Below are 57,671 nucleotides of genomic sequence, written 5' to 3'. Positions count from 1 at the left end.
GGCCGCGCTGCAGCACTCAATATGGTGATTACCGAGACAGGGGCCGGTTCTGCCGTTGCCAAAGCGCTTCCATCTTTAAAGGGAAAATTGACCTCGAATGCGATTCGGGTGCCAGTACCCAACGGGTCTTTGGCCATCCTTAACTTAGAGGTGAAGAACAAGACGTCCAAGGAAAGTATTGACACCATTATTAAAAAGTATGCTCTGGAAGGTGATTTGGTGGAGCAAATAAAATATGCTTTGAGCAATGAGCTGGTTTCTTCGGATATTGTAGGCACCACAGCACCATCTATTTACGATAGCAAGGCCACTATTGTGTCTCCCGGGGGCAAAAATGTGGTACTCTATATTTGGTACGATAACGAGTATGGGTATTCGCACCAAGTGATACGATTGGCAAAATATATCGCAAAAGTTAGGCGTTATACGTATTATTAATGGGGTGTGATTTGTTCGCAGAACTGATTTTCTTTTTTAAATTAGGTATATTGATGTAATTTCGCTCCACCCTTAATCTAAATTTAATACGAGAACCTTATTGAACATGAAGTATTTACGCATTTTATCTGCCTTAGCCTTACTTATCCCAACACTATCCGTCCAAGCGCAAGAAGATGAGTCCTCCGAAGCAGTGGACAATTCCCTAAGAGGACAATTTGAGGAGCTGGAAAGAAAATCCGGGAACTATCGAGCCAATGGCATTCGGTATGAGGTCGTTAAGCTGTCCGACCTCTATGAGACAAAAAACAACATCTTTGATTCCATTGAAACCGCGAATAAAACCATCAAGGATCTATCCGCCACCATAACGGCCAATGACGCAGAAATAGAAGATTTGAACAGTAAACTGCAAGAGACCACCAATAAACTAAATGCCGTTACCGAAGAAAAAGACAGTATTTCTTTCTTTGGTGCCATGGTCAGTAAAGGAACCTACAACTTTATATTATGGTCCATTATATTTGGATTGCTGTTACTGTTATTGTTCTTTATCTATCGTTTCAGGAACAGTAACTTCTTGACACACCAAGCCAAATCCGCACTTGCAGATTTGGAGGAGGAATACCAGAACCATAGGCGAAGGGCTTTGGAGCGCGAGCAAAAAATCAGTCGTCAGCTACAGGACGAGCTGAACAAGCAGAAAAAGTAAGAATCAAGAGGCTATCTAAAAGCAGCAAAATTTTGATTTTGTCAGGTTGATCCCTTCGACTGCGCTCAGGATAAACTAAAGTCGAAAACCATTGATTACCAAATTGAATTTGGTTCTCGACTGCGCTCGAACTGACAGTTGACTAGCTTTTAGAATTCAGTCCCTTCTTTTTATGCCATAGTTATTGCCAGCTTTCACTACTTTTGGAGCTGAAATTAATACTCAGTAGCCATGTCCATGCGGATTGACATTATAACGGTACTCCCCGAACTTTTAAAAAGTCCTTTTGAAGCCTCAATACTAAAACGGGCCATTGAAAAGGGTTTGGTAGAAGTGCACCTACATAATTTACGGGACTATTCCATAGGAAACTACAAACAGGTGGACGACTACCAATTTGGAGGTGGGGCCGGCATGGTGATGATGGTAGAGCCCATTGATAAATGTATCTCCCAACTCAAATCGGAACGGGAGTACGATGAAGTAATCTACATGACCCCGGATGGAAGCACCCTTAACCAAGGAATGGCCAACGAGATTTCCATGAAAAAAAACATTATTGTGCTTTGTGGCCATTATAAAGGTGTGGACCAAAGGGTAAGGGATATGTTTGTGACCAGAGAGATTTCCATTGGTGATTATGTATTGTCAGGAGGTGAATTGGCAGCTGCCATATTATGTGATTCGGTGATTCGGTTGTTACCGGGCGTGCTGAATGATGAAACCTCTGCGCTGACGGATACATTTCAGGATAATTTATTGGCACCCCCCGTATACACAAGACCATCGGAATACAAAGGAATGGAAGTGCCGAAAATTCTGTTGAGTGGCAACTTTCCAAAAATTGAAAAGTGGCGAGAGCAAAAAGCTTTGGAGCGTACTCAAGAAAGAAGACCTGACCTCTTGGAAAAATAATGTCCTTCAAATTTCAAAAACGCAAAAAACCACTTGCTATTTCTAAATATTGCATTATTTTTGCAATCTCAAAATCAACCTCTGACGAAATCCGTGAAAGTTGGTCTTGAAAAAACATTAAAAAAAATACAAATGGAATCCTTAATAAAATTTGTTGAAGACGAATTTGTTCCAAAAAAAGAATTTCCAAAATTTTCAGCTGGTGATACCATCACTGTTTATTACGAAATTAAGGAAGGTGAAAAAACACGTACCCAGTTCTTTAAAGGTGTGGTGATACAGCGTAGAGGAAGTGGTGCAACAGAAACTTTTACCATTCGCAAAATGTCCGGTACTGTAGGTGTGGAAAGAATTTTCCCAGTAAACATGCCAGCTTTGCAAAGAGTTGAGGTAAACAAAAAAGGTAAAGTACGTAGATCTAGAATCTTCTACTTTAGAGGTCTTACGGGTAAAAAAGCCCGAATTAAAGAAGTTAAGGGATAACAATAATCCCATACAACAAGAAAAAGCACCCAAATTGGGTGCTTTTTTTATGAACAATTGTTAATAACCATGGTTCATATTATGTTGATTCTTAGCGCCTTAAAAAGTTGTAAAATTTAGTTATTCAGTCTACTTTAGTCGAAGATATGATAGTGATACCATCACGGTTATATCGATTTAAAGTTGACGTTCTTTAAAACTTTGTATTCCCTTTTAATTGGTAACACTACTGATCACAAAAGGAATTTCGATTTAGGAGGAGCTTAGGCAATACCTAATGAGAAATAATAAATTTTATGTGCGAATGAAAGAGCAATTTTTCATTTTGATAAAGTTTAGGAATACAACAGTACACTTTGCAGAATGTAGTTTAGTTGAAAAATTAAGAGCATAGCAGAGTAAACGTCGAAGGGACATAAGGCGCAATCGAATAGATTGCAGTTTTGGTAAAACAGAGCAAGTCTTGAGTCCTATCTGAAAGCCATCTCCTTGGTAAAAACAAGGAAATGGCTTTTGTTTTTTAACAAATTCGCAGCAAAAGCCCACACTTTTAGTCACTTCCATTCGTGCTTCACCGTCCATAAATTGTATATTTGCAACCGCTCAAACAAATACATATAAATGGCTAAACTTTATTATACCAAAACAGACGAGGCTCCTGCCTTAGCAACCTTATCCTTCTTACCTATTGTTAAATCATTCACCGAAACCGCCAATATTACCGTAGAGACCAAGGACATTTCTTTGGCCGGTAGAATTGCAGCCGTATTTCCAGAATTGTTGACCGAAGAGCAGCAAGTTCCGGATGACTTGTCCATTTTGGGCGAATTGGCAAAAACTCCCGAAGCGAACATTATAAAACTTCCAAATATTAGTGCTTCCATTCCACAGTTAAAAGAAGCCATTGAGGAACTTCAAGCAAAGGGATACAAACTTCCAGATTATCCAGATGAGCCAAAGTCCGATGAGGAAAAGGCCATCAAGACAAAGTACGACAAAGTAAAAGGTAGTGCGGTTAACCCAGTGCTCCGTGAAGGAAACTCGGACAGACGTGCGCCAAAGGCAGTTAAAAATTACGCCAAAGCACATCCGCATACTATGGGCGAGTGGTCCCCTGACTCCAAGACCCACGTAGCAACCATGTCCCACGGAGATTTTAAAGCCAACGAAAAATCATTGACTTTGGCCAACCCGGACGAAATCCGAATTGAATTGGTGGACACACACGGAAAAACAACCGTACTTAAAGATAAACTTTCCCTGTTGCAAGGTGAGGTTATCGATGCTACAGTTATGAGCAAAAAAGCTTTGGTGGAATTCTTGACCAAGGAAATCGCCGATGCCAGAGAGAACAACATTTTACTTTCATTGCACTTTAAGGCTACCATGATGAAGGTTTCCGACCCCATTATTTTTGGTCATGCTTTGGAAGTTTATTTCTCAGAATTGTTCAAAAACTACGGAGATACTTTTGAAAAATTGGGAATCAACCCAAACAATGGTCTCGAAACATTATTGGACAAAATCGGGGAACTGCCCGAAGAGCAACACAAAGAAATCAAAAAAGCTATCGAATCGAGCATAGCAGATGGTCCTGATTTGGCTATGGTAAATTCTGACAAGGGAATTACCAATCTCCACGTACCAAGTGATGTAATTATTGATGCCTCCATGCCTGCCATGATCAGGAACTCCGGTAAAATGTGGGACAAAAATGGAGAGCTTCAGGATACCAAGGCTATTATTCCTGATAGTAGTTATGCCGGAGTATATCAGGCTACCATTGATTTTTGTAAAGAAAACGGGGCTTTTGATCCAAAAACCATGGGAACAGTTCCCAACGTTGGTTTGATGGCTCAAAAAGCCGAAGAATACGGTTCTCATGATAAAACCTTCGAAATTGAGAAAGCAGGAACCGTAAAAGTTGTTGACGCTTCTGGAAACACTTTAATAGAACATCCTGTGGAAAAAGGCGATATCTGGAGAATGTGCCAGGTAAAAGATGCTCCCGTTCAGGATTGGGTCAAATTGGCCGTTTCGCGAGCTAGAGCTACCAATACTCCTGCCGTTTTCTGGTTGGACGAGGAAAGAGCGCACGATGCTGAGTTGATCAAAAAAGTGAACCTTTACCTTAAAGATCACGACACCGATGGGTTGGATATCCGAATCCTTTCCCCTATCGAAGCTACCAAGTTTACCTTGAAGCGCATGAAGGAAGGAAAAGATACCATTTCTGTATCGGGCAACGTATTAAGAGACTACTTGACGGACCTCTTCCCTATTTTGGAGGTTGGAACCAGTGCAAAAATGCTTTCCATTGTTCCGTTGATGAACGGTGGTGGACTGTTCGAGACCGGTGCTGGAGGTTCTGCTCCAAAACACGTTGAGCAATTTTTGGAAGAAGGGCACTTAAGATGGGATTCCCTTGGTGAGTTCTTGGCATTGGCCGTTTCTTTGGAATTCTTCGGAGAAAAGAACAACAACAAAAAAGCACAAGTACTTGCCGAAGCTTTGGATAAAGCAACAGAGGAGTTCTTAAACCAAGATAGATCGCCATCCAGAAAGGTAAATGAACTGGACACAAGAGGAAGTCACTTTTACTTAGCATTGTATTGGGCCGCAGAATTGGCCAAACAGGACAAGGATAAAGAGCTTAAAGCCGTATTTAGTAAAGTATATGACGAGATGTCCTCCAACGAGGCGAAGATCACGCAGGAATTGATAGACGCACAAGGTTCTCCTGTGGATATTGGCGGTTATTACCTGCCAAATCCAGAAATGGCATCCAAAGCGATGCGACCTAGTGAAACTTTGAACAGCATCTTGGATTCCATTGGATAATCAAAAACAGGTTTAAATATAATTAGATAGAGGTCTAAAAAGTCTTCATAACTTGATTTGTCAGGTTGAGCCCGTCGAAACCGATATTGATTATCAGTAATTTGAAAATATTTCGACAAGCTCAATATGACATCGCCTTACTTTTTAGACCTCTCTTTTCTTTTGAACACGCCAAATGTTAAAATAAACATAGTTAGCTGTTTTCATTTTTTAGCTATTCCATAAATGTGTAATTTTAAACAAACCAATCGAATGCCCAGACATTATCTTGCGTTATTGCTAGCCCTGTTTGGGCATTTTTTTGTATTGCACGGACAAGAAAAATATACCTTGAGCGGAACCGTCTCCGAAGCGTCCAGTAACGAATCCTTAATTGGCGTAACTGTCGCCATTTCCGAATTAAAAACAGGGACCACCACCAACGAATATGGGTTTTATTCCATCACTTTGCCCGAAGGAGAGTATCAAGTCATTGTAAGTTATTTGGGATTTCAGGAAGTGGTAGAAACAATTACTTTGGACCAAAATGTAAAACAGGATTTCAACCTGGTTGAAAAAACGGAACAACTACAAGAGGTGGTGGTTACCGACGATGTGGAAAAATTGGACATTAAAAAACCGCAAATGAGCGTTGCCTCATTGGCATCCAATACCATCAAGAAAATTCCGGTGGTTTTGGGCGAATCAGATGTGATAAAATCCTTGGTGCTGCTTCCTGGAGTTACCAGCGCTGGTGAAGCATCATCCGGCTTTAATGTAAGAGGTGGTGCGGCCGACCAAAACCTTATTCTGCTCGATGAGGCCATTGTGTTCAACTCCTCACACTTATTTGGTTTCTTTTCCGTATTCAACCCGGATGCCATTAAGGATGTCAAGCTTTTTAAAGGTGGGATTCCAGCTCGCTACGGCGGTAGGGTTTCTTCGGTGCTGGAAATCTTTCAAAAAGAAGGAAACAGCAAGGAATTTAAAGTAAATGGAGGTATTGGAGCGGTAGCGAGTAGATTACTTATAGAAGGGCCAATTCAAAAAGACAGAACCGCATTTTTAATTGGTGGAAGAGCTTCATATGCGCATTTGTTCCTACCACTTTTTGATGTTGATAACAAAGCCTATTTCTATGACCTGAATGCAAAAATCAACCATAAAATAAACGACAACAACAATGTTTTTCTATCCGGTTATTTTGGAAGAGACCTTTTCAACGTAAGTGACCGATTTGTAAATGTGTATGGAAATGGAGTTGGAAATTTTAGATGGAATCATTTATTTTCTGATAAACTGTTCTCCAACCTATCTCTTATATATTCCGATTATTATTATGGTTTAGAACTCGATTTTGTAGGGTTTGAATGGAATTCGGGTATCCAAAACTTTAATCTTAAGTACGATTTAAAACATTATTTGAGCAATACCCTTCAGCTTAATTATGGTATCAACAGCATCTATTATGTCTTCAATCCAGGTAAAATTGTGCCCAATAGTCCAGATTCGGGCATTGTTGAGGAACAATTGACAAAAAAGTATGCCAACGAAAATGCCGCTTACGTTGATGTAGAGCACGAAATCACGAACAATCTAAGTATTCAATATGGATTAAGGGCAAGTCAATTTAGCCGACTGGGTCAAGATGAGTTTTTCGTGTATGAAAACGACAACCCGGTTGAATTCGACCCTTTTACTTTGACCTATCGCGAAGCGGAACCCATAGATACCATCAGCCCGGGAAGAGGGGGTACCTTAGAGAGCTTTTTTAATCTGGAACCCAGAATTTCAATGTCCTACACTTTTAAGGATAACAATTCCATCAAAGCTAGCTATACACGATTGGCACAGTACCTCCACCTGTTGTCCAACACCAGCTCCCCCACCCCTTTGGATGTATGGACGCCCAGCGGTCCATTTGTAAAGCCGCAGTTATTGGACCAATTCGCTGCTGGATATTTCAGGAACATTCAGGATGGTGTCTACAGTTTGGAAACCGAAATTTTTTACAAGACCATTCAGAACAGGATAGACTACATAGATGGCGCTAACCTTATTGCCAATGATGCCATAGAACAAGTTATTCTGAACGGGGAGGCCCGGGCATATGGATTGGAGCTGTTGTTGCGCAAAAACGAAGGCCGCTTTACAGGTTGGCTGGCCTACACCCTATCCAGGTCCGAACAACGAACTCCCGGCAGGGATTTAGGTTTGGACACAGGAAGGTCCAATTTGGAAACGGGAATCAATTTAGGGGAATGGTACAGTACCCCTTATGACAAAACACATGATTTATCCCTCTACGGAAATTTTGAGCTCAATGAAAAATGGAGCTTTAATGCCAACTTCATCTATCAAACGGGGCAACCGACCAACTATCCCATAGGTCAATTTGAATTTGAAGAGCTGACTGTCCCCTACTATGGACTGAGGAACAAGGAAAGGTTACCGGATTACCACCGTTTGGATATCTCTGCTATCCTCACCCCAAAAAGAAACAAGGGCAGAAAAGTACAATCGGAATGGGTGTTCAGTATTTACAATGCTTACAATCGTCAAAACGCTGCATCCATCAACTTTAGGGAAAATGAGGATACGGGCAGAAATGAAGCCGTTCGCACGTCTATCTTTGGAATTATACCATCAGTAACCTATAACTTTAAATTTTAGTGGTATGAAAAAGCACTTGATTTATTTTTTAATTGTACTGTTACTCAGCTCTTGTGAAGAGGTCGTTGATGTAGATTTGCCAGATGTGGAAACCAGATTGGTTGTGGACGGACTCTTACGGGTTGATAAAAGTCAAGAGTTTATTGATGTGAGAATCACGATGCGCGAAAGCAGTGTTTTTTTTGAAGAAAACGAACCGACCCAAGTCGAAAGTGCCGTAATCAGCTATGGAGAGCTAAACGACAACGGGATATTTGAGAGCTTGGCCTTCTCAAACCTTACCGAAGAAGAACCAGGCACAGGAGTTTACGTGCCCGACCCCAGCTTTAGCTCAGACCAGCGTATACGAACAGCAGCAGCAGAGCCGGGAACCACATTTATTTTGCAAGTTACCCATAAAGGAAAACAATACTTTGCACAGACCAAGTACGCACCAACCGTTCCTATAGATAATTTACGGCAAGGTGACGGAGTGTTTTTTGGTGATGAAGAGCAAACTGAGGTTATCGTTACCTTTACGGACAATGGTGATGAAGACAATTTTTACCTGTTTGATTTTATGTTCGGTGAATTTCAAGTGGTGGAAGACGAGTTTTTCCAAGGTCAACAATTTGAATTTTCCTATTTCTATGATGAAGATACCAACCCAGGTGACGAGGTCACAGTGAGTATTTTGGGATCCACCGAAGAATTTTACAACTTTATGGATTTAGTTTTGGAGCAAACTGGAAACGCCGGAGGACCTTTCCAAACCCCTGTCGCAACTGTACGTGGCAACATATTTGATGTTACGGGACTGGACAACATAACTATTTTGGACAATGTGGAACGTCCAAACGATTACGCATTGGGATATTTTGGTGTGGTACAAGAATACAGCAGGACCATTACCATTGAATAGCGCGCTATACAAAGGCATAAATCAACAAAATCATTAAAATGCCAACGACACCCTGGACTAAAGTCCCCATGGTATGTCCTCTCAAAGCAGTTTTCACATTCATATTGGAAAACTGGGAAACCACCCAGAAATAGCTATCGTTGATATGGGAAACCGTCATAGCCCCCGCTCCTATCGCCAAAACCCCTAAAGCTTTATCAGTAATGGAAATTAAACCAAAGGTTTCCAATAGCGGTGCAATTATGGCCGAAGTGGTGATTATGGCTACGGTTGATGAACCCTGAGCGGTTTTGAGCACGGCTGCAATCACAAAAGCGATCAAAAGGCCACCGATACCCGTACTGGATTCCAGATTGATGATGGAAGCAATATCCATGGTGCGAAGAACTGCCCCAAACGCACCTCCCGCTCCAGTGATGAGCACAATGGCTCCCGCTTGTTTAAAAGCTTCGGGCACCCATCCTTTTTTTTCTTTTGTAGGTACCTTTCTGCCTAAGGCAAAAGCAAAGAAAACCCCGATCAGCAAAGCAATTACGGGACTGCCCAAAAAGTCAAAAAAACTGAAAACCCAACCTTCACCCAAAGGGTGTGTAGGATAATCCACGACAGATTTCATCGCAATCAAAATTATAGGGACAAGTAAAGGTAAAAATGCTTGTATAGGCTTAACGGTTGATTGAACGATTTCTTTCTCTTCTTGTACATCGGCCGTTTCATCCTCTTTTAATGATTTACCAATGAACCGCGCCCAAAAATACCCTGAAATAGAAACGGGTATGGCAACCAAAAGTCCAAAGATGAGCACCATTCCCAAATCGGCATCCAAAATCGCGGCTGCAGCCAAAGGACCGGGAGTGGGCGGCACAAAAACATGAGCAGAATACAGTCCGGTGGCCAACGCAATGGCAAAGACCAAGGCTGGGATGCCCGTTTTTTTACTGATGGCTTTGTTTAATGAAGAAAGAATAATATAGCCTGAATCGCAATACACAGGAATGGATATTACAAATCCAGCCAAGTTCATTGCCAAGGGAGATCGTTTTAAGCCAATCACTTTTAGGATGCTGTTGGCGAGAACTTGGGTACTTCCCGTTTTCTCGAGATAAATCCCGATCACCGTCCCAAAAGCAATTACCAATCCAATACCCGATAGTGTGTTTCCAAAGCCTTCAGCCATGGTGGACATAATATTTTTGGGTGTTATCCCCAATAAAAATCCAGAGGCTACAGCGGCAATGGTCAACGAAAAAATGGGGTGCATTTTAAATTTTACGGTAGCAATAATAATGAAGAGGACCACTACCCCCAGAACTAGTATTTCCATGGTTAATTTTTAGTGCAATATCCTTTAAATATAAGCTAATATTCCTACTTTGGTCCCATGAGGCGAACCAACAAGGAACTTTTAGTAAAGGGAATAAAATCGTTTGGATACACGGTAATCGCCATGTTCATGGGGCCGTTTTTGATCTACCAAGCGTTTAAAAATGAAGGACACCCTTTTTATTGGCCCGTATTGATTTTGGGAATTATCTGCGCCATTTTGGCCATCTATCTAGGATTTAGGTCAGTGAAAATTGTAATGGACGCCATTTTTGGCAAGAAAACCAAAGACTAATTCCCCGTAGTGGACGGCTGGGTTTTCCATTTATTGGAAAGTTGGGCGTAATCATAATCCAAAACTGACTTTTGCCGCTCCAACCGGCTTGCAGCAAAGGCACGCTGCAGAATATCCTCGATCAAATAGTCTTCGTGCACTTCTTCCGGAAGAAATTCCTCTTTTAAACTAATTTTAAACAAACTTGCCGTGGTATTATACCAAAATGCCCGCCAACCACTCCTTAAATCCTTAACCAAGTCAAAAGCTGTGGTACCGGTTTGACGGTGAATCAATTTCACTAAAATCTGTCCTTCGGTACGGGTCAGTTTTTTTAACTCTTCTGAAAACTCCCCTTCAATGTATTTTTGAACCTTTCGAGTATAGCGCCGCTGGTGCCTTCTCTTTTTAATGAGTTCAAGACTGTCATTCAGCTCCACCAAACGTTCAGCGGCCAACTTGGCATAAGGATACACCTTCAAAGTTTTTCGGCGAAGGATGTAGTATCGCAGTTTATCCTCTCGATTCGCAAAATCCAATTTTCCGAAAATATAAACCTCTTCCAGTTCAATGGAACTCATCAAAATGGAGTCTCCCTCAAACCGAACATAATAATCCTCAATGGAATCATTGGCAATAGAATCCCTAGAGCTTACAATGGAATCCTTTTGTGGTTCCTGAGCAAACCCAAGGGCGGCAATTGCCAGAAAAACAATAAGAAAACAGTTACGCAGCATAACATTCCTTCCTCAATAGTCTTGCCAAAAGTAAGTATAAAGGTATGATTTGGTTATTAAATAAAAGTGAATATTCTTATGTTTGTGTACTAAATCAGATACATGTCAAAAGAGAAAATCATCAACGAAAAATCCTTTGAATTTTTAGAAAAATATTTGAACAACGCTTCTCCTACGGGTTATGAATGGGAAGGACAAAAAATTTGGATGGACTACATAAAACCATATGTAGATGACTTTATCACAGATACCTATGGTACAGCCGTCGCGGTCATAAATCCAGATGCCAAATATAGGGTTGTTATTGAGGGGCATTCCGATGAAATTTCTTGGTATGTTAACTATATCACGGATGAAGGTTTGCTTTACGTTATCCGAAACGGGGGTAGTGACCATCAGATTGCACCATCCAAATGGGTAAACATCCATACCAAAAACGGCATCGTAAAAGGTGTTTTCGGGTGGCCAGCCATCCATACCAGAGACAAGGCCAAGGAGGAACCACCAAAATTGGACAACATATTTATTGATATAGGTGCCAAGGATAAGCAAGAAGTAGAGAAAATGGGCGTACACGTGGGTTGCGTGATTACTTACCCCGACAATTTCCAGATACTGAACAAGGACAAGTTTGTTTGTAGAGCTTTGGACAACCGGATGGGTGGTTTTATGATCGCTGAAGTGGCTCGGTTGCTCAAAGAAAATAAAAAAGAACTCCCTTTTGGATTGTATATTACCAATTCCGTTCAAGAAGAAATTGGCCTACGCGGTGCTGAAATGATTACGCAGACCATAAAACCTAATGTTGCCATTGTAACGGACGTGTGCCACGACACCACGACCCCGATGATCAATAAAAAGACAGAGGGTGAAACCAAAATCGGTGATGGCCCTGTGATTTCTTATGCACCAGCGGTACAAAACAAATTACGTGAGCGTATTTTGGAAACCGCAGAATCCAAAAAGATTCCGTTTCAGCGCAATGCATCCTCTCGATACACAGGTACGGATACCGATGCTTTCGCTTACAGTAATGGCGGAGTAGCCTCTGCTTTGATATCGTTGCCTTTGCGCTATATGCACACAACAGTGGAAACAGTTCATAAAGATGACGTAGAAAACGTTATCCGTTTGATTTATGAAACCTTGTTGAACATCAAAGAAGGAGAAACTTTCAGTTATTTTGATTAACTGAATGTGATTCTGGGCTGTCACCCTGAGCGCAGTCGAAGGGTTTCACATTAAATAGATTCCTGTCTACGCAGAAATGACACCTTAAAATAAAAAAACAAAGCATCGTGACCCCAATATTGGGTTGCGATGTTTTTTTTGGATTGACACTCATTCTGATCTTTTTTGAACGAAGTCGAAGGGTCTCACAACGAATAGATTCCTGCTTTCGCAGGAATGACACCTTCACCTGTCATTCTGAACGCAGTGAAGAATCTTCACCCTCTCATTGTCGGAGAGATTCTTCAGTCGCCCCACTCCTTCAGAATGACAAGTACTCGTATAGCACCTTTTTCAAGAATTTATATCGCATCTCGACTCCGCTCGATGTGACAATTTCTTATCTTTATATAATATGGATGAGCAAGTTGACATATTGGACGAACATGGAAAACCTACAGGGGAGTCCTGTTTAAAGTCTGAAGCGCACCGCAAAGGGTTGCTTCATCCAACCGTTCATGTTTGGCTCTACACAACTGATGGCCGAGTATTGATTCAACAACGAGGAAAAAACAAGACTACCCACCCCCTACTTTGGGATGTTTCGGTGGCTGGACATGTTGGTGCAGGAGAGAAAATTGTTACTGCGGCGATTAGAGAAGTGCAGGAAGAAGTAGGGCTTACCATTTCGGAATCTGATATGGAACCGCTGGGTACTTTTAAGGCCATCCACAAAATTTCCGAAGATTTTATTGATGCAGAGCTGCATCATATTTTTTTGTGCAAATTGGATGTTCCATTACATCAACTTACCAAGGAGGAAAGTGAAGTTGAAGATTTGGCTTTGGTTCCCCTTTTCAAATTTGCCGAGGAAACCTGGGGCTTGGCCAGTGTGGGGAAATATGTGCCACACGGACCTACCTATTACAAAACCATCATTAAGGCGATTAAAAGTCGGACTTAACTTTTTCCACAAACTCTTCAAGTGAATCCAAAGGGTAATCCTTTTGGTCGCCCGTTTTCATATTTTTAGCTACGAATTTGCCATCGGTCAACTCTTGGTCTCCCAAAAGAATCACATAAGGCACTCCCCTTTTATCGGCGTACTTAAACTGTTTCTGCACTTTAGTATCCGTAGGATACAAATCCGCACGCAGACCTCGTTTGCGCAGACCTGAAACCAATTTTAAGGCTGCCATTCCCTCTCTCTTTCCAAAATTGAGGCAAAGTACATCCAACGAAGAATCCAAGCTATCCGGGAACAGATTCAATTCTTCCAAAACCAAGTAAATACGGTCCAATCCGAAAGAAATACCCAAACCGCTCACGTCTTTCAGTCCAAAAATGCCCGTAAGGTCATCATAACGCCCTCCACCACCAATTGACCCCATTTTAACGCCTTCGGGCGCTGCCACCTCAAAAATGGCGCCTGTGTAATAATTGAGCCCGCGGGCCAGGGTAACATCCAACTGCAAGTTGGTCGATTGCAAACCGACCATATCCACGGTTGAAATAATCTCATCCAATTCTGAAATGCCCAACATTCCCACTTCGGAATCAGCAAGAATGGTTTTTAGTTTTTCCAACTGCTCGGAAGCAGTACCCGTCATATCAAATAAAGGCTGCGCTTTGGCAATGGCTCCTTCGGAAATACCTTTTTCCATCATTTCGGTTTTCACCTTCTCCTCTCCTATCTTGTCCAGCTTGTCCAAAGCAACGGTAAAATCCACCAACAAATCTTTGGCACCGATGACTTCGGCGATTCCAGAAAGTATTTTTCGATTATTGATTTTGATGGTCGCTCCTTTTAGACCCAAATCGGTAAAAACAGCATCGTACAGCTGGACAAATTCCACCTCTTGAAGCAGCGAATTGGCCCCCACAACATCGGCATCACATTGGTAAAACTCACGGAAACGTCCCTTTTGTGGACGGTCGGCACGCCACACCGGCTGAATTTGATATCTTTTGAAAGGGAAATCAATCTCGTTCTGGTGCATAACCACGTAGCGGGCAAAGGGTACTGTAAGGTCGTAGCGCAGGGCTTTTTCTGAAATTTTGGGCGTCAAGGAAGCTGAATTCTTTGAACTATAAGTAACATCGTCCACTTTGGAGATAAAATCCCCTGAATTCAAAATCTTGAAAATCAGTCGATCACCTTCTTCTCCATATTTCCCCATCAAAGTATCGGAGTTTTCAAAAGACGGCGTTTCTATTGGCTGAAAACCATAGGTTTCAAAATGTTCTTTTATGGTTTGAATGATATAGTTACGCTTGGCCACCTCTGCAGGTGAAAAATCTCGCGTTCCTTTGGGTATGGATGGTTTCTTTGCCATGTGGTGTTAAATTCTCGTGCAAATATAAGCTTTTGGTCAGTGATTTTTGGGTGAAGGAAAAAGGGTGAAGGGAGTAGGGATTCTTCAATCACTACGCTCACTCAGAATGACAGGTAGTCTTGACTCTTGGCTTCTAATTCCTCGATACCTAATCAGTGCTCCACAATCTGCTCAAACCATCGATACAATTCTCCTTTGGTGATCACGGCCCCTTGCTTGATAATCTCGAACTTATCCACATTCTTATCCTCACCGTAAGCCTTGGAAGCTGTGAGATATTCCACAAAATCAGATTGAAAATTGCGTTTAAACCAACCAAAGCCGACCTCGGTCCTCAAATCGATTTCCGGATTCATGATCTTAACGGAGAGAAGCTTCATCTCTTTATCCGTTAAATGGAACAAATGCATGTGGCGTTCGGAAATGTTCTCCAAATACTCCACTTTGCTCAACACACCTTCCCATATCAAATCGCTAAAAACGTCTATCTCCTCTTCGGCAACTTCCGGCTTTTCCTTTTTTAAGGTATCCCACTCATCAGCCGTGATGGATTGGGTCGCCAAAAAGTTGATAAATTCCGGGTGGAGCTCCTCCAATTGCTCCTTGGTCAATCGTCTGTATTTCATGCTGCAAAAATATAAAAGGTAAGGCAGAATCACCTTGCTTTTGAGTCAAGAAAACCGTTTAAACCTTGAATTTACTGTGATTCTTTAAGTTTAGATTAACACCTATACTAGCTGTGATTTTTGGCAAGCCCTTTTATTTATTGTAGTTTCGGAAACTAACATTATTAATAAAACACGTACAGAATGAGATTTTTGAAATCATTTAAAACTTTAGTGGTTTGCATAGCGACCATAGGTGCATGTGCTTTCTCCCATGTGAACGCGCAGGAGCAAGTTGAGGTCAGCGATGCAGAACTGACTAAAATAGCTTCGGCTTTCCAAGATATCCAAAAGGTAAATATGGAGGCTCAGCAACAAGTAATGAAAACCGTTGAGGAAAGCGGTTTTGAGGCCAATAGGTTTAACGAAATGTACCAAGCTACTGCATCCCCAGAGAAAACAGTTGACGCCAGTGACGAGGAAAAGGAACGCTTTGGCAAGCTGATGAACGAGATACAACAAATGCAAGTTGGGTTTACCGAGCAAATCGAGGAAATCATTAGCAATGAGGGACTGAGTATGGAAAGATACCAAGCCATTGCAATGGCACTGCAAAGTGATACTGAATTGCAAGGCCGCCTACGAACTATGTTGACGGCACAACAGAATTAATCGATTCGTATTATTGACAATAAAAAACCCCTCCAAAATTGGAGGGGTTTTTTATATCATATGTTTTGAAGTTTTATTTTGCTTCCGCAATCACTTCAAATGGGAATTCCACGATAACTTCCCTGTGCAATCTGATAATGGCTTCGTAAGGACCGGTTCTTTTGATAGCTCCACCTTTAATATTGATGAATTTTCTATCAATTTGTTGCCCTTCTTTGTCCAAAGCAGTAGCAAGGTCTATGTTTGTTACAGATCCGAACAATTTGTCACCTGCACCAACTTTAGCGGCTATTTTGATTTCCAATTGCTTTAACGCATCGGCAATTTTGGTAGCCTCATCAATAACCTTTTTCTCCTTGTGAGCTCTTTGCTTAAGGTTTTCCGCCAAAACTTTTTTGGCAGAAGGCGTAGCCAAATCGGCCAAGCCCTGTGGGATAAGGAAGTTTCTGCCGTAACCGTTTTTTACGGAAACGATATCATCTTTAAATCCCAAATTCTGTACATCTTCTTTTAGAATAAGTTCCATTCTTTGGTGTTTTTTATTTCAACATATCGCCAACATACGGCATTAACGCTAGGTGACGGGCACGTTTTACCGCTTGCGCCACTTTTCTTTGATATTTCAGGGAAGTACCTGTAAGTCTTCTCGGAAGCAATTTACCTTGCTCGTTCACCAACTTCATCAAAAAATCAGGGTCTTTATAATCAATGTACTTGATACCGGATTTCTTGAACCTACAATACTTCTTTTGTTTGCTGGTCTCAATGTTAAGTGGGGTCAAATACCTGATTTCCCCATCTTTTTTCGATTTTGCTTGTTGCTCAATAGATGCCATACCCTTATGCCTTTGCTTTTAGTTTGTCTCTTCTTCTTTCCGCCCAAGCTATTGCGTGCTTGTCCAATTTAACGGTTAAAAAACGCATAACGCGCTCCTCTCTTCTAAGCTCCAACTCGTAAGGGCCAATGGCCTCACCTGGAACTTGGAATTCGAACAAGTGGTAAAATCCACTTTTCTTGTGCTGAATGGGATAGGCCAATTTTTTGAGTCCCCAATCTTCTTTGGAGACCATTTTGGCACCATTCTTAATCAAGAAATCTTCAAATTTCTTGACTGTTTCCTCTATCTGTGTTTCAGACAGAACGGGATTCAAAATGAAAACAGTTTCGTAATGGTTCATTATAATATATTTTTAAAGGAGCGCAAAATTAACAATAATTCTTTCACCCTGCAAGAAAAGTGAAAAATCTTCGTTTAAGTACAATAGTTATCAACAATGAAAAAACCTTTTAAACCTAAATAACACATATGGCAATTTACACAACAAAATATACCATGTTTACATCTTTTGTTGCTCCTAAACGGGTTTTTTATGTAATTTGCCGATGATTTAAAACCCTACAAATCACCCCATTCTATGAAGTTAAAAAGTATAATTGTAGACGACTCTTCGATGCAGCGCATGGCCGTTGCCAAGTTGGTCAACAATCATCCCCACCTAGCCTTGGTTGCTGAGTACAGTAACGCTATTGAAGCCAAAAATGGCCTGAAAAACCATGAAATTGACCTTATCTTTTTAGATGTTGAAATGCCAATCATTAGCGGCTTTGACCTTTTGGAGGCCCTAGAGAACCCACCACAGGTTATTCTGATTACGGGAAAACCTGATTATGCACTTAAAGCATTTGACTACGACGTAACCGATTACCTTCACAAACCCATCACTCTGGCCCGTTTTGAGGCTTCAGTTAAAAGAGCTGTTGCCAAATACGAGCAAATGAACCGGGTTGATGAAGACGAAGAGCACATCTTTGTAAAAAGTAACCTTAAAAAACGTAAGGTTATCCTAAACGATATTAAATGGATAGAGGCACTGGGAGATTACATTAAATTGGTTACCGACGAAGCCAATATTGTAATTCTTTCCACCATGAAATCTTTCGAAAAACAATTACCTGCCGAAAAGTTTCTACGTATCCATAAATCTTATATTGTGAATCTGGAGAAGATTGAGAAATTCAACAGTAAAAATGTTGAAGTAGGGGGCAGACAGATTCCATTGAGCAGAAACAAAAAGACCGAACTAGCGGAAGCGCTAGCCAATGTATAGTTATATGTGGTCCACATTGTAGACCAATCGTACACTTTTATACTTGGAAATAGCATTAAAGGATTTTTCAATTCTTTTAATGCTATTTTTTGTTTGTGCCAATGACTGTTTACGAGGTATTTTAATCAGTATATTTTTGAGGTAATCCCTTCTTATTCGTGCTACAGGTGGGTATTCGGGCCCAAGAATTTGCACCCCAAGTACATTTCGAAGCGAACCCGCCATCCATTCCGATGCTTCGTTCAATTTATTAAAGTCTTTATCCTTTAAAGTGATTTTGATGAGTCGCACCAAAGGTGGGTACTTAAACTGCTCCCTTTCGTAAAACTGCTCCTCGAACATTTTCTCATAATTGTTCGTGGTAACCTGTTGCAAAATCTGATGGTACGGATTATAGGTCTGGATGAGTACCTTTCCTCTTTTTTGGGTACGTCCTGCCCTGCCCGCAACCTGTGTCAACATTTGAAAGCTACGCTCGTGGGCTCGAAAATCGGGGAAATTGAGCATGGAATCGGCATTCATAATCCCAACCAAGCTCACATTTCTAAAATCCAATCCCTTGGTCACCATTTGGGTTCCCACTAAAATATCCATCTCCTGATTTTCAAAAGACGAAATGATTTTTTCATAGGCATACTTGCCCCGGGTCGTATCCAAATCCATTCGCCCTACGGAAACATCGGGAAACAGCTTCCCTAACTCCTGTTGAATCTGCTCCGTACCAAAACCCTTATTGTCCAACGTATGACTGCCGCAGGCCAAACAGGCTTGTTGCAACGCCATATGATAGCCGCAATAATGGCAACGCAATTGATTTCTATGCTGATGATAGGTCAAACTCACATCGCAATTGGGGCATTGGGCTACATGACCACAGGTAGTACATTCCACCACAGGAGCAAACCCTCTCCGGTTTTGAAAAAGAATGATTTGCTCTCCTTCTTCCAAAGCTTCAGTGATGGCCTTGATAAGCTTTTCCGAGAAATGGCCTTTCATCCTTCGCTTACGGGTGGCCTCTTTTATATCCACCAAATTAATGTCGGGCATCAACACATCGCCAAATCGGTGAGCAATAGCCGCATAGCCATACTTCTTTTTTCGAGCATTGTACATACTTTCAATGCTTGGAGTAGCAGACCCCAGAACTATGTTTGCTTTGTGAAGTGCTGCCAAAACCACAGCTGCATCTCTCGCGTGATAGCGGGGAGCAGGGTCAAATTGTTTGAAAGAGCCTTCGTGTTCCTCATCCACCACAACCAACCCCAAATTGGTAAACGGCAGAAATAGAGCGGAACGGGCACCTATCACAATCTGTGCTTTTTCTGCATTCTTCAGCACATTGTTCCATACTTCCACCCTTTCGTGAATGCTATATTTTGAATGGTAAACGGAAACTTGATGACCGAAATAACGTCGTAAACGATTGATTAATTGGGAAGTCAAGGCAATTTCGGGAAGGAGATACAGTGCTTGTTTGCCTTCATCCAAGTATTTTTGAATCAATTTTATATAAACCTCTGTTTTCCCCGACGAGGTTACTCCGTGCAACAATACTGGTTTTCCTTCATCAAAACCGTTGTTGATATCCTCCAATGCTTTTTCTTGGTATTCGTTCAAAGCAATGCTTTTGGATTCATCCGAACTTTCATCAAACTGGACCCTATCTTTCCGAATATGATATTCCTCCAGAATATTTTTATCGATTAGTGTCTTGATCACCGCTCGCGAACCGCCACTTTCCTTTTCCAGCTCCGAAATGGGTATAGGCTTGGTGTTTTTCGCTTTCAGTTGAAATAAGGAAAGTACTACCTGACTCTGCTTGGGCGCTCGTGTGAGTTCATTTAACAGTTCAGCGAGTTGTTCTTCGTCATCATACTGTTCGGAAAGCTTCACGTAGCGAACCAATTTGGGCTTGTACTGCTCGTATAATTCTTCTTTTTGAAGGACTACGCCTTTGTGGACCAAGGTGTTTATCAGTTTCAATACATTTTTTTTGTCCACAATATCACTGACCTCGGAAATTTTCAGTGCGGTTTGATGTTGAAGTGCCTCAAAAACCAAAAACTCATCATCGGTGAGTTCTTTTTCATCAACATCAGCATTTTTATTGGGTAAAATAAGGGTTTCACTTTCCAACATAAAAGCATTGGGCAGGGCACTTCGGATGACTTCGCCCAAGGTGCACATATAATACTTGGCCACCCATTCCCAATGCTTTAGTTGCACTTGGGTCACCACGGGATGTTCATCCAGAATTTGATAAATTTCTTTGGGTTCGTAGGCTTCAGGTGCATTTTGGTGCACGCGATAGGCCAAGGCGGTATAAATTTTTGATTTTCCAAAAGGAACGGCTACCCGCATTCCTTCCTGTATAAAATCCGCTTCGGCCTGCGAGATTTTATAGGTGAAGAGTTTTTCCAAAGGAATGGGAAGAACAACTTCCAAAAAATACTCCATACGCTAGTTCTCTTCTACCCGATGCCATGTTTGGGTCCTGTACAAAAATGCCAAATAACCTCTTACTTTAAGGCGATTTTTGTTATCCTCGTCCAACCACACCCTTCCCTTAAAGGTCATTGCCTGTTCAGGATCAAACAGTTCATCTCCCTTATAAATACCTTTATTGTTTTTCTCGAAATCCTCCATGATTTTCATTCCAAGAATTGGCTTATTTTTTCGCTCTCCATCACATTTGGTGCACAAGGCACCTTTTTTTCCAGCTTCCAAAATCTCAACGACCTTGGCGTGCATCAATCCATCTTCTTTATATATCTCAATTATGGCTTTGGTGATGCCGTTTCGGTCATCAATTGTTTTCCATTTTCCAAAAACGGTTTGCGACCACGTTATCTGACAAAGCAGAAAACAAATAAGGTATATGCATCTATTGGGGGTTTTGCTGCTTATCATGTCTTTTTTTTAAGGAATTAATTGTAGCATTCAATTCGAAACCTAGCAATAAAATATTGGAATTTAACCAAATAAACACCATTAAAATCAACAATCCTCCCAAAGCTCCATAAAGTTCGTTGTAACGGGCAAACTTTTCAACGTAGATCCCGAAAAGATATGAGGTCAATAAAAACAAAAGAGTCGTTAGCAATGCGCCCGCCGAAAAAAATCGGGCCTGTCTTCCTTCTGCGGTGCCAAAATAGTAAAGTATTGCCGTTGCCAGATAAGAGATACTCAAAAAGAACAGGAGCTTTGCTATTTGGATGCCCAATGCATCTCCCTTTTCAATATCGGTTCCCAATGTTCTGCCAAAAAATTCACTCGCATTCTCCACAATGTAAAACTCAAAATATACAAAGGCTATCGCCCCCAAAATCAACAATATGGAAAGAATGAGTCCTACCACAAGTGCGTAAGCATACTGACGAAAGAAATTGCGGGTGAGCTCTACGTGGTACGAGTATTCAAACCCTCCAAAAATGGCATTTACACCATTGGCGACCAAAAAAATGGACAATAAAAAGGCTGAAGAGAGCAACCCTCCTTGTTTTTGGTCTTTTATCTGCTGATAAATCTCACTAAAATAGTCACTGGTCGCTGAAGGTAAAAAGGATTCCAAAAAGTTTAAAAATTGCGTATCAAAATTCTCATTGCCCACACTTACGTAGGGTATGATAAAGGGAATCAGGGTCACCAAAAAGATGAGCAAGGGGAACACCGCCAAAAATATACTAAAGGCAATGGAACTAGCCCTAGTGGAAACGGCTCCCTTGACAATTCCTACCAAATACATTTCAACAAGATCATAGAGAGAAAGCCCTTCAAAAGCTTTGAGCTTTATTTTTTTCAATAAGCGCACCAGCCAATTTATTACAGGTATTTTTTCCAATCTCTCCTCTATGGCAACTGACATTTAAACAGCTTTTAAACTTAAATCCATATTGTAAACAGAATGGGTCAATGCTCCCGAAGAAATATAATCCACACCACATTCGGCATATTTGCGTATAGTATCCTCGGTAATTCCGCCTGATGATTCAGTCAAGCACTTCCCTCCTATTCGTTGCACGGCTTCGCGGGTTTGTTCGTAATCAAAGTTATCCAAAAGGATACGGTACACGCCATCCGATTTTAAAATTTCATCCACCTCATCCAAATTTCGGGCTTCGACAATGATTTTCAAATCTTTATCCTTTTCTTTTAAATATTCTTGTGTTTTTTGGATGGCTTTGGTGATTCCGCCCGCAAAATCGATGTGATTGTCCTTCAACATGATCATATCGTACAGCGCAAACCTATGGTTTTCTCCACCACCGATCTTAACGGCCCATTTTTCCAAGGCCCTAATGCCAGGGGTAGTTTTACGGGTATCCAAAATTTTGGTATCTGTACCATCCAAGATTGACACAAAATCCTGGGTCTTGGTGGCAATGGCACTCATACGTTGCATCGCATTGAGCACCAAGCGCTCTGCTTTTAAAATACTTTGGGAACTGCCTTCCACATAAAAGGCGATATCGCCATATTTGACCTGTGCACCATCTTCCAGTAATATTTCCGTTTTTAAATTGGAGTCTACATAGTTGAACACCATTTTAGCAAACTCGACTCCTGCAAGGGTACCTTGGTCTTTTACCAAAAGCTTTGCTTTACCTTGAGCCGATGCAGGAATGCACGCCAAGGAACTGTGGTCTCCATCACCAACATCCTCCCTAACGGCATTGGCAATGATCAGATCCAGTTCGTTTTGAAATTGTTCTTCGGAAATCATCCAATTGGGCTTTTAACGAAAATAGTAAAAACATTGTTCGATGTGCACGACTTGGGTATGCATAATTTAAGTTGAAACGTTTATTTTTGGGCATGCAGATTACATTGATAGCCATTGGGAAAACCGATAGGTCTGAACTTGAAGAACTTATAGCCGTTTATAAAAATCGGTTGAAGCATTACATCAAATTTCAGATAGATATAATTCCTGATATAAAAAATAGAAAAAACCTTTCCGAAGCCCAACAAAAGGAAAAAGAAGGTGAACTTATCCTGGCACAGCTGCAACCTACGGACACTTTAATCCTACTTGATGAAAAAGGCAAACAATACAGTTCGATGGATTTTGCCCAGTTCCTGCAAAAAAAGATGAACAGTGGTATTAAAAATCTGGTTTTGGTCATCGGCGGGCCTTATGGCTTTAGTGATGCCATTTACGCCAAAAGTTCAGGCAAAATAAGCTTGTCCAAAATGACATTTTCCCATCAAATGGTGCGATTATTTATTGTAGAACAAGTTTACAGAGGTTTTACCATTCTTAGGAATGAGCCCTATCACCATCAATGAGATAATTGGAGCCAGGAGCCAGGAGGTGGCAATAAGCTATGGTATTGGTCAATCCCATAAAAAATGGATGACTAAATTGATAATTTTGTACCTTTGGTAAAAAGGTCAATATAATGAATTTAGAAGCTCGAAAAATAGAATTTATACAAGAATTTTTAAAGCTTCAAAGTGAAGAAGCTGTTTCTCGTTTAGAACAACTATTGAAAAAGGAGAGAAATGCTACTGACGAGCGAATATTTGAGCCTATGACCCAAGAAGAGCTAGACAAACGAATTGACCAATCGGAATCTGATTTCCAAAACAATCGATTTAAAAACAGTTCTGAACTTTTATCCAAATACAAATAATGCCGTTGAAAATAATTTGGTCTGAATTTGCCGAAACTAAACTTGACGAAATTTATGAGTATTACGAAAAGAAAACCAGCCCCAGTATCGCTAAAAAACTTCTGAAAGGAATTATCAATGAACCAAATAAATTGATAAAAGCACCGCAAATAGGACAAGAAGAAAAATTGTTAAAGCACAGAGAAACTGAATATCGATATTTGGTTTTCAAAAACTACAAACTGATTTATTCTTTGGACCATCAAAACGGATTTATAAAAATTGCTGACGTTTTTGACACTAGACAAAATCCAACAAAGCTAAAACGAACAAAATAAAGTCAGTTGCCAACACGTGTATGTGCAATAACAGCTGAATTTCTGTTAATAAAGCACCCTAAACTTGATGGTGTTCTCAATTTTCTTGAGTGCTTTAATCACATCCTTATCATATTCTTTATCCAAATCGGTAATTACATACCCCACTTCGCTATCGGTGGAAAGGTATTGACCGGAAATATTAAGCCCGTATTGCGCCAATATTTCGTTGATCTTGGCCATAATACCGGGAACATTGCGGTGAATGTGCAAAAATCGGTGTGCCTTATTTTGTTTGGGCAATCTAATATTCGGAAAGTTAACGGCATCCACCGTATTTCCTGAATTAATGTAATCCATAATCTTGTTAGGAACAAAATCAGCAATGTCCCGCTGCGCTTCTTCCGTGCTTCCGCCAATATGTGGTGTAAGGATAACGTTGGACAAGCCTTGCAATGGTGTTTCAAACCCTCCGTTGCTTCGTGGTTCGGATGGGTACACATCTATAGCGGCACCGCCCAATTTCCCACTTTCAAGTGCGCTGGCCAATGCATCAATATCAACTACAAATCCTCTAGAAAGGTTAATCAGTTTTGCACCATCTTTCATTTGGTTGATTTCGCGCTCCCCAATAAAGTTTTTGTTGGCCTTGTTGTCGTCCACGTGCAAGGTCACCACATCTGAAACGTTGAGCAAGTTTTCCAACGTATCACATTTTACTGCATTACCCAGTGCCAATTGGTCGTTAACATCATAATAATACACTTTCATCCCCATAGCTTCCGCCAAAACGGACATTTGCTTACCTATGTTACCGTAACCCACGATACCGAGGTTTTTACCCCGCACTTCTTGCGAACCAATCGCTGTTTTGTTCCATTCACCATTATGAATCTCCGTACTACGTGGAAAAATGCTTCGCATTAGCATAATGGTCTGCCCAATAGCAAGCTCTACTACGGAACGCGTGTTGCTGTATGGTGCATTAAAAACTACTACGCCTTTCTTTTTACTGTAATCCAAATCTATCTGGGTGGTACCAATACAAAATGCACCGACCACCAATAATTTATCGGCAGCGTCCAGTACTTTTTGGGTTACTTGGGTCTTGGACCTGATGCCCAATACGTGTACCCCTTTAATTCGTTCAATTAGGTCTTCCTCGGATAGGCTGGTTTTGATCAGCTCTACCGAAAAACCTTCTTCGGAAAGATTTTCAAAAGCGGCTGGGTGTACATTTTCCAGTAAAAGGATCTTGATTCTGTTCTTGGGGTATGATAAGTTTCTTGGCAAATCGTTCACAAATAAAAATTCATCTAGGTTAGGTGCTACGTGGTCGGCGTTGTTGGTCGCTTTTTCACGATGCACATTTTCAGTATAGGCGAAAAACTTATGGGCAATACCGGCCTCGCGCATCACATAATCGCTGTAGCCATCGCCAATAACCTGGACCTCGCCTTCCAGATCCAGCATTTTTAAACATTCTATTTTGCCGTTATGGGCGGCCAGTACATTGGTTTCGTCAAAACCAATAATGTTCCCTTCATCATCAAAAGTAAAGGTATTGGCATACACTCGGTCGGATGGAATATTGTATGCTTCAACAATGGGGTCGATAAACTCCTTGAAACCACAGGAAATCACATAGATATCCTCAGAATATTCATGAAAGAATTGTTTATTGGCCTCAATCGATTTGGAAATCTTTTGACGCAGTTCCACTACAAGATCTTCCAAATCATTTTTGTTCGCACTCAACAAACGGATTCTTCGTTCCAAGGATTCGGTGAAAGAAATATCCCCATCAATCCCCAAATTGGTGATTTTTTGGATTTCCGCCACAATCTCATCCCTTTTTGGATTGTTCTGCAAGGTCATTTCTGCCAAAACATCCAACGCCTCCACACGTGTGAGGGTACTATCAAAATCGAACACATATTTGCGCCCTGTTTCTACCATGAGTTGCTTCAAAAAAATTAAGGCCTAAAATTAAACATTAATTCCATCCTTGTAATCGGAACTTATCAAAAACCTTATACATTTATGGATAAATCAAAAATCCATTACGATTTGTTTTAAATGTTACCCAAAACTCATCGTTTTGCAACCGTGCGCAAATCAAATTCAGATAGCAAACTAAAGTTCAAGCTCAAATCAACCAGTAAGCAGTGTGCAATTTTATGTTGGTAGTCAGAAGTCTTTTATGAAATGAATGACCACCATGAACCTTCAACCTTCAACCTTCAACCTTCAACCATCAACCGTCAACCGTCAACCGTCAACCGTCAACCGTCAACCGTCAACCGTCAACTAAGTTGTCAAAACCAACGCCTTGTCAGCTTACAATAGATACTATATTCCTTTCCGAACATATCAGAAAGCGCTTCTTCTTCGGGCTTAATCTGAAAACGATTCATATACGAAACAAAACCTGCGGCCAATAAGGTATTGAACGCATTGCCCAACTTTAAACCAAAGGCCAGCAAAAAAAGAAGCATCCCTAAATACATAGGGTTGCGGGTGAATTTATAGATGCCATTGGTGACCAGTTTTCTTGTTTTTTGAGGGTTCAAAGGGTCTACCGTGGTTTTCATACTAAAAAATTGGACTACGGATATCAACATCACCAAAACACCCAGTCCAGATAGAAACATGGCCAATTCCTGTTTGCCAAAAAACTCAAACTCCCCAAAAGGCAGGAACCTGTCCAAAACATACATTAACCCTCCAAATAATAACATTATCAATGCCGGTGGCACTTTCATTTTCATAACAACTGCTTAAAACTCGAAATTACTACTTTTGAATCTCATAATAGAACCCTTTTTGATTTGAAACTAGTTTTTGCTACCCATAACGACCATAAGCTGAAAGAAGTTCAACAATTACTCCCCAAAAGCATTGCTCTGCTGTCCCTAAAAGATATTAAATGCTTTGATGAAATTCCCGAGACTGGTGCCACTCTGGAAGAAAACGCCAAAATAAAAGCGGATTACGTGACTAAAACCTATGGTTTGGATTGTTTTTCGGATGATACCGGTTTGCTTGTAGATGCTTTGAATGGACAACCCGGAGTATATTCGGCCAGGTATGCCGGAGAACAAAAAAGCGCCAAGGACAATATGGCCAAATTGTTGACCGAACTGAAAGGGGCGAACAATCGTTCGGCATATTTTAAAACCGTGGTTCATTTGAACCTACAAGGTGAAAGCTACACTTTTGAAGGTGTAGTTGAGGGGGAAATAACCATCAATGCGCACGGGAACGGCGGTTTTGGTTACGACCCTATTTTTAAGCCCAACGGATTCGACAAAACCTTTGGTGAATTGCCCGCTGATACGAAAAATGCCATCAGTCACCGAGGTAGGGCCATTCAAAAATTAGTAGGGTTTTTAAAAAAGAAGGCCTCTTAAGCGTTGCTGAATAAAATTAACGTACCTTTGCCGCTTTATTAACGCCGCCGGTATGGGCAAGGTGTTGTGAGGGGCTCAAATGGGTTATACAAAAATCGCTCTATACAACACAAACATATTTGCGATTTAAGGTATATACACCGCTATGACAAAATTTGAAGCCTTGGGGTTGGACAAACCCCTATTGGATGCTATCTCCGACCTCGGATTTGAATCCCCATCAGAAGTACAAGAAAAATCAATCCCCGTTTTATTAGAAAAGGAAACCGATTTGGTGGCCTTGGCACAAACAGGAACAGGTAAAACTGCTGCTTTTGGGTTTCCAATGATCCAAAAAATCCAAGAGGAAAGCAGAACCACCCAAGGATTGATCCTCTCACCTACGCGAGAGCTATGTTTACAGATTACAAATGAGTTAAAACTCTATTCCAAATACATAAAAGGATTGAATGTGGTAGCCATTTATGGTGGCGCCAGCATTACCGAACAAGCACGGCAAATTAAAAGAGGGGCGCAGATTGTTGTTGCCACTCCAGGCCGTATGAAGGATATGATCGGTAGAAAAATGGTCGATATTTCCAAAATTGACTACTGTGTATTGGATGAAGCCGATGAAATGTTGAACATGGGCTTCTTTGAAGATATTAAGGACATCTTGTCCAATACGCCCAAAGAAAAATTGACCTGGCTTTTTTCGGCGACCATGCCCAAAGAAGTGGCTACGATTGCCAAAAAATTCATGCACAACCCGGTTGAGATCACGGTAGGATCCAAAAATGCAGGTGCATCCACCGTACAGCACGAATATTATGTAGTAGGCGGACGTGATCGTTATGCAGCACTTAAGCGTTTGGCCGATGCCAACCCAGGAATCTTTTCCGTGGTGTTCTGTAGAACCAAAAGGGATACGCAACGTGTTGCAGAAAAATTGATTGAAGATGGCTACAACGCTGGTGCTTTGCACGGTGATTTGAGCCAGAACCAAAGAGATTTGGTGATGAACTCTTTCAGAAAGAAACAGGTACAAATGTTGGTAGCTACCGATGTTGCTGCCCGTGGTATTGATGTGGATGATATTACACACGTAATCAACTATCAACTGCCCGATGAGATCGAAACGTACACCCACCGTAGTGGACGTACGGGACGTGCCGGTAAATCCGGTATTTCCATGGTTATCATCACTCGCTCCGAGCTTAGAAAAATCAAGGCCATCGAAAAGAAGATTCAACAGGAATTTATATCCAAGAAAATTCCAGATGGTATCGAAATTTGCGAGATTCAATTGTATCATTTGGCCAATAAGATCAAGGAAACCGAAATCAATAAAGAAATTGAGAGTTACCTACCCGCCATTAACGATGTTTTGGAAGGTATTGATCGTGACGAACTCATCAAAAAGATTGTTTCTGTAGAATTTACCCAGTTTTATAACTATTACAGTAAAACCAAGGATCTTAATAGTCAGGATTCCGGTAAGGACAGAGGAACTTCTAAAGGAGATATTCCATCAGAAGGTTCTGTTCGCTACTTTATCAATGTTGGGGAACGTGATGGTTATGACTGGATGTCACTAAAGGATTTCCTTCGTGATACGCTTAAATTGGAAAAAGAGGACATCTACAATGTAGATACCAAGGACACCTTCTCATTCTTTAATTCCGATGCACAACTGACCGAATTCATTCTTCAAACCTTTACCGAGTTCAAGGTGGACGGACGTTTTATAAATGTTGAAGTTTCCAAGAACCCCGGCGGTGGCGGTGGCGGCGGAAAAGGAGGCAAAAAACGTCGTGGCAAAAAAGGCGGAGGATACCGTGGTGGAAATAAATCATCCTATAAAGGTGGTGGAAAAAAAGGAGGCTACGGTAAAAAAGGAGGCAAGAAAAAGCAGGGATTTTATTAGTTAATTCTATATTAAATGGTAAGTATCTCCTATTTATTTTTCTTTGTTTAGTACTTTTATAGCTACAAAGATTGCATGAGAAGATTACTACTTATACTATTGTCCCTAATCCCAATGCTCGGTTTTTCTCAAGTTGAAGAAGATCAGAACCAAGAAATAATGGATTTTACCGCTACGGTAATTAATGCCCAAACGGAATTTCCTTTGGAAAGTGTGCACGTAGTAAACTTGAACCAAGTGAAGGGTACCATTACAAACCAAAATGGGAAGTTTACTATTCCAGCAGCAGTAAATGACACGCTTTACTTTTCGTACTTAGGATTTAAAACCCAGAAAGTACGCGTTACCAATGATATGTTCCGATTTGGGAACACTGAAATTGCGCTGACAGAGTTGGCCTACGCACTGGAAGAAGTGATTGTAACACCATATCAGCTTACGGGCTATTTGGAAATCGATGTTAAGAATCTTCCGGTAAACAACGCATATCAATACAGTATCTCCGGCCTTAACACCAGTTATGAGGCCGGAAACAAAAGTCCGAGCGCTGTCACCAAAGTTTTAGGGGCAATTCTGAATCCTGCCGATCTTTTACGGAATCTCTTTGGAAAAAAACCTAGGCAAATGCGTAAGCTGCGTCAAATCAAGGAAGATGACAATATCAGAGACCTTTTGGCATCAAAATTTGACAGGGAAACCCTTACTGAATTGCTGCAACTGGAAAAAGTTGACATTGAGGACATCCTCAACAATTGCAACTACTCAAAATCCTTTATCAAAACAGCTAACGATCTCCAGATTTTGGATGCTATATCCAGCTGCTACGAAGAGTATAAAGTACTGAACAGAAACAATTAACCCGTATCGAGATCTTACCGATGGGTCTGTTTAACAGCGCAATAAATAAATTTTATTTTTACAGGCGCATTTTATAGCTTTAGACAAAATCCCAATACATGAAAAAACTACTTGTTGTTTTGTCAATCTTATCCCTATTTAGTGGCTGCAAGAAAGTTGAAAAAAAGCAGCAGACCCAGCAGGTAGTTGAAGAGCAAACTCCAAAAAAAGAAGTGCCCTTTGTTTGGGAGGGTGCCAATATTTACTTTTTACTTACCGACCGTTTTAACAATGGAAACCCGAATAACGATGTCAATTTTGATAGAACCGAAGAAACTGGGGTTTTAAGAGGTTTTGAGGGAGGCGATATTGAAGGGATTATCAAAAAAATTGAAGATGGCTATTTTACCGACCTGGGAATAAATGCCATTTGGTTTACACCTGTGGTAGAACAAATTCACGGAGCAACCGACGAAGGTACAGGCAAAACCTATGCCTATCATGGCTACTGGGCCAAGGATTGGACCGCTATCGACCCCAATTTTGGAACACGAAAAGACCTTGACAAACTAGTAAAAACGGCTCATAGCAAAGGAATTCGCATTCTTTTGGATGTAGTGCTGAACCACACGGGGCCAGTCACCGAGAAAGACCCTGTTTGGCCCGATGATTGGGTAAGAACGGGGCCGACATGTGAGTTTACCACATATGAAAACACCACCGCTTGTACTTTGGTGGGCAATTTGCCGGATATCTTAACCGAATCTGATGAAGCAGTCGAACTGCCCGACGCATTGTTGGCCAAATGGAAAGCCGAGGGCCGTTTGAGCAAAGAGTTGGATGAACTCCACCTGTTTTTTGAACGAACCGGATATCCCAGAGCGCCACGATACTACATCATCAAATGGCTTACCGATTATATCAATGATTTAGGGGTAGATGGCTTCCGTGTAGACACTGTAAAGCACGTAAATGAAAATGCATGGTCCGACTTGCACAAAGAAGCCAACTATGCCTTTGAAATGTGGAAGAAAAAACATCAAGATAAAATTTTGGATGACAATCCTTTCTATATGGTGGGTGAAGTCTACAACTATGGTATTACCGGAGGTCGTAAATTTGATTTTGGCGACAAAAAAGTAGACTTCTTTGATTACGGATTCAAGAGCCTTATCAATTTTGAGCTCAAAAATGATGCAGACAAGAGCTACGAAACCATTTTTAAAAAATACAGCAAACTGCTCCACACCAAGCTCAAGGATAAAAGTGTACTCAACTATTTAACCTCCCACGATGATGGTGCACCTTACGACAAAGATCGAACAAAACCCTATCGCACGGCCAATGTACTTTTGCTTACGCCAGGTGCATCGCAAGTATATTATGGCGATGAAACATCGAGAGATTTAACCATTGAAGGAACCGAAGGCGATGCCACGTTGCGTTCGTTTATGAACTGGGAAGATTTGGACAGCCTTCCAGAAACGCAAAAAATCCACAAGCATTGGCAAAAGCTGGGGCAATTTCGTGCAAAACATCCCGCAATCGGTGCCGGAAAGCATAAACGATTGGCCAAATCGCCCTACGTATTCTCAAGAACCTATGTCAATGGCGATTATCGAGATAAAGTGGTTGTTGGACTGGACTTACCTAAAGGTAAAAAATCCCTTTGGGTCAAGGGTTTCTTTGGTGATGGCACCACATTGTACGACACTTATTCGGAAACCGAGGTTGTAGTGGCCAAAGGTAAAGTTATCCTGGAAAATGATTTTGATATTGCTTTATTAGAACTTGTAGAATAATTTCTACTGTCTGGAATGCAGTGCGATTCGGTTCCCTTCAGAATCCAAAAATACTGCCATATACCCAATTTCCGGGCTTATTTGTGTCTTGGATTGAACAATCTTACCACCACTGGGTTCAATACGACCAAGTTCGTTTTGAAGATCCAAACTATTAAAATAAATAAGTACACCGTCACTCTCACTGGGCTTATACCAATCCTTGTTTTGGATCAATGTACCTGCAGCACCCGGTTTTCCGTGATCTGAAGGAAACCATCCCATTTTGGTGCCTCCAAAATCCTGTAACTTTATCTCCACTTGAAACACCGCATCATAAAACGCTTTGGCACGCTCCATATCCGAAACGGGAATCTCGAACCAGCCCACCATATTAAAATCCATAGCTTATTTGTTTTCTAAAATTTCCTTTAAACTGGCCAGCCCTTCTTCAAAGTCTTTGCCTACCGCCTTGTCCATGCTCACAAACAGCATCATAATACTCATGGGGAATTTGTTCTTTCCAGAGAAGCCCCAAATTACTTTGGTCCTGTCCTGTTCAATCTCTTTGGTTATAATGTAGGCATCGGAAGTGGACTTAAATGGTTTCAAAAACCGAAGCTGAGACTCAATGCTATCACCCTCCACAATTTTGGTGATCTCTTGCTCCCCTTCCCCTACTTCCTTGTTCCCTTTCCAATAACTAATGGCACCGACTTCCCCATCGGTACCGGTGAACTTTTTTTCCATATTGGGGTCACGTTTCCCCCATGGCGACCATTCATCCTGCTTTTTTAAGGATTTGAGGTAATCAAAAACAACCCTTTTGGGTTTGGCGATTTCAATAGATCGGGAAACATTGTAATTTTTCGGGGCGATGGCTGCCAAAACAAGAACAAGCACCACAATGCCCAAGACAATATAAAGAACCAACATAACTGTAATTGATTGATTAACAGTTAAAAGTACAAAAATTATTTACGCGTTAAGATATCTTTTTATGATGCCTTCCACATCTTTGATGGATTTTTTTGTCCAGTCCAGTCTTTTTTCAAGAAATTCAATATCGGACAATTGCCAATTGAGGTCTGATGCTCGTACTTTTTGTGCCAATTGCTGTATAATGATGGCCGCTGAAACGGAAACATTCAAGCTTTCCGAAAAGCCTACCATGGGAATCTTGAGAAAACCATCCGCCTGCTGCATAACTTCCTCGGAGAGCCCTTCTTTTTCCGTACCAAAGAAAATCGCCGATTTCACGGTTGGGAAGAAATCAGGCAACATAGTGGAATCGTTGTGCGGCGTAGTAGCGATGATTTGGTAACCATCTCCTTTTAATCTAGCCATACAATCCGCGGTGGTTTGGTATCGGTAAACATCCACCCATTGTTCGGCACCCATCGCAATATTTTTATCCAATCGCTTACCAAAACGGTCCTCCACTACGTGCAAGTCTTGTACCCCAAAAACATCACAACTTCGTATAATGGCACTGGTGTTGTGCAGTTGGTATACATCTTCCACGGCAACGGTTATGTGCTTGGTCCGGTGTTGCAAGACATCCGAAAAACGTTGTTTGCGTTCTTCCGTAAGATAGGTTTCCAAATATGTCAACAAATCATCGTCAAACATAAAACCAAGATAGGAAAAATTGAAAGTCTGGTTTTTAAAAAAATAGATTGAGTTTCTGGTAAATTGCTCTAAATTAGATATTGAGAACAATTAAAACAAAATGTTATGCGCTATGTTAAACCACTGACTTTGCTTTTTGCCACCCTGATTCTTAGCTCCTGCAAGCAGGAGAATAAACCAAATCCAGCGACCGTATACAGCGGTGGAGACATCATCACCATGGTAGGCAATACACCTACATATGCAGAAGCGGTCGTAGTCAAAAATGGTAGAATTGAATTTGCGGGAACTGCAAGTGAAGCAATGGAACTTGCAGGGAAAGGCCATAATATGATAGACTTACAAGGAAAAACCATGCTGCCCGGTTTTATTGATGGCCATGCCCATTTCTCTTCCTTTTCCACCCAGGCCATAGGAGCACAAATATTACCCCCACCAGACGCAGGGGCAAAAGACATCCCAACACTCATTAAAATCTTGAAAGAATGGAACACTCCAGAAAACAGGGCCTTGACGGGATGGATTTTTGGAATGGGATTTGACGATTCGGTACTGGAGGAAAACAGGTTTCCCACCAAGCACGATCTTGACAAAGTGTCCACCGAGTTCCCTGTTATGATTGTTCACATATCAGGTCATTTTGCCGTGGTCAACTCCAAAGGTCTGGAATTATTGGGCATTGATGCTAGTATACAAAATCCAGAAGGAGGCATCATCCGGAGAGAAGAAAACAATGAACCCAATGGAGTTTTGGAAGAATTGGCGGCCATACCGTATTATAGCAAAGCATTGATTCCTACTTCGGAAGAAGCAGCAAATCAATTTTTTGAAGCCGGCCAAGATATGGCGCTTTCATACGGCTACACTACAGCTCAAGAAGGGAAAGATATGGGCAACGTGGAACAACTATCCGGTAAAGCCAATGCCGAAAGTTTAAAGCTAGATGTGGTTAGTTATGTCGATTATACATTTGTGGATAAATACATGGATACCAAATGGAACAGCAAATCCTATGATAATCATTATCGCATTGGTGGAATGAAAATAACCCTGGATGGTTCACCACAAGGCAGAACGGCTTGGCGAACCCAACCCTATTTAATTCCTCCCGATGGTGCTGATGAGGGGTACAAAGGATATCCGGCCATTCCAAGCGATAGTGTTTTGACTTCACTCTATGAAAAGGCCTTCAAAAACAACTGGCAAGTTTTAACCCATGCCAACGGTGATGCTGCCATAGATCAAATGATAAGGACAATGAAAGTTGCAGCCGATAAATTCGGTAATGAGGATAGAAGAAATGTATTGATACATGGCCAATACGTACGCGAAGATCAATTGGACTCATTTAAGGAATTAGATGTTATAGCCTCCTTATTTCCTTTGCACACCTATTATTGGGGCGATTGGCACAAAAAAATCATCGGTGATAGTCTGGGCAACAAAATTAGTCCCACCAGAACAGCATTGGACAAGGGGTTGAAGATTACCATTCATACAGACGCGCCTGTGGCATTGCCCAACTTGATGCGCATGGTTGGTATTTCCGTAGAACGCAAATCGCGATCGGGCCAGCTTATTGGAGCCAATGAAAAACTGACAGCTTACGAAGCCCTCAAAGCAATTACTGACTGGTCTGCCTATCAACATTTTGAGGGAAATTCCAAAGGAACATTGGAGGTGGGAAAGTTAGCGGATATGGTGATTTTGGATAAAAATCCTTTAAAAATACCAGAAGAGGAAATAAAAGATGTGGTAGTCTTGGAAACCATTAAAGAAGGGATATCCGTTTATAAGAAATAGCCTTTTCCAAATTGTTTTTATCCAAGTACACCATCAAAAGAGTTCATCTTACCTTGCTGCAATTACTATGCTTTGGTATACTTTTAGTACTATTGATTTATTACCTTGGAATTGAAATTGAAACAGGATGAGCACATTAATAGTAAAATCCAACCCAGAAGTTGAGGCGAATCAACCCCATCTTTACATAATGCCAATTACGATTTCCCGGACGAGCTAATACCTAAAGAAGTATCTGTGTTCAAATCCATAATTTTGAAGATTAAAGAAAAAAATAAAAAATGCCCAAACAAAAAATCGTAGTGCTTACTGGAGCGGGAATGAGTGCCGAAAGCGGTCTAAAGACCTTTCGGGACGAAAACGGGCTTTGGGAAGGCCATGATGTAATGCAAGTAGCCTCGCCCCAAGGGTTTGCCAGCAATCCTGAACTTGTGTTGGAATTTTATAATCTACGTAGAAAACAATTGTTGGAAGTCTCCCCAAATGCCGGCCATAATGCTTTGGCCAAACTAGAGGATGTTTTTGATGTCAGTATCATAACCCAAAATGTAGATAATTTGCATGAGCAGGCAGGAAGTTCCCACGTGGTGCACCTGCACGGAGAATTGCTCAAAGTACGGAGCACGGTGGACGAAAACCACATATTGGATTGGAAAAAAGATTTGGTCTTGGGCGATGTTGACGAGAACGGGCATCAACTGCGCCCGCATATTGTTTGGTTCGGGGAAATGGTCCCTTTGTTGGAAACTGCTGCGCAAATTACCCAACAAGCCGACAAAGTCATTATTGTCGGAACCTCCATGCAAGTGTATCCTGCCGCAAGCTTAATCCACTACGCACCTGATCAAACCCCTATTTACTTTATAGACCCGCGGCCCAATATTCGCAACTCGGATTTTAAAAATCTAACAATAATTTCCAAAACTGCTGCCAAGGGTGTCCCGGTTTTAGTGGAAGAACTTATCAATAATTAGCTCTTGCTGTCTCGGCCCAAGACAATAAAGCAATTATTTGCTCTTCCGACAAGTCGGCGTCAGCGTGAGTCCAAGTGTATTCGTTCAAGGGCATTTTGCCTTCTTTAACCTCTTCAATCAACTCCTCTAATTTGTGATCCTTCTTTTTGGCATCATAATTCTCCCAATCGGAAAAATTCAGATGTTCCTTGCCCTCTTCTATATGATCTGCCAACCAATAGGAAACCGGAGCGATATTATTGTACCACGGATACACTGTGTTCGCACTATGGCAATCGTAACAGGCTGTTTTTAGAATCTTCTTGACTTCGACAGGAGGTTGGGTCTCCGTTTCAAAAGCAGTGACATAGTCACCTTCGGAAATATTCTTTTCAGGACGATAAAATTGCATTCCCACAAGCACAACCAACAGTACAATTGCTATTTTTTTTACTATTTTCATTACGTTCAGAATTTTAGTAAATATATTATTTTTTCGTGACCAAAGAGGAACTCCATATCAGACTTAATTCAGGTAGAATATCAAAACCTCAAATAAATGGTTTGGTGCAGCAATTAGAGAAGCAACCCGAGATGGCCCAAGCACTTTTTAATGAGGTGTTATTGGAAGACAAAGTGGGAACTTTCAATGCCAGTTGGACCTTTGACCATTTGATGCGAAAAAAGCTTATTTACATCCTTCCCATTTTTGAAGACTTCGTCAATAGACTTTCAGAATTGAAAACCGAATCTTGTATTCGGCCCATTGCGCACGTCTGTGAAATGGTCTGCGAAGCATATTTCAAAAAAAAGAATCCCGACTTTGTTCAAAACATTACGGATGACCAATTGGAAAAAATGATGTCCTCCTGCTTCGATTGGCTTATTGGCCCCATGAACATAGCGCCCAAGGTGTTTTCCATGACCTGTCTGTATTATTTAGGTTTAAAATTTGATTGGGTACACCCTGAACTCAAACTAGTGCTGGAAGACAGCTACGTCACAGGGACCACTGGCTACAAAAACCGAGCAAAAAAAACTCTGGATAAGTTGGCCAAATTGGGCGTCTAAACTGAAGACTTTAAGTATCTTTGATGCTTTCAAAATTTTCTTGACCATGTCGTTGACACAACTTAATGCCATTACGCCGATTGACGGTAGATATAGAAACAAAACCAAAGCCCTAAAAGACTATTTTTCGGAGGAGGCCCTCATCAAGTACCGTGTTCAAGTTGAGATTGAATACTTTATCGCCCTTTGCGAGGTTCCCTTGCCACAATTGGCCGATTTCAACACGACATTGTTTCCCGAATTGCAGAAAATATATCAAGAGTTTTCTTCGGAAGATGCACAGGTAATAAAGGACATTGAAAAAACGACCAACCACGATGTAAAAGCAGTGGAATATTTCATCAAGCAAAAGTTTGATGCCTTGGAGCTTCCAAAATATAAGGAGTTCATCCATTTTGGATTGACTTCGCAAGATATCAACAACACCGCGATTCCTTTGTCCATCAAAGAAGCTATGAACAATGTGTACGTTCCTTCTTATTTGGAGGTTTTTGAAAAATTGAAGGAACTGGCCAAGGAATGGAAGAACATCCCCATGTTGGCACGTACCCACGGTCAGCCTGCCTCCCCTACCCGATTAGGCAAGGAAATTGAGGTATTTGTGGAGCGCTTCAAAGAGCAGTTCAATTTATTGAACGATATCCCAAGTGCGGCCAAGTTCGGGGGGGCCACCGGAAATTACAACGCTCATAAAGTAGCCTATCCAAAAAATGATTGGAGAGCTTTCGGAAAGCAGTTTGTTCAGGAAAAATTAGGTTTGCACCACTCTTTCCCCACTACGCAAATTGAGCATTACGACCACATGGCGGCTTTGTTCGATTGCCTTAAGCGCATCAATACCATTTTGATTGATTTGAACCGAGATATGTGGACCTACATTTCCATGGATTATTTTAAGCAAAAAATCAAAAAGGGAGAGGTAGGCTCTTCGGCCATGCCACATAAAGTAAATCCCATCGATTTTGAAAATTCAGAAGGAAACCTTGGTTTGGCCAATGCCATTTTTGAGCATTTGTCCGCCAAGTTGCCCATTTCCAGATTGCAACGCGACCTTACGGACAGTACCGTTTTGAGAAATGTGGGAGTGCCCTTTGCACATACCCTAGTTGGATTCCAATCCACCTTAAAAGGCTTGAACAAATTGGTCTTGAACCAACCCAAGTTCGAGCAAGATTTAGAGGATAACTGGGCAGTTGTTGCGGAAGCTATCCAGACGATTTTGCGAAGGGAAGGCTATCCCAATCCTTATGAAGCTCTAAAGGGCTTGACCCGCACCAACGAGAAAATCAACCAAAAATCCATTGCGGATTTTATTGATACCCTTGAAGTTTCGGAAGCCATAAAAACAGAACTGAAACAAATCACCCCAGCGAATTATACTGGGGTTTAGGCTCTTTGTCATTCCTGCGAAAGCAGGAATCTTTATGGTTGATTCCTTGAAACAATCCCATTGGAATGGAACCCTGAAACAAGTTCAGGGTGACCAAGCGGAATCACATTACATATTTAATTGTCATTTCGAACCGACCAAAGAGAGCGTGAGAAAGCTGAATGGATTTCTCAATCGCTGCAATCCTTCGAAATGATGATGGTTCTTAAGCCTCTTTATGGATTTCCACGGAATGCGGGTATGGAATTTCGATGCCAGCTTCGTCCAAGGCTATTTTACAATTCTCGTATATTGCAAAGTACACATCCCAATAATCCTCGGGCTTACAAAAAGGCCTTACGGCAAAATTCACGGAACTGTCCGCCAACTCCAATACATTTACCGATGGTGTAGGGTCTTTTAGCACCTTTTCATTCGAGGTCAGTACCTTGAGCAATACTTCTTTGGTTTTTTTAATATCTTCATCGTAGCCGACCCCGATTACGGTATCTACCCGAACTTTCCCTTCGGCGGTATAGTTGACGATGTTTCCATTGGCCATGGCGCCGTTGGGAACAATGGCCAGTCTGTTTTGTGGAGTTACCAATTTGGTGGTAAATATTTCAATACTTTTTACCTTGCCCAAAACCCCTTGTGCTTCGATTAAGTCATCAATTTTATAGGGCTTAAAAATCATGATCAACACACCTCCTGCAAAATTGGAGAGCGAACCTTGCAAGGCCAACCCAACGGCAAGACCTGCTGCGGCGATTACAGCAGCAAAGGTGGTAACATCGACCCCTAAACGGGAAATAACGATAATGATAAGGAATATTTTAAGCGCCCAAGAGAACAGGTTCAGCAAGAATTTTTGCAGCGATTGGTCGTAGTTGCTTTTGGACATTACCCTTCGGGTGCCCCCAATAATTTTCTTGACCACCCACATACCCACAATATAAATGAGGAGCGCTGTGATCAATTTAGGACCAAACTCTTTGGCGAGTTCAATACCATAGTCAAACCATTCTTGTGCCTTTTCCATGAGGTTTTAATTTAGTTAGTGTTCTTACAATGAGACACTAAGATACCAAACTAGGTCATTTTATTTATATTTTTAAAATGAAAAAGAGCGCTAAATGCGCTCTTTCCCTAATTATATGATGATTGGTCTTAGCCCTTTAAAAAATCGCCAATTTCTCCAAGTCCTTCTCCTTTGTAATCGGATTTTTGAATAGCTTGCATTAATTGGACAATGTGTGCAGGGTTCATATTCTTGCCCAGTACGCGTACCAAAGCAAATCCTTTGTCTTTGCTATCTCCGTATATAATGACCTCATCTATGGCATCCTCGTCTCCCAAATATTTTATGACACCTTTGCCATATTTGGAGTTGATCTTCATAAGCTCCACAAATTCATCTCCTTTTAGGATCTCACTCACCTTTTTCTTTTCGATCTCGTACTCTGCTTCATTGTCCGCATCTTTTTTAAAGGCCAACAAATTGAATTTTCGAAGCGATTCGATGGCTTCTTTTTGAGTTGGGGTCAAATCCACCTCATCCATTTTAAGAATACTGGCAGGGACATCGATGGATAAAAAATTCGGGTTTTCCGAATTGTCCACATAATACTCTTGAAGACTGGGCTGCGAAGCACACGAAGCCAAGAGCAAAGCTCCCGCCACCATTATGGATTTAATTAAATGTTTCATCTTTTTTGTTTTTTTGATTGATATTGTAAACTAAAATCAGTTGACAATAATGAGTTGGTTTTTATTGCGTTTTGTTACAATTCCCAACAAATTATTGCCAACCGAACTTCAAATTATTTGTTCTTTTCCGCCTCGTTCAATTCTTCGGGCAGGTTCATCTTTTTGGTCAACGAGCTGATGTTGTTCAGATCAATATCACCGGTCAGCGATAAAATCACTGTTTCAAATCGCTGTCCATTGGCTTCCACATTCTTCATACCGGTAACGAACATGAGCAATTCGCTTACATGATCGGCATCCTTACCTTCTTTTATGTAGAATTTAACATTGGCATCTTTGTCCTTGATTCGCATCAACTCTTCCATTTTGGAAGAATTGAGGTAGCTATCCACAGAAGATTTCATATCATCGCCTATTTTTTTGTTTTCAGTGGTAAACACCTTCAAGCTTTTTAGGCTATTCACAATATTTATGAATTCTTTGGCTTCTGGATCATCTGTTTCGATGTCCATTTTGGCCAATAGGTTGAACATGCTCTTGTTCACGATTACCGTGGTTACATCGTCCAAATCTTCGAACTTGTCAAAAACTGATTGTGAGAATCCTGCCAAAGGCAATAATGCCATTACTGTGATTAAAATATACTTTTTCATTTTGTTACGTTTTTTAATTGTTGTTGTAAATTTTTTGTTTTGCTTCTTCAAATTCGTTGAGGTAAGCTACTTTTTCTGTTCCGCGGCTAAAATTTTCCGCTAAGAGTTCAAAAGCTTTTTTGGTTTCCTCGTAGGCGTACTCCGCCTTTTCTTGCTCTAAACGCTTTGTTTCTTGGTACTGATTACCAAAATAAATACCAAAGGCAAGAACTACTGCCGCTGCAACGGATAGCCACTTGTAATAGTTTACTCTAGGTTTTAATGGCACCTGCTTGGTGTACTTTTCTTCCTTGGCCATGGAAAAGTAGTTGAACATGGGCTTGTATTGCTCCAAGTGGGGTGCGACCTCCTCCTGCGAAAAATACTCCCTAAGTGTTCTTTCTTCGCTCACTGTTGCAGTGGCCTCGAAATACTTCTCCAATATTTTCTCTATGTTACCCAATTCCATAGTTATGTTTTTTTATTAGTTCTTCCCTTACTGTTTTTCTTGCCCTCGACAATGCTACGCGCACTGCGGTCGGTTTCATGTCCATGAGCTCGCATATCTCGTCGAACTCGTATTGCTCTACATCGCGTAGCTGCAATATCATTTTTTGTTGTTCTGGCAGGTCTTCCATGATCCGCTCCATCCAACTTATGCTGTCCTCAGCCTCCAACTGCTTTTGTAAGGAGGTGTTTTCGTCGCTGTAGTTACTGTGGACCAATTTCAGATTTCCTGCTTGTTTGGATTTTAACCGATCCAAACAAAAGTTTTTGGTCATAGTCATGGCAAAAGCTTCTACATTTTTGTATTTCTCCATAGACTCACTTTTTGACCATAGCTTCAACAAAATTTCTTGAGTGGCATCTTCAGCTTCTTCCCGAGAAACCAACAAGCGCTTTGCGAGCCTGTAAAGTTTGTCCTGAAAAGGCAAAACCACATTTAAGAATTCTGTTTGTTTCATTTGGTTGTCTTAGTTGTTTTTGTGTCTTTCTTATCGACCTACACTATCACGACGATACATATCGAATTTTGTTACAAAAAATTTGTTATCTCCTGATATAAACCTATTTTGCAAGGAAAATTTACACGGTCGTCCGTGTAATTTTACTCATTTCAACCTACACCTCTGATACATTTGGAATAAAATTTGAGTAATTTCATTAAAAATTAAGCTATGAAAAAGTATTTCTTCCTCTTTGTAGGATTGTTTTTGTTGGTATCCTGTAGTAGTGATGACAATATAATTGACCCCGGTTCCACACCTCAGCCCGAACCAAATCCCAACCCGGATGGTGAAACTGTGGATGTCACCGCTCAAAATTTTATGTGGCAGGCCATGAACCTTTGGTATTTTTGGCAGGCTGACGTTCCCGATCTTGCTGATGATAGGTTTAGTTCCAATGCGGAATACACTGCTTTTTTAGAGTCCTATCCTGATGCGGAAAATTTTTATTACAGTATTTGCAACAGACATGAGGAAGTTTATGGAGAAGAAACTGCCATAGACCGATTTAGCTTCGCCAACGAAGATTATAGTGAATTGGTAAGCAGCCTTTCCGGTATATCTCAAAGTAATGGACTAGAATTTGGCTTGGGGCTTATTGGTGAATCCGGTGATGTTTTTGGTTATGTGCAATATGTTTGGCCAGATTCGGATGCTTCCACAAAAGATATTCAAAGAGGTGAATTTTTTACTCGGGTCGATGGTGTGCAATTGACAACACAAAACTATATTAATCTTCTTTTTGGTGAAAACAGCACTTATACACTTGGAATGGCCACTGTGGCCAACAATACCATTTCCGACAATGATAAAGAAGTCGAACTTACCAAAATCGAAAACCAGGTAGAAGATCCAATCTTGATTGCGGAAACTTTGGATGTAAATGGTACCAAAGTAGCTTATTTGATGTACAATCGCTTTTTAAGCAGCTTTAATGAAGATTTAAACGCTGCTTTTGCACAATTTGTAGCCAATGGCGCTACAGAACTGGTTTTGGATATGCGCTATAACCCAGGTGGCTCTGTAAACACTTCACGCCTTTTGGCAAGCATGGTCTACGGGACCAATACCAGCGACGTTTACATTAAACAACGTTGGAACGATAAAATTCAGGCTGAGTTTTCTGATGAGTTCTTGACCGATTATTTTGCCAGCTCCACAGGTTCAAGTGCAATTAACTCGCTAAACCTGAGCAGGGTATTTGTTATCGCTACGGGCGATTCTGCTTCGGCGAGTGAATTGGTAATGAACGGACTCGAACCTTATATGGATGTCATACATATTGGTGAGACTACGCGAGGAAAAAACGAATTTTCCATCACGCTGGTTGACGACATTGATAACTCTTTCATTTATAATAGCGACCGTGAAGGCAATATTAATGCTCAGAACAGCTGGGGATTGCAGCCGTTAGTTGGAAGAAATGAGAATGCTGATGGATTCTATGATTACACAAATGGATTAACTCCCGATATTTCCCTCAGCGAAGATTTGACCAACCTTGGGATTTTGGGAGACGTGAACGAGCCACTATTGGCCCGCGCGCTACAAGAAATTTCCGGTGGTTCTGCGAAAATCGACTTTACTGTGGAAATGCCTGCCGAACATTTTACCAGTTCAAGACTTCATACACCGGTTAAGGACAATATGTATTTGGAAAACCCTTTACAATTGAACAAGTAATAAAAGAGGCTGTCTAAAAGTCTACAAAATCGTCATTCCGAACTTGTTTTGGAATCTCATTATAATATTCTACAATCGTAATGAGAACCTGAAACCAGTTCAGGTTGACATAAAGTTCACTCTTTAGACAGCCTTTTTATATTTTTAAAGGTTAAGGTTGAGACCGACCCTAAAGTTCCGCCCTCGCGTCGTAAAGCCGAGTAGTTCCCTATAATCCTCGTTCAACAAGTTGTCTGCGTTGAAGAACACATTGAGTTTGTTCTTGATCAGTTCGTGCCTGATGGAAAAGTTCAGCAAGGAAAACGGTTCCAAAGCGATATCCGAGAATGTTACAAAGTCCGTGTCAAAACGTTCCCCTGTGTAAGCATAATCCAACGATGCATTCGTGCTTTTACAAACCTGATACCACAAGGATACATTTGCCTTGTGCTTTGGAATACGGATGGCATTGTCTCCTTTCCGTTCTGTAAACGTATAATTGGCATTAACACTAAACTTGCTCCAAGGCAACCACGTAGCTTCCACCTCTACCCCATTGGCATCAATTTCATCCGCAATGTTGATACTCATAAAATTGACATCGTAACCAATGGCATTGGTCTCATTTCTATCAAAATAAACCGTGCTAATTCTAAACTTGTTGCTCAATTTAAGTTCTATACCACCTTCAATGGTCGCATTTTCTTCCGGTTCCAAATCAGGGTTTCCGCCAAAAGCACCGAACAACTGCGTTAAATTAGGGGTGATATAAGATGTGGCATAAGATCCCATCAATTTTACATACCCCTTTTCCGTATCAAACACATAGGATGGGTTCACATTGTACACAAAATGGTTTCCATATTCAGAGTGATTGTTTAGTCTCGCACCCGCATTCAAGTTCAGACCAAAGTCAGAAACATACACCACATTGGCATAAGGATCCACAATGGTAAAATCAACCTTCTCTGAAAAAACGGCTTCATCCTTAATGTAGTTAACACCTAAAACAGTATGCCATTCCTCACCAAAAACATATTTGTTGTACACATCCAACACCCAGTTACTTCCTTCGGTCATGCTTTCACCAAAAGTATCAATGGCCAAGGATTCATAATCTGTAAATGCCATATTTAGGTGTATCGAACCTTTGCCATAGCTAAATTCAGAAGCTAAACCAACCCGTTGCTGTTCATTCTCACCCAAATTGGAAGCTTCGGCCAAAGTGGCGTCGTATTCATTTTTAAACTTGGTCTGGTTACCATAAACCTGAATCCCAAAACTTTCCGAAAACTGATAGCCCAGCTTTACATTGGTGCTAAAGTGTGAGAAAACATCCTCTTCATTCTCAGGTGTAACGGCAGCAGACAATCCACTCTTATATCGATTTGAAAAATCAACCCCATAATTGAACTTCCCCAAAGTACCGTTGACATTGGCATAATTTTGAATACTTCCAATATTGTAATTTTGGTCATCAGCGGTTTGATTCGTTCCTACGCTCGTTTCAAAATTGCTTGCAATCTTCTGTTTTGAAGCCTTTTTCGTAGTGATGTTGATTACGGCCGTAACCGCATTGGTTCCATAAAGTGTGCTGGCAGCCCCTTTGATAATCTCAATGGACTCAATCGTAGCGGGTGATAACAACCGAAGATCATACTCCGCCGAAAATGTGGATGGGTCCGACACACGAACACCATCAATAATGATTAACACCTGACGCCCACGGCCACCACGGGCATACACCCCAAGCACATCGCCGTCACGGCCGCGACTACCGGCAATCTCGATACCACTTTTGGTGTTGATGATTTCCGCAACCGTCCTGCCTTGATTGCGTTGCATTTCCTCAGCAGTGATTTTAATCACCGTTTTTCCTGAGTTTTCTCTTTTCAATTCAAATTTTGAATCGCTTACAACAACCTCGTCCAGTTGCTGTACTTTAAGTGAATCTTGCGGTACATTTTGCGCAAAAATCCCCTTACCCGCCAATAGAGCGGTAATTAACCATAAATGATTTTTTTTCATTTCGTTTAATTGAATAAACGGGAGAATAGTATGTGATGCATACGTAAACTTTTATCCCGAAAGTTTAACATTGATTGTTTGAATCTGGCAGGTCTCCTGGCTTGTGTTTTGTCTCCTACCTTCCCACCCATTGGGCAGTGGCTTTGAAGAAGAGACAATCGCCTACTACGTACTGACGCTCAAATAACACCAGTGCCGATTCGGCATATACTTACAGTTGCGGGAACAGCTCCGGTTTTGCACCGGATTCCCTTTTAATCCCACGGAAACTCCGTGCGAACCAAAATTCGAAACCAAAGCTAATCAATCTGTTTAATCTTTTTTCGCAAAACTTAAATAATCTTACTTTTGACCTATGGCAAAAAAACAGCGGTCAGTTCTATTCTTAGGATTCCTTTTGATGGTTTTGATGGGGTGCAAGCAAGCAAAAAAAACACAACCCGTTCAAAACCAAGAATCAACATCCTCCATAACCTATGCAACCGGCTTTACCGTAAAAAAACAAGCCGATTTCACCGTGATAGAAGTCACCGCGGCTTGGCCAGGAGCTAATAATTTTACGTACGCCTTAGTTCCGAAGGAAAAATTGCACGCAATGACTTTTCCGCGTGATGCCTACGATGCCATTATCGGCACTCCCGTAGAAAAGATGGTACTCACCTCTACCACCCATATTGAACCCTTAAACCAACTTGGCGAACTCAATACCATTATTGGATTTCCCAACACCGACTACATTTCGTCACCAGAAGCAAGAAAATTTGTGGACAGCGGACAAATCCAAGATTTGGGAATGAATGATGTGCTCAACACGGAAATGGTCCTCGAACTAAACCCAGAACTCATCATCGGATTCAGTATTAACGAAGAAAACAAGACCTACGATATTCTAAAAAAGGCGGGGATACCAGTGGTTTACAATGGGGATTGGGTGGAACACACCCCTTTGGGAAAAGCGGAATGGATTAAATTCTTTGCTCCTTTCTTTCAAAAAGAAGCATTGGGCGACAGCATTTTTGAGGAGGTTGAATCCTCCTATCAACAAGCCGCAGCATTGGCACAAAAAGCAAAAACCAAACCAACAGTCTTAACCGGGGGATTATACAAAGATGTATGGTACGTAGCAGGAGGAAACAGTTGGATGGCGCAGTTTATGAAAGACGCCAACGCCGATTATCTATGGTCCGACACCGAGGCAACAGGAAGCATCGGGCTTAGCTTGGAGTCCGTTCTGGAAAAAGCACAAGATGCCGAGTATTGGTTTAACCCTTCCGCGCAAACCACATATATGGAATTGAATGAAGCCAATACCCATCATCAGCAGTTTGAAGCTTTTAAAAATAAAAAAGTGTACTCCAACGCCATTGAAAAGGGAGAAACTGGCGGTCTCGTTTTCTACGAATTGGCACCACACCGACCCGATATGGTTTTAAGGGATTTCATCAAAATATTGCATCCAGAGTTGTTACCAGAACATCAATTGCAATTCATCAAACCATTACAATAAATGCAAAGAGCAAAAACATATCGTATTTCCTTTGTGTTTTTGACACTGGCACTGCTATGCGCTTGGCTCCTGAACATTAGTTCGGGCTCGGTTTCCATTCCATTTACCGAGGTATTGTCCACTATGTTTGGGGAACCCCCTGAAACTGCATCTTGGGAATACATCATCTGGGATTATCGGTTGCCCAAGGCATTTACCTCTATTTTGGTGGGCGGAGGACTGTCCTTGAGCGGACTTTTAATGCAAACTTTGTTTCGAAACCCATTGGCAGGACCTTTTGTACTAGGAATCAGTTCCGGTGCTAGTTTGGGCGCTGCCTTACTTTTGATGGGCACTTCATTGTTGGCAGGCTATACCTCTTTCTCTTTTTTGGGTGATGTTTCCTTGGCCATTGCAGCCAGTATCGGTAGTTTTTTGGTGCTCTTGGTCGTTATGCTTGTCGCCCAGCGCGTAAAGGACACCATGGCTTTATTGATTATCGGTTTGATGTTCGGTAGCATCACCTCGGCCATTGTAAGCGTGCTGGCTTATTTTTCAAGTGCTGAAAACCTACAACGCTTCATTTTTTGGTCGTTTGGAAGTGTGGGCAATTTATCCACAAACCAACTGCTTTTATTGGGAGGCATTGTCGTATTGGGTGTTCTGTTAAGCATTATATCCATAAAATCATTAAACGCCTTTCTTTTGGGAGAAAACTACGCGCAAAGTTTGGGAGTTTCCTTGAAAAAATCACGATTGACCATCATCATCGCCACAGGATTATTGGCAGGAGGCATTACCGCATTCGCTGGACCCATAGCTTTTGTTGGCTTGGCCGTTCCGCACCTTACCCGTCAAATTTTTGATACCATGGAACACAAAGTGTTGATTCCAGCCGTAATGCTATATGGTGCCATCTTAATGCTCTTATGCGATACTTTGGCCCAATTGCCTAATTCCGCCAGCGTGTTGCCCATCAACGCCATCACATCCTTGGTAGGGGCACCCGTGGTTATATGGCTTTTGGTACGTAAACGAAAAATGATGTTCTGATGGCAAAAGTTGGTAAAAACATATTGTCCATTAAAGATTTGGCCATTGGTTACGATTCAAAAATCGTAGCAGAGCATATCAATTTTGAGTTGGAAAATGGAATGTTATGCGGAGTTGTGGGCATCAATGGTATTGGAAAATCCACACTACTTCGGACTTTGGGCGGATTTCAACCGAAACTTTCCGGTGATATACTTTTGAATGAAAAACCGCTGGAAAAATATACCTCGTCCAATCTATCCAAAGAGCTTAGCGTGGTGTTAACGGAGCAACCTGCTTCCAAAAACCTGACCGTACAAGAATTGATTGCATTGGGCAGACAACCCTACACCAATTGGTTGGGTACTTTGACGAAAGAGGACAAGCAACAGATTGAAGCGAGTTTGGATGCCTTTTTATTGAAAGACCTACGACACCGCAAATGTCACGAACTTAGTGATGGACAGTTACAGCGGGTGCTGGTGTCGCGTGCTATGGCTCAGGATACCTCTTTGATTCTCTTGGATGAACCCACCACGCATTTAGATCTGTATCACAAAGTGCAGATTTTAAAAATGCTTCAAGAATTGGCCCATAACAAACAGAAGACCATCCTGTTTACGACACACGAAATCGAATTGGCCATTCAGTTATGCGACCGCATATTGATTTTGGATGGAAAAGACAATCCTTTCGGAGATCCTTGCCAACTCATTGAACAAAAACATTTTGACCGTTTGTTTCCGTCGGAAATGGTTCAGTTTGATGCTAAAACGGGTTCGTTTAAGGTTTCAAAATAGGGATTGCCGATAGCTATGTATAGAAAGTTTTTTTACCAATAACTGTCAATTCGAGTGAAATTCCAAGGGAATTTAGTATCGAGAATTGTTTTAGTCGCTTGAAATTCTAGTTCTCGATACGTTTTTGCCAAAAACACTCGAACTGACGAATTTCATCCATAAAGCATAAAGGATAGATTACTGTAATTCCGCGTGATACTTCGACTGCGCTCAGCATCCACCCGCTTTCCAAATTTCAACTTCCATTTTGTGGATTTCTGCTTTCGAAGAAATGACATTTTATCTTTGTAATCCGTTATCTTTATCCTTCAGAAACTTTTTAATGAGCACAGAACTTACCTTTATTATTATTGGCATTATCACATTGGTCATTGGCCTGTTTGCAGGGATGTACATTCAAAAACTGAAAATCAAGTCCACTGAGAGTGTTTGGCAGGAGCGAGAAATCAAATCAAAAGAAGTGGAGTCTTCTTTAAAAGAAGAATTGAAGGAAGTTCAGACAAAGAAATCAGCACTTGAAATCAGTTTGGCTCGGGAGGAGTCCAAATCACAGAATTTAGAAGAAAAGCTAACCGAACAAAAGCAAGAACTGGAAAAGCTTCAAGAGAAGTTTACCAAAGAATTTGAAAACTTGGCCAATAAGATTCTGGATGAAAAAAGTGAAAAATTCACCAAGAGCAACAAAGAGAACATTGAAAATATTCTGACGCCACTAAACAAAAAAATAAAAGAGTTCGAGGAAAAGGTAGAAAAGTCCCAAAAGGAAAATATAAGCATTCACTCTTCCCTTAAAGAGCAATTGCTCACTTTACAGACCCAAAATCTCAAGATTACCCAAGAGGCCGAAAACCTGACCAAAGCCCTGAAAGGCGATAGCAAAATGCAAGGGAACTGGGGGGAGTTGGTGTTGGAGCGTGTGCTGGAAAAATCTGGATTGGAAAAAGATAGGGAATATAGCGTACAGCAAAGCTTTAAACGGGAAGATGGTACGAGAGTGTTGCCCGATGTGATTATTCATCTACCCGACGGCAAAAAAATGGTGGTGGATTCCAAGGTTTCACTAACGGATTACGAGCGCTACACCAATGCCGAAGAAGAAGACAGACCCAAATTCTTGAAGGATCACATCAACTCCTTGCGCAGACACGTGGAACAGCTTTCGGCCAAAAAATACGAGGACCTCTACGAAATGGAGAGCCCTGATTTTGTTTTAATGTTCGTACCGATTGAACCCGCTTTTGCCGTCGCCATAAATGAAGATGTATCATTGTACAACAAGGCTTTTGAGCAGAATATTGTTATTGTCACACCATCTACCCTATTGGCCACCCTCCGCACCATTGATTCGATGTGGAGCAACGAAAAGCAACAGCGGAATGCTATGGAAATTGCGCGACAGGCAGGCGCCCTTTACGATAAATTTGTAGGGTTTATGCAAGATTTGACGCAGGTTGGCAAAAAAATGGACGATGCCAAAGGTGAGTACAAAAATGCCATGAACAAGTTGTTCGATGGTAAGGGCAACATTATAGGTCGTATTGAAAAACTGAGAACCATGGGGGCCAAAGCGAAAAAATCGCTGCCCGAACCCATTTTAAAACGCGCAAACGAAGACGATTTAGAAACACTAAACTAGAACACTGACCATGAAAAAAATCCTGACCATATTCATTACTGCCATCATAGTTGGCGTTGTGGGCTATTTTGCTTTCATCTATTACGTTCCCTATAGTGAAGGGTATCGTTCCGGGGAACTCATCAAATTCAGTAGAAAGGGTGTTTTGGTGAAAACCTGGGAAGGGCAAATAAGCCAAGGCTTATCTGGCACCAATGTGTTCTCGTTCTCCGTGGAAGATGGTGAAAAGGAAATCATTGAAAAAATGAAAGAATATCAAGGTCAGTATATTAAGGTGACCTACAAAGAACGCTACGCTACATTTTTCTGGTTGGGCGACACCAAATATTTTATCACAGAAGTAAATTCCGAGAAATCTCCGATTCTTAGGAATTAAATAACACACCCCTAGCCCCTCTTTTTAGAGGGGAAATGGCTTCCCGCCTAAGAAGGAGGGATTGAGGGAGGTGTATTTCCTTTAGCCTCAAACTGAAAGATATATTCTTCAATCACACGCAAAACATTATCCATATCTTTTAAAACTTGGGCATCCGAAAATCTAAGTACCTGAATTCCTTATTCATTCAATCGGTTGGTTTTTTTGACATCTCTCTCCCAAACTTCCAATATTTCATGTGAATAGCCATCTACCTCTATAGCAAGCCTTAGTCTATTACAGAAAAAGTCAACAATATACTCATCAATAGGTTTTTGTCTGTGAAAATCGTATCCGTGCATCTGGTCGCGCTTTAGCTTCTGCCACAACCGTACTTCAGATTTCGTAGCATTCCTCCTGAGTTCTCTTGCAAGTTCCTTAAGCTTTGGATTATATTTGATTATCATTTTGCACGTCTTTTATTTCCCTTTCACAAAAGGGTTCTATAAAAACTCCAACAAAATATGAAAAAGTTCAAATCATCCAGAACAAGCAGGGTTTCCATTACCGAACTTATGCTTCCCTCCCATTCCAATTTTGGGGGCAAAGTTCACGGGGGGCACATTCTCAACCTTATGGACCAAATTGCCTTCGCCTGTGCCTCTAAACATTCACAAAGTTATTGTGTAACGGCTTCGGTCAATCGAGTTGATTTTCTTAATCCAATTGAAGTGGGAGAATTGGCCACACTTAAGGCTTCCATTAATTATACTGGAAAAACCTCCATGGTGGTCGGGGTTCGTGTGGAATCCGAAAATATAACTACAGGAGAAGTAAAACACTGTAACTCCTCGTACTTTACAATGGTGGCAAAGGGCGAAGACGGTAAAAATAAACCTGTGCCCGGCCTTATTTTAAAGACCAAGCAAGATATCCGTCGTTTTGCTCGCAGTAAAGAACGTAAACAATCTGCTTTTAAGCGAGACAGCAAATACGAATCCAACAACTTTAAAGTGAATGAATACTTGGAGTTTTTACAAGGTGAAAACGTTAAGATGGACTTTGATTGAGCCTTGTAGCCGCTTCCTCATCCAAAAACCAAACCAAATTACCCGATAATGGATTCACCAGAGATGCTGGATAGACTTCAGAACCTTCCGTTTTTTCGACAACGGCCTCCACTTTTTCTGCTTTTGATGCTCCCGTGACCAAAAAGGCTACTTCTTTGGCCGTGTTGATGACTTTTCCGTTGATGGAAACCCGTTTCTGGCCCGAATCGGGATGGGTTGCCACTACGCAATGGTCTTCGGAATTCCACAACTCAATTTCGTGAGGAAAAATGGAAGCGGTGTGTCCATCATCGCCCATTCCTAAAATTACCAAATCGAACTGGGGTATGTCTTCCACTCTGTCCAAATCAATTTCCAACAGATTGGCATAGCGCAAAGCTTCGCCACTGGGGTCCCTTTCACCCAATATTCGATTGATGTTTTCTTTGGGCACTTCAATTTTGGAAAAGAGATGCTCCACCGTCATTTTATAATTGCTCTCATCATCCGTTGGGGCTACGCAACGTTCATCTCCCCAATAAAAATGTACCTTGCTCCAATCCACTTTGTCGGCAAAATTTTCGGCAAGCACATCAAAAACTATTTTTGGGGTACTCCCTCCCGACAACGCGACGTGAAAAGTATCTTTATCTTTCAACTGATCTACAAAATAGCCTGAGAATTGCTTAGCTACCTCTTGCTTATCTTTATATATTTTTAAATCCATAAATTTAATTTTTTCTTCTCAACTAATCTTTCGACTGTGCTCAAGATGACACTCGAAAGAAGAATTGTTCATTGTCAATTGTTTATTGATAATTGAAGCTAGCAAATCACACAATACCCTGGGTCATCTGCTAAATTCTCACTGGGATTCCGCCAATAGCCATCATCTTCAATCAAATTATCTGCATTTTCAGGACCCCAAGCCCCAGCAGCATAACCATAGACACGAACATCTTTACCATTTTTCCAGTAGTTTAAAATAGGATCAACAAACTCCCAAGCGGCCTCGACCTCATCGGCGCGAGCATAAAGAGTGGCATCACCCTGCATAGCATCCAGCAACAGGCGTTCGTAAGCCTCCATCACGTAAGTTTCGGCCAAACTGGAATAGTAAAAGTCCAAATTGGCACGCTCAACTTTAAAGCCTTGTCCGGGAACTTTAACCCCGAACTTGATCAAGATTCCTTCATCTGGCTGGATACGGATTATCAATTTATTGTCCATCTCCTGCATTTCGGAACCTTTAAAAATTTGATGATGCGGCTTTTTAAAGTGAATCACGATTTCGGTCACCTTGGTAGGCATTCTTTTAGCCGTGCGCACATAAAACGGAACACCGTGCCAACGCCAGTTATCCACATAAAATTTAATGGCTGCATAGGTCTCCGTAGTTGAATTTGGGTCCACTCCATCTTCCTCACGGTATCCTTTCACCTTTTTTCCTCCAACTTTGGAAGCCACATACTGTGCTCTGATTGTATTTTCAAAAAGTTCCTTTTCATCCGTCATAATACGTAAAGACTTTAGAGCCTTCACTTTTTCATTTCGTATTTCTTCTGCATCTGCTCCAATAGGAGGTTCCATGACAACCAAAGAAACAATCTGCAACAAGTGATTCTGAAACATGTCACGCAAGGCTCCGGATTTATCATAATATCCCCCACGCTTTTCTACACCAACACTTTCTGCATTGGTGATTTCAACATGCTGAATGTAATTACGGTTCCAAAGTGGCTCAAAAATACTATTGGAGAAGCGGGTCACCAAGAGGTTTTGGACAGTCTCTTTGCCCAAATAATGGTCTATTCGGTAAATCTGATGTTCCTTAAAATATTTATGAAGTCCCTTGTTGAGTTCTTGTGCGGTTTCCAGACTATACCCGAAAGGCTTTTCCACAATCAAGCGCTTCCAACCATTGTTTTGGGTGTTCATACCCGCCTTGGATAAGTTCTGGGATACGGTTTCGTAAAGCGTAGGCGGTGTAGATAAATAATAAATGATGTTCCCCGAAGTGTTGTGTTTTTCTTTAAGGGCTTCCACCCGTTTTCTCAAAGAACCATAATCCGTATTATAACTATCGCCTAAATCTTCATAATAAAGCTTATCTGCAAAACCTTTTATCTTGCTTTTGTCCAAATCTTTGGTCTTCTTCTTCAAATATTCACTCTCATACACCACACGGTCCCGAAATGCTTTGTCCGAGAGGTCACTTCGGCTAACGCCCAACACCACAAAGTTTTCTGGTAATTGTTTCGCTAAATATAAATTGAACAGGGAAGGTATCAGCTTTCTTGCAGTCAAATCACCCGATGCTCCAAATATCACGAGCATCTGATTATCTGTTTTTTTCATAGTATTTTTGTTTTCTGGCGAGTTTTGCCCTTATTGACAATTCATTTTAATAAGCTGTCAATATTTTTGAGCATAACGAAGATAAGGTTTATTTTAGGTTCATAATTCAACAAATAGCAACCTTAGAGTTGTATTAACATCAAAAAAGAGAAAGTATATAATGGCGGACACGTATGATTTTGGCCTTGTGGGCCTTGGAGTAATGGGACGTAATTTTATTCTAAATGTAGCTGATAACGGGTTTACCGCATTTGGGAATGATCTTGATGAAGAAAAAGTGAACGCTTTGATCAACGAAGGGGGTAACCCATCCAAAGTGAATGCCTCCACAGAGGTCGATACATTTGTGCAATCGTTGACTACTCCCAGAAAAATTATGTTACTGGTGCCCGCGGGAAAAATTGTGGACAGCGTCATCGAGGGCCTACTTCCTTATTTGGACAAAGGTGATATTATTATTGATGGAGGAAACTCCTTTTACACCGATACCGACCGTCGCGAAGCCTATTTAAAGGAAAAGGGCATCAACTTTTTTGGTGCCGGGGTTTCTGGAGGTGCCGAAGGTGCCCGAAAAGGACCGAGCATTATGCCGGGAGGTTCCAAAGAAGCCTACCAACACGTAAAACCTATTTTTGAAGCGGTTTCCGCTAAATACAAAGGTGAGCCCTGTGTGGCCTATTTGGGTCCAAAATCCGCAGGAAACTACGTAAAAATGGTCCACAATGGTATCGAATACGGTTTGATGCAGTTGACCTCCGAGATTTATGACCTGCTCAAAAAAGCGGGAGGACTTACCAATGATGAGCTACACAAAACCTACGCAAGATGGAATGAAGGACGTTTGCAATCCTTTTTGGTGGAAATCACGTCTGAAATCTTTGATCAAAAAGACGATTTGACCGATAATGACCTTGTGGATATGATCTTGGACAAGGCCAAACAAAAGGGAACGGGGAAATGGACGTCCCAAAACGCCATGGATTTGGGCATCCCTGTACCGACTATTGACATTGCCGTGAGTATGCGTGAAATTTCCGCTCTAAAAGCGGAACGTATCAAAGCAGACGAATTGTACGAGCGTCCTACCCCAAAAGCGGTGGACAAGGAAGATTTTACGGCAAAAGCCGAGCAAGCTTTGTATTTTGCCTTTATCATCACTTACGCACAGGGAATGCACCAATTGGCCGATGCCTCCAAGGAATATGGTTACGAGCTTGAACTGGGTGAAATCGCTAAAATTTGGCGGGCAGGCTGTATTATCCGTGCCGCGATGTTGGCCGATATTACCAAAGCCTACCAAGCTGATAAAGAGTTACAGAATTTACTGCTTTCCCCTTCTTTTGTGGAAAAAGTACAAAGTACGGTGGATGCAGCAAGAGAGTTGGTTAGCTACGGAGCTACCAACGGAATTCCATTACCCGGACTTTCCAACGCACTTACCTATTTTGATGCCTACACCAGCAGTCGTTTGCCGTTGAACTTGATTCAGGCGCAACGCGATTACTTTGGTTCGCACACCTATGAACGATTGGACCGTGAGGGTGTTTTTCATACGGAGTGGGAGAGGTAACGAATTACATAATTGTTAGTGCGGAAAATTATACTCAGACGCTATTTATAAAATAGCTTTATGATAGATTTCATTGACTTAATTAAAGAATTGTAATGATGGTTGAATCAGCAATTTGGTTGATAATGCATATCAAAAGCAATCGAAAAGAGAAAAATTACGATTATTGGTTATTGTCATATGATATCAATATAGTGTTTGGGCTGATTGTATTTATCGTACTTGGCGTGTTATATGTTTTAAGGGCATTTGGAATATCAATAAACTAAGCACCATTTATTGTAGATAAAATTAGTCAGTTCGAGTGATTTTTCTTTTGAAAAATTGTAACGAGAACTAGCATTTCAAGCCAAAAACTGATTCTCGATACAAAATTCCTCTGGAATTTCACTCGAATTGACAGCTTTTGGAACATATGTCACACCTCACTTAAAAACTACAACAGTTTAACCAATAGAAAAGTTTAAAACGAAGAATGAAAAAAACACTCCTCCTAACCGCTTTTACCCTTTACCTACTAACCGTATCGGCCCAAAAAGAACCCTACGTCATCTATAACGCCAAAGGCAAAAAGGTTTCGTACAAAAAAATGCTGAAGACTTTGGAGAAAAAGGATATGGTCTTGTTCGGGGAATTGCACAACAACCCTATTGCCCATTGGTTGCAATACGAGCTTACAGCTGACCTTCATTCCAAAAGACAGCTCATTCTTGGTGCAGAAATGATCGAATCCGATAATCAAGATGAGCTCAACGATTATTTATCGGGAAAAATAGATTATAAAGCTTTGGATTCCACTGCACGGCTGTGGAACAACCATAAAACTGATTATGCTCCTTTGGTTGACTTTGCGAAGGACAGTAGTTTGGTTTTTGTGGCCTCCAACGTGCCCCGGCGCTACGCCAGTATGGTGTACAAGGACGGTTTTGAAGCGTTGGACTCGCTTACTGCCCAAGAAAAAGAATGGATTGCGCCTTTGCCCATTGCTTATGACCCCGAACTTCCGGGGTATCAAAAAATCCTAAAAATGATGGGGGACCACGGTAGCCCTACTCTAGTTATGGCTCAAGCTATTAAAGATGCGACGATGGCCCACTTCATCCTTCAAAATTACAAGGAAGGATCCTTGTTCTTGCATTACAACGGGGCCTACCACTCCAACAATTATGAGGGTATTCTGTGGTACCTGCAATTGGAACGACCTGATTTGGAATACGGGACCATTTCCACCGTAACGCAGGAAAATGTGCACAAACTGGAGGAAGAGAACAAGAATTTGGCCAACTTTATTATCTGTGTAGATACCAACATGACTACTACATATTAAATTTTCAGTTCTAGATTAGCTGTAAACCAGTTAAAAAGGGTATAAATTCCGTATTTTTAAGTGTTCCTATCAAAATGCGTAACTAACGTATGTACATTCCGGTCGGAATTTAATTGTAATGCACCCAAATGGAGGTATTTGAAAATTTACAAGA

General features: G+C 41.2%; 58 protein-coding genes and 1 riboswitch (1 of these 59 cut by a window edge). Of the genes, 32 read left to right on the top strand and 26 right to left on the bottom strand.

The annotated features are described in order from the left end of the window. The 7 genes from J4E06_RS13380 to J4E06_RS13350 all read left to right on the top strand — a co-directional run. Window positions 1–438, top strand: the 3' portion of a protein-coding gene (locus J4E06_RS13380) for a glyceraldehyde-3-phosphate dehydrogenase (protein WP_349524452.1). Its footprint begins 1,011 nt before the window's first position; 438 of the gene's 1,449 nt are visible here — the last part of the coding sequence; its start codon lies beyond the left edge, outside the window; the stop codon is at window positions 436–438. Window positions 439–544: 106 nt separating this feature from the next. Next, entirely contained in the window at window positions 545–1,150 is a 606-nt protein-coding gene (locus J4E06_RS13375) for a tRNA (guanine-N1)-methyltransferase (RefSeq protein WP_349524451.1), read from the top strand. A 237-nt stretch (window positions 1,151–1,387) separates the two neighbouring features. Next, window positions 1,388–2,065 (top strand): tRNA (guanosine(37)-N1)-methyltransferase TrmD, encoded by a 678-nt coding sequence (gene trmD, locus J4E06_RS13370; RefSeq protein ID WP_349524459.1) that lies wholly within the window; start codon window positions 1,388–1,390, stop codon window positions 2,063–2,065. Between the two features lie 132 nt (window positions 2,066–2,197). Beyond that, on the top strand, window positions 2,198–2,548 hold the full coding sequence (gene rplS / locus J4E06_RS13365; protein ID WP_014031354.1) for a 50S ribosomal protein L19: 351 nt from the start codon (window positions 2,198–2,200) through the stop codon (window positions 2,546–2,548). A 621-nt stretch (window positions 2,549–3,169) separates the two neighbouring features. Continuing rightward, entirely contained in the window at window positions 3,170–5,389 is a 2,220-nt protein-coding gene (locus J4E06_RS13360) for an NADP-dependent isocitrate dehydrogenase (protein WP_349524450.1), read from the top strand. A gap of 252 nt (window positions 5,390–5,641) precedes the next feature. After that, entirely contained in the window at window positions 5,642–8,041 is a 2,400-nt protein-coding gene (locus J4E06_RS13355; protein WP_349524449.1) for a TonB-dependent receptor, read from the top strand. A gap of 4 nt (window positions 8,042–8,045) precedes the next feature. Then, the gene (locus J4E06_RS13350) at window positions 8,046–8,942 is read left to right on the top strand and encodes a DUF4249 family protein (protein ID WP_349524447.1); all 897 of its coding nucleotides are present in this window, start codon (window positions 8,046–8,048) and stop codon (window positions 8,940–8,942) included. Window positions 8,943–8,946: 4 nt separating this feature from the next. Here J4E06_RS13350 and J4E06_RS13345 read toward each other — a convergent pair whose 3' ends face one another. Then, on the bottom strand, window positions 8,947–10,266 hold the full coding sequence (locus J4E06_RS13345) for a GntP family permease (RefSeq protein ID WP_349524445.1): 1,320 nt from the start codon (window positions 10,264–10,266) through the stop codon (window positions 8,947–8,949). Between the two features lie 57 nt (window positions 10,267–10,323). On the opposite strand from J4E06_RS13345, the gene J4E06_RS13340 reads away from it, so the two are divergent. Continuing rightward, the gene (locus tag J4E06_RS13340; protein WP_349524444.1) at window positions 10,324–10,560 is read left to right on the top strand and encodes a DUF6095 family protein; all 237 of its coding nucleotides are present in this window, start codon (window positions 10,324–10,326) and stop codon (window positions 10,558–10,560) included. Here the strand turns inward: J4E06_RS13340 and J4E06_RS13335 are convergent. Beyond that, complete coding sequence (locus J4E06_RS13335) at window positions 10,557–11,276, bottom strand: DUF4294 domain-containing protein (protein WP_349524443.1); 720 nt, start codon at window positions 11,274–11,276, stop codon at window positions 10,557–10,559. The two genes, J4E06_RS13340 and J4E06_RS13335, sit on opposite strands and share 4 nt — an antisense overlap. A gap of 102 nt (window positions 11,277–11,378) precedes the next feature. Between J4E06_RS13335 and J4E06_RS13330 the strand changes: the two genes are divergently transcribed. Continuing rightward, the gene (locus tag J4E06_RS13330) at window positions 11,379–12,467 is read left to right on the top strand and encodes a M42 family metallopeptidase (protein WP_349524442.1); all 1,089 of its coding nucleotides are present in this window, start codon (window positions 11,379–11,381) and stop codon (window positions 12,465–12,467) included. A gap of 394 nt (window positions 12,468–12,861) precedes the next feature. Next, window positions 12,862–13,410 carry an NUDIX hydrolase gene (locus J4E06_RS13325; protein WP_349524441.1) on the top strand — a complete coding sequence of 183 codons (549 nt, stop codon included), beginning with the start codon at window positions 12,862–12,864 and terminating at the stop codon, window positions 13,408–13,410. Here J4E06_RS13325 and hisS read toward each other — a convergent pair. Together hisS and J4E06_RS13315 are read right to left on the bottom strand one after the other, a co-directional pair. Further along, window positions 13,394–14,782 carry a histidine--tRNA ligase gene (gene hisS, locus J4E06_RS13320; protein WP_349524440.1) on the bottom strand — a complete coding sequence of 463 codons (1,389 nt, stop codon included), beginning with the start codon at window positions 14,780–14,782 and terminating at the stop codon, window positions 13,394–13,396. The genes J4E06_RS13325 and hisS overlap by 17 nt on opposite strands. A 152-nt stretch (window positions 14,783–14,934) precedes the next feature. Then, complete coding sequence (locus tag J4E06_RS13315; RefSeq protein ID WP_349524439.1) at window positions 14,935–15,408, bottom strand: DUF6495 family protein; 474 nt, start codon at window positions 15,406–15,408, stop codon at window positions 14,935–14,937. A 183-nt stretch (window positions 15,409–15,591) separates the two neighbouring features. Here J4E06_RS13315 and J4E06_RS13310 point away from each other — a divergent pair, with 183 nt between their 5' ends. After that, window positions 15,592–16,059 carry a DUF4168 domain-containing protein gene (locus J4E06_RS13310; protein WP_349524438.1) on the top strand — a complete coding sequence of 156 codons (468 nt, stop codon included), beginning with the start codon at window positions 15,592–15,594 and terminating at the stop codon, window positions 16,057–16,059. A 73-nt stretch (window positions 16,060–16,132) separates the two neighbouring features. On the opposite strand, the gene rplI is transcribed toward J4E06_RS13310, so the two are convergent. From rplI to rpsF, 3 genes are read right to left on the bottom strand one after another with little or no spacing between them, the layout of a single operon-like run. Further along, window positions 16,133–16,585 carry a 50S ribosomal protein L9 gene (gene rplI, locus J4E06_RS13305; protein WP_349524437.1) on the bottom strand — a complete coding sequence of 151 codons (453 nt, stop codon included), beginning with the start codon at window positions 16,583–16,585 and terminating at the stop codon, window positions 16,133–16,135. A gap of 13 nt (window positions 16,586–16,598) precedes the next feature. Next, complete coding sequence (gene rpsR / locus J4E06_RS13300) at window positions 16,599–16,895, bottom strand: 30S ribosomal protein S18 (protein ID WP_014031368.1); 297 nt, start codon at window positions 16,893–16,895, stop codon at window positions 16,599–16,601. A 4-nt stretch (window positions 16,896–16,899) separates the two neighbouring features. Then, window positions 16,900–17,238, bottom strand: coding sequence for a 30S ribosomal protein S6 (gene rpsF, locus J4E06_RS13295; protein ID WP_349524436.1), 339 nt, complete (start codon window positions 17,236–17,238; stop codon window positions 16,900–16,902). A 237-nt stretch (window positions 17,239–17,475) separates the two neighbouring features. Between rpsF and J4E06_RS13290 the strand changes: the two genes are divergently transcribed. Further along, on the top strand, window positions 17,476–18,168 hold the full coding sequence (locus J4E06_RS13290) for a LytR/AlgR family response regulator transcription factor (protein ID WP_100818563.1): 693 nt from the start codon (window positions 17,476–17,478) through the stop codon (window positions 18,166–18,168). Here J4E06_RS13290 and priA read toward each other — a convergent pair whose 3' ends face one another. The 4 genes from priA to nadC are packed head-to-tail and all read right to left on the bottom strand — an operon-like array spanning window position 18,169 to window position 22,891. Continuing rightward, window positions 18,169–20,625, bottom strand: coding sequence for a replication restart helicase PriA (gene priA / locus J4E06_RS13285; RefSeq protein ID WP_349524435.1), 2,457 nt, complete (start codon window positions 20,623–20,625; stop codon window positions 18,169–18,171). It abuts the gene before it with no gap. Between the two features lie 3 nt (window positions 20,626–20,628). Then, window positions 20,629–21,078: a DUF2147 domain-containing protein gene (locus J4E06_RS13280; protein ID WP_349524434.1), complete on the bottom strand. Its 450-nt coding sequence runs from the start codon at window positions 21,076–21,078 to the stop codon at window positions 20,629–20,631. Next, window positions 21,053–22,033 carry a YihY/virulence factor BrkB family protein gene (locus J4E06_RS13275; protein ID WP_349524433.1) on the bottom strand — a complete coding sequence of 327 codons (981 nt, stop codon included), beginning with the start codon at window positions 22,031–22,033 and terminating at the stop codon, window positions 21,053–21,055. The genes J4E06_RS13280 and J4E06_RS13275 overlap by 26 nt, the downstream gene beginning before the upstream one ends. Further along, window positions 22,034–22,891, bottom strand: a complete 858-nt coding sequence (gene nadC / locus J4E06_RS13270; protein ID WP_349524432.1) for a carboxylating nicotinate-nucleotide diphosphorylase — start codon at window positions 22,889–22,891, stop codon at window positions 22,034–22,036. It lies immediately after the preceding gene. A gap of 92 nt (window positions 22,892–22,983) precedes the next feature. On the opposite strand from nadC, the gene rlmH reads away from it, so the two are divergent. The 3 genes from rlmH (at window position 22,984) to J4E06_RS13255 (ending at window position 24,121) form a co-directional block, all read left to right on the top strand. Next, window positions 22,984–23,457, top strand: a complete 474-nt coding sequence (rlmH, locus tag J4E06_RS13265; RefSeq protein ID WP_349524431.1) for a 23S rRNA (pseudouridine(1915)-N(3))-methyltransferase RlmH — start codon at window positions 22,984–22,986, stop codon at window positions 23,455–23,457. Between the two features lie 113 nt (window positions 23,458–23,570). After that, window positions 23,571–23,804 carry a hypothetical protein gene (locus tag J4E06_RS13260; protein ID WP_349524430.1) on the top strand — a complete coding sequence of 78 codons (234 nt, stop codon included), beginning with the start codon at window positions 23,571–23,573 and terminating at the stop codon, window positions 23,802–23,804. After that, on the top strand, window positions 23,804–24,121 hold the full coding sequence (locus tag J4E06_RS13255) for a type II toxin-antitoxin system RelE/ParE family toxin (protein ID WP_349524429.1): 318 nt from the start codon (window positions 23,804–23,806) through the stop codon (window positions 24,119–24,121). Before J4E06_RS13260 ends, J4E06_RS13255 begins: the two co-directional genes overlap by 1 nt. 45 nt (window positions 24,122–24,166) lie before the next feature. Here J4E06_RS13255 and serA read toward each other — a convergent pair whose 3' ends face one another. Both serA and J4E06_RS13245 read right to left on the bottom strand, forming a co-directional pair. Then, entirely contained in the window at window positions 24,167–26,059 is a 1,893-nt protein-coding gene (serA, locus tag J4E06_RS13250) for a phosphoglycerate dehydrogenase (RefSeq protein ID WP_349524458.1), read from the bottom strand. A gap of 359 nt (window positions 26,060–26,418) precedes the next feature. Next, window positions 26,419–26,871 (bottom strand): methyltransferase family protein, encoded by a 453-nt coding sequence (locus tag J4E06_RS13245; RefSeq protein ID WP_349524428.1) that lies wholly within the window; start codon window positions 26,869–26,871, stop codon window positions 26,419–26,421. 60 nt (window positions 26,872–26,931) lie between these two features. Here J4E06_RS13245 and J4E06_RS13240 point away from each other — a divergent pair, with 60 nt between their 5' ends. From J4E06_RS13240 to J4E06_RS13225, 4 genes are all read left to right on the top strand, one after another. Continuing rightward, window positions 26,932–27,513, top strand: coding sequence for a non-canonical purine NTP diphosphatase (locus tag J4E06_RS13240; protein WP_349524427.1), 582 nt, complete (start codon window positions 26,932–26,934; stop codon window positions 27,511–27,513). 145 nt (window positions 27,514–27,658) lie between these two features. Further along, window positions 27,659–29,419 carry a DEAD/DEAH box helicase gene (locus J4E06_RS13235; RefSeq protein WP_349524426.1) on the top strand — a complete coding sequence of 587 codons (1,761 nt, stop codon included), beginning with the start codon at window positions 27,659–27,661 and terminating at the stop codon, window positions 29,417–29,419. Window positions 29,420–29,494: 75 nt separating this feature from the next. Next, window positions 29,495–30,277 (top strand): carboxypeptidase-like regulatory domain-containing protein, encoded by a 783-nt coding sequence (locus tag J4E06_RS13230; RefSeq protein WP_349524425.1) that lies wholly within the window; start codon window positions 29,495–29,497, stop codon window positions 30,275–30,277. A 98-nt stretch (window positions 30,278–30,375) separates the two neighbouring features. Then, window positions 30,376–32,058 carry an alpha-amylase family glycosyl hydrolase gene (locus tag J4E06_RS13225; RefSeq protein ID WP_349524424.1) on the top strand — a complete coding sequence of 561 codons (1,683 nt, stop codon included), beginning with the start codon at window positions 30,376–30,378 and terminating at the stop codon, window positions 32,056–32,058. 3 nt (window positions 32,059–32,061) lie between these two features. Here the strand turns inward: J4E06_RS13225 and J4E06_RS13220 are convergent, their stop codons facing one another. Genes J4E06_RS13220 through J4E06_RS13210 form a run of 3 tightly spaced genes read right to left on the bottom strand, consistent with a single transcriptional unit; the run spans window position 32,062 to window position 33,669 of the window. Continuing rightward, window positions 32,062–32,442, bottom strand: a complete 381-nt coding sequence (locus tag J4E06_RS13220) for a VOC family protein (protein WP_349524423.1) — start codon at window positions 32,440–32,442, stop codon at window positions 32,062–32,064. A 3-nt stretch (window positions 32,443–32,445) separates the two neighbouring features. Next, window positions 32,446–32,973 (bottom strand): SRPBCC family protein, encoded by a 528-nt coding sequence (locus tag J4E06_RS13215; RefSeq protein ID WP_349524422.1) that lies wholly within the window; start codon window positions 32,971–32,973, stop codon window positions 32,446–32,448. A 42-nt stretch (window positions 32,974–33,015) separates the two neighbouring features. Then, window positions 33,016–33,669: a TrmH family RNA methyltransferase gene (locus J4E06_RS13210; RefSeq protein WP_349524421.1), complete on the bottom strand. Its 654-nt coding sequence runs from the start codon at window positions 33,667–33,669 to the stop codon at window positions 33,016–33,018. 105 nt (window positions 33,670–33,774) lie between these two features. On the opposite strand from J4E06_RS13210, the gene J4E06_RS13205 reads away from it, so the two are divergent. Together J4E06_RS13205 and J4E06_RS13200 are read left to right on the top strand one after the other, a co-directional pair. After that, entirely contained in the window at window positions 33,775–35,472 is a 1,698-nt protein-coding gene (locus tag J4E06_RS13205; protein ID WP_349524419.1) for an amidohydrolase, read from the top strand. 281 nt (window positions 35,473–35,753) lie between these two features. After that, window positions 35,754–36,446, top strand: a complete 693-nt coding sequence (locus J4E06_RS13200; RefSeq protein ID WP_349524418.1) for an SIR2 family NAD-dependent protein deacylase — start codon at window positions 35,754–35,756, stop codon at window positions 36,444–36,446. Here J4E06_RS13200 and J4E06_RS13195 read toward each other — a convergent pair. Further along, a complete protein-coding gene (locus J4E06_RS13195; RefSeq protein WP_349524417.1) occupies window positions 36,436–36,888 on the bottom strand; it encodes a heme-binding domain-containing protein in 453 nt (150 codons plus the stop codon). The two genes, J4E06_RS13200 and J4E06_RS13195, sit on opposite strands and share 11 nt — an antisense overlap. A 35-nt stretch (window positions 36,889–36,923) precedes the next feature. Between J4E06_RS13195 and J4E06_RS13190 the strand changes: the two genes are divergently transcribed. Then, a complete protein-coding gene (locus tag J4E06_RS13190; protein ID WP_349524416.1) occupies window positions 36,924–37,496 on the top strand; it encodes a hypothetical protein in 573 nt (190 codons plus the stop codon). A gap of 46 nt (window positions 37,497–37,542) precedes the next feature. Further along, on the top strand, window positions 37,543–38,886 hold the full coding sequence (gene purB / locus J4E06_RS13185) for an adenylosuccinate lyase (RefSeq protein WP_349524415.1): 1,344 nt from the start codon (window positions 37,543–37,545) through the stop codon (window positions 38,884–38,886). Between the two features lie 205 nt (window positions 38,887–39,091). Here purB and J4E06_RS13180 read toward each other — a convergent pair whose 3' ends face one another. From J4E06_RS13180 to J4E06_RS13160, 5 genes are all read right to left on the bottom strand, one after another. Next, a complete protein-coding gene (locus J4E06_RS13180) occupies window positions 39,092–39,907 on the bottom strand; it encodes a mechanosensitive ion channel family protein (RefSeq protein WP_349524414.1) in 816 nt (271 codons plus the stop codon). Window positions 39,908–40,035: 128 nt separating this feature from the next. Further along, window positions 40,036–40,575 (bottom strand): GFO_1091 family lipoprotein, encoded by a 540-nt coding sequence (locus J4E06_RS13175; RefSeq protein ID WP_349524413.1) that lies wholly within the window; start codon window positions 40,573–40,575, stop codon window positions 40,036–40,038. A gap of 113 nt (window positions 40,576–40,688) precedes the next feature. Beyond that, window positions 40,689–41,228 (bottom strand): GFO_1090 family protein, encoded by a 540-nt coding sequence (locus J4E06_RS13170; protein WP_349524412.1) that lies wholly within the window; start codon window positions 41,226–41,228, stop codon window positions 40,689–40,691. A 13-nt stretch (window positions 41,229–41,241) separates the two neighbouring features. Continuing rightward, complete coding sequence (locus J4E06_RS13165) at window positions 41,242–41,676, bottom strand: PG0215 family putative anti-sigma factor (RefSeq protein WP_349524411.1); 435 nt, start codon at window positions 41,674–41,676, stop codon at window positions 41,242–41,244. Next, window positions 41,663–42,172 (bottom strand): GFO_1088 family ECF-type sigma factor, encoded by a 510-nt coding sequence (locus tag J4E06_RS13160; protein ID WP_349524410.1) that lies wholly within the window; start codon window positions 42,170–42,172, stop codon window positions 41,663–41,665. The genes J4E06_RS13165 and J4E06_RS13160 overlap by 14 nt, the downstream gene beginning before the upstream one ends. A gap of 213 nt (window positions 42,173–42,385) precedes the next feature. Here J4E06_RS13160 and J4E06_RS13155 point away from each other — a divergent pair, with 213 nt between their 5' ends. Beyond that, window positions 42,386–43,897, top strand: coding sequence for a GFO_1087 family putative carboxy terminal peptidase (locus J4E06_RS13155; RefSeq protein ID WP_349524408.1), 1,512 nt, complete (start codon window positions 42,386–42,388; stop codon window positions 43,895–43,897). A 144-nt stretch (window positions 43,898–44,041) separates the two neighbouring features. On the opposite strand, the gene J4E06_RS13150 is transcribed toward J4E06_RS13155, so the two are convergent. Next, a complete protein-coding gene (locus J4E06_RS13150; RefSeq protein WP_349524407.1) occupies window positions 44,042–45,904 on the bottom strand; it encodes a TonB-dependent receptor plug domain-containing protein in 1,863 nt (620 codons plus the stop codon). 69 nt (window positions 45,905–45,973) lie between these two features. Beyond that, window positions 45,974–46,204, bottom strand: a riboswitch (cobalamin riboswitch). Window positions 46,205–46,259: 55 nt separating this feature from the next. Here J4E06_RS13150 and J4E06_RS13145 point away from each other — a divergent pair. From J4E06_RS13145 to J4E06_RS13125, 5 genes are all read left to right on the top strand, one after another. Continuing rightward, complete coding sequence (locus J4E06_RS13145) at window positions 46,260–47,411, top strand: ABC transporter substrate-binding protein (protein ID WP_349524405.1); 1,152 nt, start codon at window positions 46,260–46,262, stop codon at window positions 47,409–47,411. Further along, a complete protein-coding gene (locus J4E06_RS13140) occupies window positions 47,412–48,443 on the top strand; it encodes a FecCD family ABC transporter permease (protein WP_349524404.1) in 1,032 nt (343 codons plus the stop codon). Next, window positions 48,443–49,222 carry an ABC transporter ATP-binding protein gene (locus tag J4E06_RS13135; protein WP_349524402.1) on the top strand — a complete coding sequence of 260 codons (780 nt, stop codon included), beginning with the start codon at window positions 48,443–48,445 and terminating at the stop codon, window positions 49,220–49,222. The genes J4E06_RS13140 and J4E06_RS13135 overlap by 1 nt, the downstream gene beginning before the upstream one ends. Before the next feature lie 322 nt (window positions 49,223–49,544). Continuing rightward, complete coding sequence (locus J4E06_RS13130) at window positions 49,545–50,858, top strand: DNA recombination protein RmuC (protein ID WP_349524401.1); 1,314 nt, start codon at window positions 49,545–49,547, stop codon at window positions 50,856–50,858. A gap of 10 nt (window positions 50,859–50,868) precedes the next feature. Next, window positions 50,869–51,234 carry a DUF8785 domain-containing protein gene (locus tag J4E06_RS13125; protein ID WP_349524400.1) on the top strand — a complete coding sequence of 122 codons (366 nt, stop codon included), beginning with the start codon at window positions 50,869–50,871 and terminating at the stop codon, window positions 51,232–51,234. A gap of 179 nt (window positions 51,235–51,413) precedes the next feature. Here the strand turns inward: J4E06_RS13125 and J4E06_RS13120 are convergent, their stop codons facing one another. Beyond that, window positions 51,414–51,680: an endonuclease domain-containing protein gene (locus J4E06_RS13120; protein ID WP_349524399.1), complete on the bottom strand. Its 267-nt coding sequence runs from the start codon at window positions 51,678–51,680 to the stop codon at window positions 51,414–51,416. A gap of 57 nt (window positions 51,681–51,737) precedes the next feature. On the opposite strand from J4E06_RS13120, the gene J4E06_RS13115 reads away from it, so the two are divergent. Further along, complete coding sequence (locus J4E06_RS13115) at window positions 51,738–52,283, top strand: acyl-CoA thioesterase (RefSeq protein ID WP_349524398.1); 546 nt, start codon at window positions 51,738–51,740, stop codon at window positions 52,281–52,283. Here the strand turns inward: J4E06_RS13115 and pgl are convergent. Together pgl and zwf are read right to left on the bottom strand one after the other, a co-directional pair. Further along, window positions 52,264–52,989: a 6-phosphogluconolactonase gene (gene pgl, locus J4E06_RS13110; RefSeq protein WP_349524397.1), complete on the bottom strand. Its 726-nt coding sequence runs from the start codon at window positions 52,987–52,989 to the stop codon at window positions 52,264–52,266. The two genes, J4E06_RS13115 and pgl, sit on opposite strands and share 20 nt — an antisense overlap. A 98-nt stretch (window positions 52,990–53,087) precedes the next feature. Next, window positions 53,088–54,620, bottom strand: a complete 1,533-nt coding sequence (zwf, locus tag J4E06_RS13105; protein WP_349524396.1) for a glucose-6-phosphate dehydrogenase — start codon at window positions 54,618–54,620, stop codon at window positions 53,088–53,090. A 160-nt stretch (window positions 54,621–54,780) separates the two neighbouring features. On the opposite strand from zwf, the gene gnd reads away from it, so the two are divergent. Both gnd and J4E06_RS13095 read left to right on the top strand, forming a co-directional pair. Then, window positions 54,781–56,190 carry an NADP-dependent phosphogluconate dehydrogenase gene (gnd, locus tag J4E06_RS13100; RefSeq protein ID WP_349524395.1) on the top strand — a complete coding sequence of 470 codons (1,410 nt, stop codon included), beginning with the start codon at window positions 54,781–54,783 and terminating at the stop codon, window positions 56,188–56,190. 475 nt (window positions 56,191–56,665) lie between these two features. Further along, entirely contained in the window at window positions 56,666–57,517 is an 852-nt protein-coding gene (locus J4E06_RS13095; RefSeq protein WP_349524394.1) for a ChaN family lipoprotein, read from the top strand. Window positions 57,518–57,671 lie beyond the last annotated feature (154 nt).

This window comes from Allomuricauda sp. NFXS6, assembly GCF_040148835.1.
GTDB lineage: Bacteria > Bacteroidota > Bacteroidia > Flavobacteriales > Flavobacteriaceae > Flagellimonas.
The sequence above is the reverse complement of the archived record's forward strand: the minus strand, read 5'-3'. Positions and strand labels throughout refer to the sequence as shown.

Coding starts and splice junctions, on each gene's coding strand:
- J4E06_RS13325 (WP_349524441.1), top strand. CDS start 12,862: ATGGATGAGCAAGTTGACATATTGGACGAACATGGAAAACCTACAGGG.
- J4E06_RS13255 (WP_349524429.1), top strand. CDS start 23,804: ATGCCGTTGAAAATAATTTGGTCTGAATTTGCCGAAACTAAACTTGAC.
- J4E06_RS13165 (WP_349524411.1), bottom strand. CDS start 41,676: ATGGAATTGGGTAACATAGAGAAAATATTGGAGAAGTATTTCGAGGCC.
- rpsR (WP_014031368.1), bottom strand. CDS start 16,895: ATGGCATCTATTGAGCAACAAGCAAAATCGAAAAAAGATGGGGAAATC.
- purB (WP_349524415.1), top strand. CDS start 37,543: ATGTCGTTGACACAACTTAATGCCATTACGCCGATTGACGGTAGATAT.
- J4E06_RS13155 (WP_349524408.1), top strand. CDS start 42,386: ATGAAAAAGTATTTCTTCCTCTTTGTAGGATTGTTTTTGTTGGTATCC.
- J4E06_RS13235 (WP_349524426.1), top strand. CDS start 27,659: ATGACAAAATTTGAAGCCTTGGGGTTGGACAAACCCCTATTGGATGCT.
- rpsF (WP_349524436.1), bottom strand. CDS start 17,238: ATGAACCATTACGAAACTGTTTTCATTTTGAATCCCGTTCTGTCTGAA.
- J4E06_RS13215 (WP_349524422.1), bottom strand. CDS start 32,973: ATGTTGGTTCTTTATATTGTCTTGGGCATTGTGGTGCTTGTTCTTGTT.
- J4E06_RS13360 (WP_349524450.1), top strand. CDS start 3,170: ATGGCTAAACTTTATTATACCAAAACAGACGAGGCTCCTGCCTTAGCA.
- J4E06_RS13260 (WP_349524430.1), top strand. CDS start 23,571: ATGAATTTAGAAGCTCGAAAAATAGAATTTATACAAGAATTTTTAAAG.
- J4E06_RS13205 (WP_349524419.1), top strand. CDS start 33,775: ATGCGCTATGTTAAACCACTGACTTTGCTTTTTGCCACCCTGATTCTT.
- J4E06_RS13195 (WP_349524417.1), bottom strand. CDS start 36,888: ATGAAAATAGTAAAAAAAATAGCAATTGTACTGTTGGTTGTGCTTGTG.
- J4E06_RS13140 (WP_349524404.1), top strand. CDS start 47,412: ATGCAAAGAGCAAAAACATATCGTATTTCCTTTGTGTTTTTGACACTG.
- rplI (WP_349524437.1), bottom strand. CDS start 16,585: ATGGAACTTATTCTAAAAGAAGATGTACAGAATTTGGGATTTAAAGAT.
- trmD (WP_349524459.1), top strand. CDS start 1,388: ATGCGGATTGACATTATAACGGTACTCCCCGAACTTTTAAAAAGTCCT.
- J4E06_RS13230 (WP_349524425.1), top strand. CDS start 29,495: ATGAGAAGATTACTACTTATACTATTGTCCCTAATCCCAATGCTCGGT.
- J4E06_RS13345 (WP_349524445.1), bottom strand. CDS start 10,266: ATGGAAATACTAGTTCTGGGGGTAGTGGTCCTCTTCATTATTATTGCT.
- J4E06_RS13220 (WP_349524423.1), bottom strand. CDS start 32,442: ATGGATTTTAATATGGTGGGCTGGTTCGAGATTCCCGTTTCGGATATG.
- J4E06_RS13335 (WP_349524443.1), bottom strand. CDS start 11,276: ATGCTGCGTAACTGTTTTCTTATTGTTTTTCTGGCAATTGCCGCCCTT.
- nadC (WP_349524432.1), bottom strand. CDS start 22,891: ATGATTTCCGAAGAACAATTTCAAAACGAACTGGATCTGATCATTGCC.
- J4E06_RS13245 (WP_349524428.1), bottom strand. CDS start 26,871: ATGAAAATGAAAGTGCCACCGGCATTGATAATGTTATTATTTGGAGGG.
- priA (WP_349524435.1), bottom strand. CDS start 20,625: ATGGAGTATTTTTTGGAAGTTGTTCTTCCCATTCCTTTGGAAAAACTC.
- gnd (WP_349524395.1), top strand. CDS start 54,781: ATGGCGGACACGTATGATTTTGGCCTTGTGGGCCTTGGAGTAATGGGA.
- J4E06_RS13355 (WP_349524449.1), top strand. CDS start 5,642: ATGCCCAGACATTATCTTGCGTTATTGCTAGCCCTGTTTGGGCATTTT.
- J4E06_RS13160 (WP_349524410.1), bottom strand. CDS start 42,172: ATGAAACAAACAGAATTCTTAAATGTGGTTTTGCCTTTTCAGGACAAA.
- J4E06_RS13120 (WP_349524399.1), bottom strand. CDS start 51,680: ATGATAATCAAATATAATCCAAAGCTTAAGGAACTTGCAAGAGAACTC.
- J4E06_RS13145 (WP_349524405.1), top strand. CDS start 46,260: ATGGCAAAAAAACAGCGGTCAGTTCTATTCTTAGGATTCCTTTTGATG.
- J4E06_RS13310 (WP_349524438.1), top strand. CDS start 15,592: ATGAGATTTTTGAAATCATTTAAAACTTTAGTGGTTTGCATAGCGACC.
- J4E06_RS13150 (WP_349524407.1), bottom strand. CDS start 45,904: ATGAAAAAAAATCATTTATGGTTAATTACCGCTCTATTGGCGGGTAAG.
- J4E06_RS13280 (WP_349524434.1), bottom strand. CDS start 21,078: ATGATAAGCAGCAAAACCCCCAATAGATGCATATACCTTATTTGTTTT.
- J4E06_RS13200 (WP_349524418.1), top strand. CDS start 35,754: ATGCCCAAACAAAAAATCGTAGTGCTTACTGGAGCGGGAATGAGTGCC.
- pgl (WP_349524397.1), bottom strand. CDS start 52,989: ATGGATTTAAAAATATATAAAGATAAGCAAGAGGTAGCTAAGCAATTC.
- J4E06_RS13290 (WP_100818563.1), top strand. CDS start 17,476: ATGAAGTTAAAAAGTATAATTGTAGACGACTCTTCGATGCAGCGCATG.
- J4E06_RS13095 (WP_349524394.1), top strand. CDS start 56,666: ATGAAAAAAACACTCCTCCTAACCGCTTTTACCCTTTACCTACTAACC.
- J4E06_RS13210 (WP_349524421.1), bottom strand. CDS start 33,669: ATGTTTGACGATGATTTGTTGACATATTTGGAAACCTATCTTACGGAA.
- J4E06_RS13130 (WP_349524401.1), top strand. CDS start 49,545: ATGAGCACAGAACTTACCTTTATTATTATTGGCATTATCACATTGGTC.
- J4E06_RS13340 (WP_349524444.1), top strand. CDS start 10,324: ATGAGGCGAACCAACAAGGAACTTTTAGTAAAGGGAATAAAATCGTTT.
- J4E06_RS13135 (WP_349524402.1), top strand. CDS start 48,443: ATGGCAAAAGTTGGTAAAAACATATTGTCCATTAAAGATTTGGCCATT.
- rlmH (WP_349524431.1), top strand. CDS start 22,984: ATGCAGATTACATTGATAGCCATTGGGAAAACCGATAGGTCTGAACTT.
- J4E06_RS13175 (WP_349524413.1), bottom strand. CDS start 40,575: ATGAAACATTTAATTAAATCCATAATGGTGGCGGGAGCTTTGCTCTTG.
- J4E06_RS13125 (WP_349524400.1), top strand. CDS start 50,869: ATGAAAAAAATCCTGACCATATTCATTACTGCCATCATAGTTGGCGTT.
- J4E06_RS13115 (WP_349524398.1), top strand. CDS start 51,738: ATGAAAAAGTTCAAATCATCCAGAACAAGCAGGGTTTCCATTACCGAA.
- J4E06_RS13330 (WP_349524442.1), top strand. CDS start 11,379: ATGTCAAAAGAGAAAATCATCAACGAAAAATCCTTTGAATTTTTAGAA.
- J4E06_RS13315 (WP_349524439.1), bottom strand. CDS start 15,408: ATGAAATACAGACGATTGACCAAGGAGCAATTGGAGGAGCTCCACCCG.
- J4E06_RS13225 (WP_349524424.1), top strand. CDS start 30,376: ATGAAAAAACTACTTGTTGTTTTGTCAATCTTATCCCTATTTAGTGGC.
- J4E06_RS13170 (WP_349524412.1), bottom strand. CDS start 41,228: ATGAAAAAGTATATTTTAATCACAGTAATGGCATTATTGCCTTTGGCA.
- hisS (WP_349524440.1), bottom strand. CDS start 14,782: ATGGCAAAGAAACCATCCATACCCAAAGGAACGCGAGATTTTTCACCT.
- J4E06_RS13180 (WP_349524414.1), bottom strand. CDS start 39,907: ATGGAAAAGGCACAAGAATGGTTTGACTATGGTATTGAACTCGCCAAA.
- J4E06_RS13375 (WP_349524451.1), top strand. CDS start 545: ATGAAGTATTTACGCATTTTATCTGCCTTAGCCTTACTTATCCCAACA.
- zwf (WP_349524396.1), bottom strand. CDS start 54,620: ATGAAAAAAACAGATAATCAGATGCTCGTGATATTTGGAGCATCGGGT.
- J4E06_RS13275 (WP_349524433.1), bottom strand. CDS start 22,033: ATGTCAGTTGCCATAGAGGAGAGATTGGAAAAAATACCTGTAATAAAT.
- rplS (WP_014031354.1), top strand. CDS start 2,198: ATGGAATCCTTAATAAAATTTGTTGAAGACGAATTTGTTCCAAAAAAA.
- serA (WP_349524458.1), bottom strand. CDS start 26,059: ATGGTAGAAACAGGGCGCAAATATGTGTTCGATTTTGATAGTACCCTC.
- J4E06_RS13350 (WP_349524447.1), top strand. CDS start 8,046: ATGAAAAAGCACTTGATTTATTTTTTAATTGTACTGTTACTCAGCTCT.